58 protein-coding genes and 1 tRNA gene (1 of these 59 running past the window's edge) are annotated in these 57,671 nt (G+C 31.5%); 34 read left to right on the top strand and 25 right to left on the bottom strand.

Annotation, left to right across the window (positions count from 1 at the left end):
• The 5 genes from ABJD66_RS01025 to ABJD66_RS01005 form a co-directional block, all read left to right on the top strand.
• On the top strand, positions 1-721 hold the 3' portion of the coding sequence (locus ABJD66_RS01025) for a type IX secretion system membrane protein PorP/SprF (RefSeq protein ID WP_100895143.1). Its footprint begins 230 nt before the window's first position; 721 of the gene's 951 nt are visible here — the last part of the coding sequence; the start codon falls outside the window, past its left edge; the stop codon is at positions 719-721.
• Positions 722-828: 107 nt separating this feature from the next.
• On the top strand, positions 829-1,356 hold the full coding sequence (gene idi, locus ABJD66_RS01020) for an isopentenyl-diphosphate Delta-isomerase (protein WP_100895144.1): 528 nt from the start codon (positions 829-831) through the stop codon (positions 1,354-1,356).
• A 1-nt stretch (position 1,357) separates the two neighbouring features.
• Positions 1,358-1,768, top strand: a complete 411-nt coding sequence (locus ABJD66_RS01015) for a 6-carboxytetrahydropterin synthase (protein ID WP_348127233.1) — start codon at positions 1,358-1,360, stop codon at positions 1,766-1,768.
• Positions 1,769-1,795: 27 nt separating this feature from the next.
• Complete coding sequence (locus tag ABJD66_RS01010; RefSeq protein ID WP_348127230.1) at positions 1,796-2,758, top strand: type I phosphomannose isomerase catalytic subunit; 963 nt, start codon at positions 1,796-1,798, stop codon at positions 2,756-2,758.
• A 77-nt stretch (positions 2,759-2,835) separates the two neighbouring features.
• On the top strand, positions 2,836-3,105 hold the full coding sequence (locus tag ABJD66_RS01005; RefSeq protein ID WP_100895147.1) for a hypothetical protein: 270 nt from the start codon (positions 2,836-2,838) through the stop codon (positions 3,103-3,105).
• Between the two features lie 57 nt (positions 3,106-3,162).
• Here the strand turns inward: ABJD66_RS01005 and ABJD66_RS01000 are convergent, their stop codons facing one another.
• The 6 genes from ABJD66_RS01000 to ABJD66_RS00975 form a co-directional block, all read right to left on the bottom strand.
• The gene (locus ABJD66_RS01000; RefSeq protein WP_348127226.1) at positions 3,163-3,873 is read right to left on the bottom strand and encodes a DUF4369 domain-containing protein; all 711 of its coding nucleotides are present in this window, start codon (positions 3,871-3,873) and stop codon (positions 3,163-3,165) included.
• Positions 3,874-3,957: 84 nt separating this feature from the next.
• Positions 3,958-5,259 (bottom strand): DUF819 family protein, encoded by a 1,302-nt coding sequence (locus ABJD66_RS00995; protein ID WP_348127223.1) that lies wholly within the window; start codon positions 5,257-5,259, stop codon positions 3,958-3,960.
• Positions 5,260-5,299: 40 nt separating this feature from the next.
• Positions 5,300-6,100: a Cof-type HAD-IIB family hydrolase gene (locus ABJD66_RS00990; RefSeq protein ID WP_348127220.1), complete on the bottom strand. Its 801-nt coding sequence runs from the start codon at positions 6,098-6,100 to the stop codon at positions 5,300-5,302.
• Between the two features lie 20 nt (positions 6,101-6,120).
• On the bottom strand, positions 6,121-7,059 hold the full coding sequence (locus tag ABJD66_RS00985) for an alpha/beta hydrolase (RefSeq protein WP_348127217.1): 939 nt from the start codon (positions 7,057-7,059) through the stop codon (positions 6,121-6,123).
• A 2-nt stretch (positions 7,060-7,061) separates the two neighbouring features.
• On the bottom strand, positions 7,062-7,232 hold the full coding sequence (locus ABJD66_RS00980) for a DUF4177 domain-containing protein (RefSeq protein ID WP_348127214.1): 171 nt from the start codon (positions 7,230-7,232) through the stop codon (positions 7,062-7,064).
• A gap of 43 nt (positions 7,233-7,275) precedes the next feature.
• Positions 7,276-9,522, bottom strand: coding sequence for a transglycosylase domain-containing protein (locus ABJD66_RS00975; RefSeq protein WP_348127211.1), 2,247 nt, complete (start codon positions 9,520-9,522; stop codon positions 7,276-7,278).
• Between the two features lie 104 nt (positions 9,523-9,626).
• Here ABJD66_RS00975 and ABJD66_RS00970 point away from each other — a divergent pair, with 104 nt between their 5' ends.
• Complete coding sequence (locus ABJD66_RS00970; protein WP_348127208.1) at positions 9,627-10,400, top strand: S1/P1 nuclease; 774 nt, start codon at positions 9,627-9,629, stop codon at positions 10,398-10,400.
• 229 nt (positions 10,401-10,629) lie between these two features.
• Here the strand turns inward: ABJD66_RS00970 and ABJD66_RS00965 are convergent, their stop codons facing one another.
• A complete protein-coding gene (locus ABJD66_RS00965) occupies positions 10,630-11,502 on the bottom strand; it encodes an AraC family transcriptional regulator (RefSeq protein WP_100895154.1) in 873 nt (290 codons plus the stop codon).
• A 238-nt stretch (positions 11,503-11,740) separates the two neighbouring features.
• On the opposite strand from ABJD66_RS00965, the gene ABJD66_RS00960 reads away from it, so the two are divergent.
• Positions 11,741-12,331 (top strand): hypothetical protein, encoded by a 591-nt coding sequence (locus ABJD66_RS00960; protein WP_157811114.1) that lies wholly within the window; start codon positions 11,741-11,743, stop codon positions 12,329-12,331.
• 57 nt (positions 12,332-12,388) lie between these two features.
• Here ABJD66_RS00960 and ABJD66_RS00955 read toward each other — a convergent pair whose 3' ends face one another.
• Both ABJD66_RS00955 and ABJD66_RS00950 read right to left on the bottom strand, forming a co-directional pair.
• Positions 12,389-12,748 carry a hypothetical protein gene (locus tag ABJD66_RS00955; protein ID WP_100895156.1) on the bottom strand — a complete coding sequence of 120 codons (360 nt, stop codon included), beginning with the start codon at positions 12,746-12,748 and terminating at the stop codon, positions 12,389-12,391.
• A gap of 5 nt (positions 12,749-12,753) precedes the next feature.
• Positions 12,754-13,386, bottom strand: coding sequence for an MOSC domain-containing protein (locus ABJD66_RS00950; RefSeq protein WP_348127202.1), 633 nt, complete (start codon positions 13,384-13,386; stop codon positions 12,754-12,756).
• 232 nt (positions 13,387-13,618) lie between these two features.
• Here ABJD66_RS00950 and ABJD66_RS00945 point away from each other — a divergent pair, with 232 nt between their 5' ends.
• Genes ABJD66_RS00945 through ABJD66_RS00935 form a run of 3 tightly spaced genes read left to right on the top strand, consistent with a single transcriptional unit; the run spans position 13,619 to position 15,751 of the window.
• Positions 13,619-14,182, top strand: a complete 564-nt coding sequence (locus ABJD66_RS00945; RefSeq protein WP_348127199.1) for an RNA polymerase sigma factor — start codon at positions 13,619-13,621, stop codon at positions 14,180-14,182.
• A 5-nt stretch (positions 14,183-14,187) separates the two neighbouring features.
• Positions 14,188-14,715, top strand: a complete 528-nt coding sequence (locus ABJD66_RS00940; RefSeq protein WP_348127196.1) for a hypothetical protein — start codon at positions 14,188-14,190, stop codon at positions 14,713-14,715.
• Positions 14,699-15,751: a hypothetical protein gene (locus ABJD66_RS00935; protein ID WP_348127193.1), complete on the top strand. Its 1,053-nt coding sequence runs from the start codon at positions 14,699-14,701 to the stop codon at positions 15,749-15,751. The genes ABJD66_RS00940 and ABJD66_RS00935 overlap by 17 nt, the downstream gene beginning before the upstream one ends.
• 77 nt (positions 15,752-15,828) lie before the next feature.
• Here ABJD66_RS00935 and htpG read toward each other — a convergent pair whose 3' ends face one another.
• Positions 15,829-17,718: a molecular chaperone HtpG gene (gene htpG, locus ABJD66_RS00930; protein WP_348127190.1), complete on the bottom strand. Its 1,890-nt coding sequence runs from the start codon at positions 17,716-17,718 to the stop codon at positions 15,829-15,831.
• 235 nt (positions 17,719-17,953) lie between these two features.
• Between htpG and ABJD66_RS00925 the strand changes: the two genes are divergently transcribed.
• Positions 17,954-18,964 carry a beta-ketoacyl-ACP synthase III gene (locus ABJD66_RS00925; protein WP_100895162.1) on the top strand — a complete coding sequence of 337 codons (1,011 nt, stop codon included), beginning with the start codon at positions 17,954-17,956 and terminating at the stop codon, positions 18,962-18,964.
• Between the two features lie 217 nt (positions 18,965-19,181).
• Positions 19,182-19,541, top strand: a complete 360-nt coding sequence (locus ABJD66_RS00920) for a CoA-binding protein (protein WP_348127187.1) — start codon at positions 19,182-19,184, stop codon at positions 19,539-19,541.
• Between the two features lie 84 nt (positions 19,542-19,625).
• Here the strand turns inward: ABJD66_RS00920 and ABJD66_RS00915 are convergent, their stop codons facing one another.
• Positions 19,626-21,089 (bottom strand): sodium:solute symporter, encoded by a 1,464-nt coding sequence (locus ABJD66_RS00915; protein WP_303544713.1) that lies wholly within the window; start codon positions 21,087-21,089, stop codon positions 19,626-19,628.
• Between the two features lie 109 nt (positions 21,090-21,198).
• Here ABJD66_RS00915 and recR point away from each other — a divergent pair, with 109 nt between their 5' ends.
• The 12 genes from recR (at position 21,199) to ABJD66_RS00855 (ending at position 30,808) form a co-directional block, all read left to right on the top strand.
• Positions 21,199-21,819, top strand: coding sequence for a recombination mediator RecR (gene recR / locus ABJD66_RS00910; RefSeq protein ID WP_100895165.1), 621 nt, complete (start codon positions 21,199-21,201; stop codon positions 21,817-21,819).
• A 95-nt stretch (positions 21,820-21,914) separates the two neighbouring features.
• Positions 21,915-23,255: a dihydrolipoamide acetyltransferase family protein gene (locus tag ABJD66_RS00905; protein WP_348127182.1), complete on the top strand. Its 1,341-nt coding sequence runs from the start codon at positions 21,915-21,917 to the stop codon at positions 23,253-23,255.
• A 121-nt stretch (positions 23,256-23,376) separates the two neighbouring features.
• Positions 23,377-24,153, top strand: a complete 777-nt coding sequence (locus ABJD66_RS00900) for an exonuclease domain-containing protein (protein WP_348127180.1) — start codon at positions 23,377-23,379, stop codon at positions 24,151-24,153.
• 3 nt (positions 24,154-24,156) lie between these two features.
• The gene (locus ABJD66_RS00895; protein ID WP_348127177.1) at positions 24,157-25,071 is read left to right on the top strand and encodes a carboxypeptidase-like regulatory domain-containing protein; all 915 of its coding nucleotides are present in this window, start codon (positions 24,157-24,159) and stop codon (positions 25,069-25,071) included.
• Positions 25,072-25,085: 14 nt separating this feature from the next.
• Complete coding sequence (locus ABJD66_RS00890) at positions 25,086-25,697, top strand: fumarylacetoacetate hydrolase family protein (RefSeq protein ID WP_303544726.1); 612 nt, start codon at positions 25,086-25,088, stop codon at positions 25,695-25,697.
• Positions 25,698-26,036 carry an Hpt domain-containing protein gene (locus ABJD66_RS00885; protein WP_100895170.1) on the top strand — a complete coding sequence of 113 codons (339 nt, stop codon included), beginning with the start codon at positions 25,698-25,700 and terminating at the stop codon, positions 26,034-26,036.
• Positions 26,036-27,283, top strand: a complete 1,248-nt coding sequence (locus ABJD66_RS00880; protein WP_348127173.1) for a competence/damage-inducible protein A — start codon at positions 26,036-26,038, stop codon at positions 27,281-27,283. Before ABJD66_RS00885 ends, ABJD66_RS00880 begins: the two co-directional genes overlap by 1 nt.
• A 118-nt stretch (positions 27,284-27,401) precedes the next feature.
• A complete protein-coding gene (gene rpmB, locus ABJD66_RS00875; RefSeq protein WP_077400145.1) occupies positions 27,402-27,638 on the top strand; it encodes a 50S ribosomal protein L28 in 237 nt (78 codons plus the stop codon).
• Between the two features lie 21 nt (positions 27,639-27,659).
• Positions 27,660-27,842 carry a 50S ribosomal protein L33 gene (gene rpmG / locus ABJD66_RS00870; RefSeq protein WP_024481505.1) on the top strand — a complete coding sequence of 61 codons (183 nt, stop codon included), beginning with the start codon at positions 27,660-27,662 and terminating at the stop codon, positions 27,840-27,842.
• A 42-nt stretch (positions 27,843-27,884) separates the two neighbouring features.
• Positions 27,885-28,037, top strand: a complete 153-nt coding sequence (locus tag ABJD66_RS00865) for a DUF4295 domain-containing protein (protein ID WP_072304899.1) — start codon at positions 27,885-27,887, stop codon at positions 28,035-28,037.
• Between the two features lie 90 nt (positions 28,038-28,127).
• The gene (gene ftsY, locus ABJD66_RS00860) at positions 28,128-29,090 is read left to right on the top strand and encodes a signal recognition particle-docking protein FtsY (protein ID WP_100895172.1); all 963 of its coding nucleotides are present in this window, start codon (positions 28,128-28,130) and stop codon (positions 29,088-29,090) included.
• A gap of 47 nt (positions 29,091-29,137) precedes the next feature.
• The gene (locus ABJD66_RS00855) at positions 29,138-30,808 is read left to right on the top strand and encodes an amidase family protein (protein ID WP_348127167.1); all 1,671 of its coding nucleotides are present in this window, start codon (positions 29,138-29,140) and stop codon (positions 30,806-30,808) included.
• Here the strand turns inward: ABJD66_RS00855 and ABJD66_RS00850 are convergent.
• Positions 30,805-31,893: a serine hydrolase domain-containing protein gene (locus ABJD66_RS00850; RefSeq protein WP_348127164.1), complete on the bottom strand. Its 1,089-nt coding sequence runs from the start codon at positions 31,891-31,893 to the stop codon at positions 30,805-30,807. The genes ABJD66_RS00855 and ABJD66_RS00850 overlap by 4 nt on opposite strands.
• Before the next feature lie 125 nt (positions 31,894-32,018).
• On the opposite strand from ABJD66_RS00850, the gene rimO reads away from it, so the two are divergent.
• Positions 32,019-33,320 carry a 30S ribosomal protein S12 methylthiotransferase RimO gene (rimO, locus tag ABJD66_RS00845; RefSeq protein WP_100895175.1) on the top strand — a complete coding sequence of 434 codons (1,302 nt, stop codon included), beginning with the start codon at positions 32,019-32,021 and terminating at the stop codon, positions 33,318-33,320.
• Positions 33,321-33,388: 68 nt separating this feature from the next.
• On the opposite strand, the gene aqpZ is transcribed toward rimO, so the two are convergent.
• The 5 genes from aqpZ to ABJD66_RS00820 form a co-directional block, all read right to left on the bottom strand.
• Entirely contained in the window at positions 33,389-34,078 is a 690-nt protein-coding gene (aqpZ, locus tag ABJD66_RS00840) for an aquaporin Z (protein ID WP_348127160.1), read from the bottom strand.
• A gap of 118 nt (positions 34,079-34,196) precedes the next feature.
• Entirely contained in the window at positions 34,197-35,435 is a 1,239-nt protein-coding gene (locus tag ABJD66_RS00835; RefSeq protein ID WP_348127157.1) for a DUF3999 family protein, read from the bottom strand.
• Entirely contained in the window at positions 35,416-37,803 is a 2,388-nt protein-coding gene (locus ABJD66_RS00830) for a DUF2339 domain-containing protein (RefSeq protein ID WP_348127154.1), read from the bottom strand. The genes ABJD66_RS00835 and ABJD66_RS00830 overlap by 20 nt, the downstream gene beginning before the upstream one ends.
• Before the next feature lie 161 nt (positions 37,804-37,964).
• Entirely contained in the window at positions 37,965-39,110 is a 1,146-nt protein-coding gene (locus ABJD66_RS00825; protein WP_348127151.1) for a serine hydrolase, read from the bottom strand.
• Positions 39,107-39,349 (bottom strand): hypothetical protein, encoded by a 243-nt coding sequence (locus ABJD66_RS00820; protein WP_100895180.1) that lies wholly within the window; start codon positions 39,347-39,349, stop codon positions 39,107-39,109. The genes ABJD66_RS00825 and ABJD66_RS00820 overlap by 4 nt, the downstream gene beginning before the upstream one ends.
• A gap of 222 nt (positions 39,350-39,571) precedes the next feature.
• On the opposite strand from ABJD66_RS00820, the gene ABJD66_RS00815 reads away from it, so the two are divergent.
• The 6 genes from ABJD66_RS00815 (at position 39,572) to ABJD66_RS00790 (ending at position 46,513) form a co-directional block, all read left to right on the top strand.
• Positions 39,572-40,453 carry a peptidyl-prolyl cis-trans isomerase gene (locus tag ABJD66_RS00815; RefSeq protein ID WP_303544770.1) on the top strand — a complete coding sequence of 294 codons (882 nt, stop codon included), beginning with the start codon at positions 39,572-39,574 and terminating at the stop codon, positions 40,451-40,453.
• On the top strand, positions 40,437-41,864 hold the full coding sequence (locus ABJD66_RS00810; RefSeq protein WP_348127146.1) for a peptidylprolyl isomerase: 1,428 nt from the start codon (positions 40,437-40,439) through the stop codon (positions 41,862-41,864). Before ABJD66_RS00815 ends, ABJD66_RS00810 begins: the two co-directional genes overlap by 17 nt.
• Positions 41,865-41,873: 9 nt before the next feature.
• Positions 41,874-42,827, top strand: a complete 954-nt coding sequence (locus ABJD66_RS00805; protein WP_348127143.1) for a MoxR family ATPase — start codon at positions 41,874-41,876, stop codon at positions 42,825-42,827.
• Between the two features lie 198 nt (positions 42,828-43,025).
• A complete protein-coding gene (locus ABJD66_RS00800) occupies positions 43,026-45,293 on the top strand; it encodes an aconitate hydratase (protein ID WP_100895184.1) in 2,268 nt (755 codons plus the stop codon).
• Positions 45,294-45,395: 102 nt separating this feature from the next.
• Entirely contained in the window at positions 45,396-45,950 is a 555-nt protein-coding gene (locus ABJD66_RS00795) for a TlpA disulfide reductase family protein (protein ID WP_348127139.1), read from the top strand.
• A gap of 2 nt (positions 45,951-45,952) precedes the next feature.
• The gene (locus tag ABJD66_RS00790) at positions 45,953-46,513 is read left to right on the top strand and encodes a TlpA disulfide reductase family protein (protein ID WP_348127136.1); all 561 of its coding nucleotides are present in this window, start codon (positions 45,953-45,955) and stop codon (positions 46,511-46,513) included.
• A 48-nt stretch (positions 46,514-46,561) separates the two neighbouring features.
• Here ABJD66_RS00790 and ABJD66_RS00785 read toward each other — a convergent pair.
• Positions 46,562-46,645, bottom strand: a tRNA-Leu gene (locus ABJD66_RS00785).
• 155 nt (positions 46,646-46,800) lie between these two features.
• Here ABJD66_RS00785 and ABJD66_RS00780 point away from each other — a divergent pair.
• Positions 46,801-48,090, top strand: coding sequence for a deoxyribodipyrimidine photo-lyase (locus ABJD66_RS00780; protein ID WP_348127133.1), 1,290 nt, complete (start codon positions 46,801-46,803; stop codon positions 48,088-48,090).
• On the opposite strand, the gene ABJD66_RS00775 is transcribed toward ABJD66_RS00780, so the two are convergent.
• The 6 genes from ABJD66_RS00775 to ABJD66_RS00750 all read right to left on the bottom strand — a co-directional run bounded on the left by ABJD66_RS00775 (position 48,087) and on the right by ABJD66_RS00750 (position 54,132).
• The gene (locus tag ABJD66_RS00775) at positions 48,087-48,779 is read right to left on the bottom strand and encodes a lycopene cyclase domain-containing protein (protein WP_348127130.1); all 693 of its coding nucleotides are present in this window, start codon (positions 48,777-48,779) and stop codon (positions 48,087-48,089) included. The genes ABJD66_RS00780 and ABJD66_RS00775 overlap by 4 nt on opposite strands.
• Positions 48,779-49,237 (bottom strand): sterol desaturase family protein, encoded by a 459-nt coding sequence (locus ABJD66_RS00770; protein WP_100895188.1) that lies wholly within the window; start codon positions 49,235-49,237, stop codon positions 48,779-48,781. Before ABJD66_RS00770 ends, ABJD66_RS00775 begins: the two co-directional genes overlap by 1 nt.
• Positions 49,237-49,695: a hypothetical protein gene (locus ABJD66_RS00765; RefSeq protein WP_100895189.1), complete on the bottom strand. Its 459-nt coding sequence runs from the start codon at positions 49,693-49,695 to the stop codon at positions 49,237-49,239. The genes ABJD66_RS00770 and ABJD66_RS00765 overlap by 1 nt, the downstream gene beginning before the upstream one ends.
• A gap of 52 nt (positions 49,696-49,747) precedes the next feature.
• On the bottom strand, positions 49,748-50,584 hold the full coding sequence (locus ABJD66_RS00760) for a phytoene/squalene synthase family protein (RefSeq protein ID WP_100895190.1): 837 nt from the start codon (positions 50,582-50,584) through the stop codon (positions 49,748-49,750).
• Entirely contained in the window at positions 50,584-52,044 is a 1,461-nt protein-coding gene (gene crtI, locus ABJD66_RS00755) for a phytoene desaturase family protein (RefSeq protein ID WP_100895191.1), read from the bottom strand. Before crtI ends, ABJD66_RS00760 begins: the two co-directional genes overlap by 1 nt.
• Before the next feature lie 126 nt (positions 52,045-52,170).
• A complete protein-coding gene (locus tag ABJD66_RS00750; RefSeq protein WP_348127123.1) occupies positions 52,171-54,132 on the bottom strand; it encodes a fasciclin domain-containing protein in 1,962 nt (653 codons plus the stop codon).
• A 141-nt stretch (positions 54,133-54,273) separates the two neighbouring features.
• Between ABJD66_RS00750 and ABJD66_RS00745 the strand changes: the two genes are divergently transcribed.
• Positions 54,274-55,146, top strand: coding sequence for a MerR family transcriptional regulator (locus ABJD66_RS00745; protein ID WP_100895193.1), 873 nt, complete (start codon positions 54,274-54,276; stop codon positions 55,144-55,146).
• Positions 55,147-55,345: 199 nt separating this feature from the next.
• On the top strand, positions 55,346-56,668 hold the full coding sequence (locus ABJD66_RS00740; RefSeq protein WP_348127119.1) for a Gfo/Idh/MocA family oxidoreductase: 1,323 nt from the start codon (positions 55,346-55,348) through the stop codon (positions 56,666-56,668).
• A gap of 19 nt (positions 56,669-56,687) precedes the next feature.
• Here ABJD66_RS00740 and ABJD66_RS00735 read toward each other — a convergent pair whose 3' ends face one another.
• Positions 56,688-57,557 carry an AraC family transcriptional regulator gene (locus ABJD66_RS00735; protein WP_348127116.1) on the bottom strand — a complete coding sequence of 290 codons (870 nt, stop codon included), beginning with the start codon at positions 57,555-57,557 and terminating at the stop codon, positions 56,688-56,690.
• Between the last annotated feature and the right edge of the window lie 114 nt (positions 57,558-57,671).

Below are 57,671 nucleotides of genomic sequence, written 5' to 3'. Positions count from 1 at the left end.
TTTTCACACACCTTTAGGATATAGAGGTGTTGGAGTAGGTTTTTCTGTAGTTAACGATGTTATTGGTCCAACTTCAGAAACATATTTTGATGGTGATTTTTCATACACAATATATACTTCTTTAGAAGGTAAGTTGTCATTTGGTTTAAAAGCAAGTGCACATTTATTAGATGTTCGTTTTTCAGAATTAAACCAGGATAATAGTAATGGTGTAGATCCTACTCTACAAGAAGATATTAATAATAAATTTTCTCCTAATGTAGGAGCGGGTATCTATTACCACACAGAAAAATTTTATGTTGGTTTGTCTGCGCCAAGAATTTTACAGACGAAACATTTTGATGAGTCTTCTTTTTCTACTGCTAATGAGCAAATGAATATTTACCTAATGACAGGTTATGTTTTTGACCTTAATCCCAACTTAAAATTTAAACCAACAATATTAACTAAAGGAGTAAAAGGAGCGCCGTTACAGGTAGATGTTTCTGCTAACTTTATGCTTAATGATAAGTTTATTATAGGAGGAGCTTATCGTTGGAGTGCAGCATTTAGTGGTATGTTTGGTTTTCAGGTGTCTGAGGATTTTATGATTGGTTTGGCTTATGATAAAGAAACTACAGAGTTAGGAAGTACGTCTTTTAATGATGGTTCTTTTGAAATAATGTTACGTTACGACTTTATAAAAACAAAGAAAAATTTAAAATCACCTAGATTCTTTTAACACATAATCTTAGTTTAAAATATACGAAAAACACTTTTACTTGTAAAGGTGTTTTTTCTTTTTTATAGTGCTCATAAATAACATAAAGGTCTTATTTTTGTAAGACTATGATTGAAGAACAGGTAATATTAGTTAACGAGCAAGACGAGCAGGTTGGTACTATGGGTAAAATGGAAGCGCATGAAAAAGCACTTCTTCATAGAGCATTTTCTGTTTTTGTTATGAATGACAAAGGGGAAACAATGCTGCAACAACGTGCATCAGAAAAATACCATTCACCATTATTATGGACAAACACTTGTTGTAGTCACCAAAGAGTAGGTGAGTCTAACTTAGAAGCTGGAAAAAGAAGGCTACAAGAAGAAATGGGTTTTGTTACAGAGCTTAAAGAGTTATTTTCATTTATATATAAAGCTCCTTTTGATAATGGTTTAACAGAACATGAACTAGATCATGTAATGATTGGTAAGTTTAATGCAGAACCCAATATTAATAAGGAAGAGGTACAAGACTGGAAATGGATGGCTCTTGATGATATTAAAAAAGATATCAGTAATAATCCAAAAAACTATACAGAATGGTTTAAGATAATTTTTGACCGTTTTCATAAATACACCCTGCAAAACCAATACTAGTATGAAAGTAAAAGTAAGTAGAAAAGCACATTTTAATGCAGCTCACAGGTTGCATAACAAAAAATGGGATGCAGATAAAAACAAAGCTGTTTTTGGTTTGTGTAGCAATCCTAATTACCATGGCCACAACTATGAGCTTATAGTTAGTGTAGAAGGAGAAATAGATCCAAAAACTGGTTTTGTTATGGATATGAAGGTTTTAAAAGACCTTATTAAAGAGAAAGTAGAAAACGCTTTAGATCATAAAAACTTAAATGTTGAAGTGTCAGATTTTAAAGAACTTAATCCTACAGCAGAAAACATAGCTGTGGTTATTTGGAACAAGCTTAGACCAGAGATTGATGCCTCAAAAAATTTAGAAGTAGTATTGTATGAGACACCACGTAATTACGTAACATACACAGGACAGTAAAAAATAATAAACCAAAACAACACATATATGTATCCGTTAAAATTTAATCCTATTTTAAAAGAAAGACTTTGGGGTGGTACCAAGTTAAGAGATGTTTTAAATAAATCTATAGAAAATGATATTACTGGAGAAAGCTGGGAGCTGTCTACGGTAAAAGGAGATGTTTCTGTGGTTTCTAACGGAGATTTAGCAGGTACATCTTTACAAGAATTGATAAATACGAAAACTGATGACCTTTTAGGAAAAAGTGTTGCAGAACGTTTTGGAACAGAATTTCCTATACTAATTAAGTTTATAGACGCAAAACAAGACCTATCTATACAGCTACATCCTAATGATGAGTTAGCTAAAAAAAGACATAACTCTTTTGGTAAAACGGAGATGTGGTACGTTATGGATGCAGACCAAGACGCTGAGCTTATTGTTGGTTTTAATAAAGATGTAGCTAAAGAAGAGTACGCTGCAAGTATTAAAAATGATACGTTACTAGATTTATTAAATTACGAAAAGGTAAAAGAAGGCGATACTTTTTTTATTAATACAGGAAAAATACACGCAATTGGTGCAGGGGTTCTATTAGCTGAAATTCAGCAAACATCTGATGTTACTTATAGAGTATTTGATTTTAACCGTAAAGATAAAAACGGCAATCTAAGAGAGCTACATACAGAACAAGCTTTAGATGCTATAGATTATACTAAAAAGGACGATTTTAAAGTGGCATACAATACACAGTCAAACGCTGTAAATACAATGGTAGATTGCCCTTACTTTAAAACTAATTTTATAGAGTTGACAGATAATATTAAGCAAGATGTAATAAATAGAGATTCTTTTACTATTTATATGTGTGTTGGTGGTTCTGCAACTGTAAAAAACGAATTTGGAGAAGCTGATTTAGTAAAAGGGGAAACTATTTTAGTGCCAGCACTTTCAAAATCTATAGAAATAATTTCTAGTGGAGCTAAGTTATTAGAAGTTACAATTTAATACTTAATCTAATATATTAAGGGTAAGAAACTCTTTGTATAAGTTAAATATGTATTTTTGCATAAAAATAAATACAAATGGCAAGCATTAAAGATTTAAAAAAAGATATCAATTTTGTTTTAGGAGATATTATTGAAGCAGTTTACTTTTGGGAAGCAACTTCAAACTCTAAAGATTCTAAAGAAGGTTCTAAAGTTATAGATTCTGCAATTGCTACTTTTGATGAGTTAATCGCAAAGGTAAATAAGAAAGACGTAGATAACAGAAGTAAGCATTTAAATGCTGTACGTAAAGAACTAGAAACTAAAGCTACAGAGTTAGTAGCAGAGGTTAACAAATTAGGTTAATTTTTACGATACTTATAGAATAAAAAACATCCGCCATTGGCGGATGTTTTTTTATGTTTATTTGTTAGCAGCTTTTACTTTGCTAATATGTTCCTTTAGCTCTTTACCGTATTTGGATACAGACACACTATCTGCCAGTGAATTGTAAATAGAGTCTAAATATTTTACGTTAACATCTGGTACTTCTGTTAATGCTAAATATGGTGCTACGTAAGACTCTTTATGGTTTAATGAGTAGTTTAAAGCATATAAATAACCACGCAAATTATTTTTAGATAACATTTTGTTTAAAGAATCTATAGCTTGTTCATTACCTTGTATACCTGGTAATTGTGCAGTTTGTGCTAAACGTAAAGCCTCAGCATTAAACTTAGATGCATTTTTTCTAAACTCTTCTAATTTTTCTTGTGACTTAGATCCTTCTATTTTAGCTTTTAAAGCAAAAGTATTCCAAGCAGTATTTATTGTAATATTTCCTGGTTCTCCAAAAAATGTAATTCTATCATTAAATTCAGAGTTGTCAGACTTGTCTAAATACAAGTAAAATATTTCAGGACTTTCTAACTCAGTTGTAAGCGTATAATTACCGTCGCCTTTAATTTGTAAAGAATCAACTGTAACTAAAACAGTATCATTCACTTTTTGCAAATACAATGTTCCTTTCTTAAGGCCTTTTACATTACCAGAAACAGTCATAGTATTTTTAGTTGTAGAATTACAAGCAACAATGCTTATGCCAAGAAGAAACAGAAGAAAAAATCTATTCATTTTATAATTATTTAAGTGCAGCAAATATCACTAATTTTTCTTAAAAAAAGGTTAATGCTTTTTGTTTTGTGTATAACTTTTTAATTATAGGGCAGAGGCAACTTCCATAAGGTATGCACATAATAATGCACCTCCAGTACCAACTACATAACCAAAAACAGCAAGTAATACGCCAACAGATGTTAAAGATGGGTGAAACTCTGCAGCTACAATTGGTGCAGAAGCAGCACCACCAACATTTGCTTGGCTACCCACTGCCAAAAAGAAATAAGGAGCTCTAATAAGTTTAGCTACTAAAATTAATAAACCAGCGTGTATGGCAATCCATATTAGGCCAATAACAATAAGTCCAGGGTTCTCTAATACTTTACCTAAATCCATTTTCATACCAATAGTGGCAACTAAAATATATATAAAAACACCACCTATTTTACTAGCGCCAGCACCTTCTAAATTTTTAGCTTTTGTAAAAGATAGTGCTATACCTGCTATTGTTGCCAATACCACCATCCAGAAAAAGCTAGAACCTAAAAAGGATAAAAAACTTTTTTTATCTGCTACAGCAGCAACATTATTTTCTAAATAAGAACTTATGTTACCACCTAAAAAATGTGCTAAACCTACTGCAGTAAATGCAAAGAAAAGCAACATCATATAATCTTGTGTGGTTGGCGTTCTTGTTATTTTTTCTGTAAAAGCAGTCACTTTTACTTTTAGTGTTTCTATGGCAGATGCATCTGCCTTTAACCATTTGTCAATTTTTGTGGTTTTGCCTACACCTAATAAAATAATGGCCATCCAAATGTTAGCTACTACAACATCTATAAGCACCATACCACCGTATTTTTCTGGGTTATACTGAAAAATTTCTAGCATAGCAGCTTGGTTTGCACCACCGCCTATCCAACTACCAGCAATAGTAGATAGTCCTCTCCAAATGGCATCAAAATCGTTGCCGCCAACAGTTTCTGGAGAAAAAACTGATACAATTAATATAGCTATTGGTCCGCCAATAATAATGCCAACAGAACCTGTTAAAAACATAATTAAAGCTTTAGAACCTAGGTTAGTAATAGCTTTTAAATCTATACTCAATGTCATTAAAACTAAAGCTGCAGGTAACAAATACCTACTTGCCATATGGTAAAGTCCAGACTCGTGTTCTGTTACAATACCAGCATCATCTACTGTTTTCCAAGTTTCTGCAATAATACCTGTAGAAGTTAAAATTGCAGGTAGTAAATAACAAAGTAAAATACCAGGAACAATGGTGTAAAATTTACTCCAAAAGCCTGTTTTTTTAGCTGAGGTGTAAAAAACAAAACCTAAGCAAAGAGTTAATAATCCAAAAACAACTTTATCATCTGTAATAAGTGGTTCTAACATAAATAGTCTAGTTCTAAAAGGTGAGTTTTCTCAAATATACTTAAATTAAGATGTTTTGCTTTATAAAATGCGCAACTCCGTTCTCTGTGTTTTTAAGCGTTACGTGCTTAGCAATTGCCTTAACTTCTGATCTTCCGTTTTCTACAGCAACACCACAGCCTACGTGGGTTAGCATTTCCATATCATTATAATTATCACCAAAAGCAATTACCTCTTCTAAAGTTTCATTCTGTAATAGCAATTCTATAGCAGATAGTTTAGATATAGTTTTAGGAGCAACTTCTATTAAAGTATCATTAGATCTGTAAAAATGTAGACTTTCTCCTAAGGTAGACGTTAAAACACTAAAAATAGCATCTGTAGTCTCTTTAGTACCCATTAGCATAATTTTATGTGCGCCAACTTTTCTTTTGCTCCAGTTGCTTAAGGTTACTTTTGTATCTTCAAAAATAGGTTCTGCTTTGGTATGGTGAATTTCTTTTTGCACACGTTCAGAGTCTTCTGGTACGTACCATTCATCCATATAATACAAGCCCATTTTTACAGTGTGTTCTTCTGCAATTTTGTGTATGGTTTGCAATTCTTTGCTACTTATAAAAGTAGAAAACAGTTGTTTGTCATTATCTAAAACCAAAGCACCATTATAGCAAATAATAGGCAAATTTTCTATACCCAATCTTTCTTGTAAATAGCGCATAGATTTTGGCATTCTGGCAGAAACTAAAATTACTTTAAGGTGGTTTTTTATTCTGTTTATTTCTGATATGGTTACGTCAGAAACATCATTTTTTGTGGTAAGTAAGGTTCCGTCTAAATCAGAACACAAAATTTTATAAGTCATTATTATTGGTTCTCAAGTTTTTATTTAGATACAAATTTATCTATGGTATTAATAAGTTCGTTAGATATTTTATAGTCTTTTGATGTATAAGCTTCTTGGTTTTCAACTATAGAATTTACAACTTTTAAAACGTGATTCATTTTAGGAATAATTTTTAAAGTAGCTTTAGGGTGTGCGTCTTTTAATAATTGTGCATCGTCTGTACTAACTTGAAGGTCCGAATCGCCATTTAAAAGTAATACAGGAATCCGTAATTTTTTAATTTCAGTAGCAGGGTTTACTGTAGCCCATTCTTTTATAAATTTTTGATAAACTGGTTGAAAAACACTCATTAAAAGCGGGTTAACCTCTTTAATAGTATCAGTTTGTACTAACTCTTCAAATTGTTCTTTTGCTGCTTGGCCTAAACTTGGGTTTTGTGCTGTTAATTGTTCTACAATTGTTTTGTCAAAAGTTTTTCCTGGTCCGGCTAATGATATGTAAGAAGTAACAGCTTTATCATTACGAGCATTAATGGCTAATATACCAACCAAAGAACCTTGGCTATGCCCAATTATAGTAATGCCACTAAAGCGTTTGTCGTTTTTAAAATAATCTATAGCTACGTTAGCATCATCTACAAAACCTTTAAAGCTAATATCTTTTATGCTTTTTAAATTGTTAATGTTAGCAGATCTCTTGTCATAACTATAAAAAGAAATACCTTTAGTGTTTAAACTATCTCTAAGAGTTTTTATATAACCAATTTGCATTGCTGTACCGGCTTGGTTGCCATTGCGGTCTCCATTACCAGAACCTTGAATAAAAATTACAAGAGGTGTTTTCTTTTTAGAAGGAGCAACAGTTAAGGTGCCAGGTAAACTAATGTCTCCGTTTTTTAAATCTAGTTCTTCAGTTTTTACTTCTTGAGCAAAAATTAGAATTGGGAATACTAAACATACTATTAGTAGTTTTTTCATAATTACCTGTTTTTATCGCGTTCTAAAATTACCTTAAATAAACTAGAGCCATTTATAGCAATAGAAGATTTTACTACCCAACCTTGTTTAGCTAATGTGTTTAATTCATCTTCAAAATCACTATCTGTATTGCGAAATTTAGTTCTTTGTCTAATAATTTTGTATTCTTTCATTTTGTTAGTGTTTACTATAGTTTATAAATATATTAATAACACACTAACTACGTTTAAACTCTTTCCTTTTTTTCTTGTTAGGGTTTTTAAATAGACGTTTAAAAAAACCATCTTTTTTGGTAGGATCACAGTCCAACGACTGTAAAACGGCATCTGTAGGTTTTTTAAATTTTGCTTTAGTAATATAATTAAAATCACTGTCTTTATTCATTTTTTGTAGAAATAAGGCAAAAGCAGGTAGTGCAGCATTTGCACCTTGACCAAGAGCTGTACTTTTAAACCCTATTTCATGATTGTCTAATCCTACCCAAGTAACACTTACCAATTTTGGAGTTACACCTACAAACCAAGCATCTTTATTGTTTTGTGTAGTACCCGTTTTACCAGCAATATCATTAGTTAATTTGTAACTATTGCGTATTCTAGAAGCGGTACCAGAGTTAATTGTTGCTTTCATTAACTCTAACATAATCATATTAGTTTCATTAGAAAACGCAGCTTGCTTAGCAATTTTAGGTTCAAAGGTTTCTATAATAGAGTCTTTGCTAGTAGTAATTTGTTTAATTAAAAACGGAGTGCTGTGTTTGCCATTATTTGCAAAAGTGGTGTATGCTTTTGCAAGCTCGTTAATTTTAACTTCTGCTGTACCTAAAGCCAAAGAAGGTTGGTTAGGTAGTTCTGTAGAAATACCCATTTTTTTAGCTTGTTCAATTGTATTTTTTATTCCTGCTTTTTCTAAAACTTTTACAGCAACAGTGTTTACAGAGTTACTTAAAGCCTCTTCCATAGAGTAGTTTAGGAAAGTCTCATCTTTAGAGCCAGAGTTAGACGGGCTCCATTGCTTTAAATTTTTATATTCTACCTCTTGAGCAGAAAAGTAGGTGCAAGGGCCAATACCTTGTTCTAATGCTGTAGTGTATACAATTGGTTTAAAAGTAGAGCCAACTTGCCTTTTACTTTGTGATATATGATCGTACTTAAAGTGTTTAAAGTTAACACCTCCAATCCATACTTTCACTTCTCCGGTAGCAGGGTCTACAGCCAAAGAGCCAATATTTAAAAATTTACTATAATGTTTAATACTATCTATAGTACTTGCTTGTATTGTAATGTCTTTATCCCAAGTGGCTAAAGTCATTGTCTTTTTTTTATTTAAAGAGTCTAATATTTGTTTTTTTGGTAAGTCTAATGCTATTAATTTTTTATAGGGTAATGATTGCTTTACGGCCTTATTAATACTATTTTTATTGGTTAGCCAAGGAGCATTTTTGCCATAACTTTTTTCAAAGTCAGACTGTAATTTTTTCATATGCTCTTGCATTGCTTCTTCAGCCAATACCTGCATTTTATAATTTAAAGTAGTGTATATTTTTAACCCAGATGTATAAATATTTAAATCGCTACCAGCATTATTCTTTTCTTTTGCCCATTTTAACAATTGTTTTCTAACTTCTTCTCTAAAGTAAGGGGCAATACCATCATTATAATTAAAGTCTCTATAGTTTAACTTTAAAGGTGTATTAATAAGACTATCTTTTTGTTTTTCCTTTAAAAAACTATTATTGTACATAGCTTGCATAACTAAATTTCTACGGTTAGTACTTTTTTTAGGAAAAATTCTTGGGTTGTAACCATATGTTGCTTTTAGCATACCAATTAAAGTTGCTGCCTCTGCAATACTTAGTTCTTTAGTATGTTTATTAAAAAATTTTAATGATGCACTTTCAATGCCGTGTGTATTATCTCCAAAAGAAACCTGATTTAAATAATGGTACAGTATTTCTTCTTTACTGTAAATACTCTCTAACCTACGAGCAACAAACATTTCTTTAAGTTTAGCAACAACTAAATTAAGCTTGCCACGTTTGGTTCTTGGATATAAGTTTTTTGCTAATTGCTGACTTATAGTACTGCCACCACCAGAAGATTTATCTTGCAATAGAATACTTTTAAAAGCTACCCTAAACATACTTTTATAGTCTATACCGCTATGACTGTAAAAACGCTCGTCTTCAATAGAAACTAATGCTTCTGTTAAGTGTTTTGGAAAATCAGTAAAAGGAATTGGTTGCCTGTCTTGTAAATAATATTTGCCAATTAAAACACTGTCTGCAGAATAAACTTCTGATGCTTGTTGGTATTTTAAAGATGTTAACTCTTTTTTACTTGGTATTTTGCCCCAAACACCAATATAAACACTTGCTATAAATAGTAGAATAACTACTGTAAAAGCAAGTAATGCTATAATAGTATACCTTAAATATGGACTCTTTATTTTCTTTAATATCAAAATAGGATGTTTTTGTGTATAAGGATAAGTTAAAAAATTAAATGGAACTAAAAAATAACATTACTTTAAGTTACATTTTTTACTTTTGCCAAAAATTTAGAAGAATGAAAAAGATATGTATTTTGCTTTTTTTAGCAGTTCAGGTTTCCTTTGCTAACAATGTATTTTGGGGCAAAACAGGGCATAGAACAGTGGGTGAGGTAGCACAAAAAGAATTGAGTAGAAAAGCTAAAAAAGCAATAAAAGAATTGCTAGAAGGTCAGGATTTGGCCTTTGTATCTAACTATGCAGATGAAATAAAATCTGATCGTGAGTTTAGAGCATATTTTCCTTGGCATTATGTAAATTTTCCTGCAGATAAAAAATACTCAGACATTACTCCGCCAGAGGAAGGAGACTTAATGGTTGGTATAGAAAAATGTGTATCGGTTTTAAAGGATGAAAAAAGTTCTAAAAAAGATAAATCTTTTCATTTAAGAATGTTGGTACATTTAATAGGAGATATGCACCAACCATTGCACGCAGGTCATGCAGAAGATAAAGGAGGTAATGATATACAAGTACGTTGGTTTAATGAAGGATCTAATTTACATCGTGTTTGGGATTCTGATATGATAGACTCTTACGGTATGAGTTACACAGAATTAGCTAATGCTTTGCCTAAGTTAGATAAAAAGCAAAAAGCAAAAGTACAAGAAGGTACTATCTATGATTGGATAGAGGAAACTCAAGATTTAGCTGAAGAAGTTTATAAAACAGCTGAAGTTGGAGAAAAATTAGGATACAGGTATAGTTACCTTCATATGGCTACATTACGCAGTCAGTTAAATAAAGGCGGACTACGTTTGGCTAAGATGTTAAACGAAATTTATAAATAATTTTAACGATTATTTAGTAGATATAACTATCTTTTTTTGACTTTTGGCATAACTGTTGCATTTTACTTATTGTAGTTGTATATGAGGACATTAGTAAGATCATCCAAACTTAGTAAAGGCAGTATGTAACTCAGATTAAACAAGGATAACCATAAAAAAAATCGGTTTTAATATATTTAAAACCGATTTTTTTTGTGCCTTATATATAAGGTATAAGCATATAATTATTTTAAGCTACAACCGTTTTAAGCTCATTTCTATATTCAGACGGATTTTGACCTGTGAATTTTTTAAATGATTTATTAAAGTGAGAAAAATTATTAAACCCGCATTCAAAACAAACCTCTGTAATACTCATCTTTTGTTCGGCAAGTAATTTAGATGCGTGTACCAACCTATATTCATTAGTAAACTGAATAAACGTTTTATTGGTAATTTTTTTAAAGTACCTGCAGAATGATGGCACCGTCATATTAACTAAATCTGCAATGCTATCTAAAGTAATTTCTTCTCTAAAGTTTGTTTTTACATAATTAAATATAACATTTATTCGGTCGTTGTCTTTTACCTCTGTCTTCATAGAAAAGCCCTCGGCATTTAAAAGAGTATATTCTTTAGACTTGCCAAGTTCGTTTAATATGTTTAAAATAGATATTAAACGCTGAAAATCTGTTTGGTACTCTAGTACCTCAATCTTATCTCCAATTTTTAATTTAGTATTGCCATGAAAAGCAATACCACCTTTACAGGTATCTAATAAAGATTTAATGTTTCTAAGCTCTGGTAAGTTAAAAAAGTTATCTCCTAAAAAATTGGGTAGCATTTGTACAACAGTTTCGCTCTTGTTTTTTGTAAGTACATCTGTAAGTCCACAATGTGGTAAATTACCATCTATTAAAATTAAATCGCCATCTGTGTAATAAGATATATGACTACCTATTTGTCTTTTGCCAGAACCACCATTTACATATACTAATTCTATTTCTGGGTGGTAATGCCACGTATTGTTCTTATTATTAGTTGCTTCATCAAACTTTTGGTATGTAAAAGAATGCCCAAAATCTGGTGCAATAGATTCAAAAATAGGTTTCTGGTTAGTCATATGTAAAAGTTTAAATGCAAAAATAGAATATCTATTTGTTTAAAAACACCTTTTAATTAAGTTTTAAGTGTTCTTGTATGTTAAATTAACGTCAATATACGGTTTATTTTTTATTATGGTTAAAATAGCATAGATATTGGAGAAAATAGAGGTAAAATAAACGGAATACCGCACATATATTTGCAGTGTAATTAATTACCAATCAAAACAAAAAGAATAATCCTAAAAAAGTAAACCTATGAAAACAATTTTTAAAATTTCCGCGTTAGTTCTGTTTTTGTTTGTGTCAACAGCAAGTTTTGCAGCAGAAGAATCTTCACTAGAATTAGTGACAAGAAAAGACTCTAAAGATTTAGTATTCAAATTTGAAGCAAGAAATCTTCAAACAGTTATAAAATTTGTAGATCAGAATTCTGCAGTATTTTATTCTGAACAAATAAGCGATAAGCCGGTTTACTCTAAAAAGTTTAATGTAGAGAGTTTAGAAGATGGAAATTACTTTTTAAATGTAGAGAATATGTTAAAAAAGGTTTCATACGCTATACACATCAAAAACGGAGAAGTTGTAGTAGATGATAAAAAAGAAGTTACTAAGCCAATTTTTCAGAAAAGAGGAGATTTAGTAGTAATGAGCTTTTTAAATAAAAATAAAGGTAAAGTTTTAGTTTCTGTATTTGATTTAGAAGGAAACGAAGTTTATACAGAAGTTTTTAATAACAAATTAAGAGTTGAAAAAGCTTTTAGATTTACTAATTTTTCTGAAGATGAATTTAGATTTGTTGTAGAAGTAAACAAAGATAGATACAGTAAATTAGTTAGCTTAGACTAGTTATAATTAAGTATTGTTGTGATAGATTAGGAGGCCTTGGAGCCTCCTTTTTTTTGTTTATAGTTTTAAGTAGCAATATGCCCAATACATTAAAACAAATTGTAAAGGTATGCGCAATAATAATATATACCTTGGTATACCTGCAGCAGCTTTTTTGCTAGATAGCATATAAAAGTGTACCAATAAAAAAACACTAAGCATTGCAATTAAAGCATAAATAGCTATGTTTTTTGTAACATTATAAAACAGACCTACGCCAATTAAAAATTCTATTATACCACTAATATATACTAGTTGTAAATGCTTTGGTAAATACCTGGGCATTATACGCATATACATTTTAGGTTTTATAAAATGCATAAAACCCGCAAGTATGTATAGGAGTCCCATTAAGTACAAATGCCAAGGATAAATCATAAATTTTAAAGGTATTTAGATAAACGTATTCTCTTTTTCTCTGGCAAAGCCATATTGCTAACGGCTAGTTTAATGGTTTCTTTGTTTTTTTCTTTAGCATACAGTAGCTTATAAAAATCTTGTATGGTAAGTTTGTTTGTAGACTGTTCTATTAACTTAAAAACATCACCAGTTTGCACACTACCTTCTTTTAAAATTCTAATGTAGGTGCCAGGTCTATTATGGTCTATAAATTGTTTTAAAATTTGTTGATTTCCAAAACGTATTCCTAATTTATAACAAGGTTCTCTAGGTTGTGATACTTGTACAAGTGCAGTGCCAATTTTATATATATCACCAATTCTAAGTGTAGTTTCATCTAAACCTTCTACAGTAAGGTTTTCACCAAACATTCCCCAGTTCCAGTCTAAATTAGGGTATATGTTTTTCCAATAATCGTAAACATCTGCAGAAAATAAATAACAAGCCTTGTCTATACCACCGTGGTGTTTGCGGTCTATTACAGTGTCGTTAATAACATCTGTACTCAGTAATTGCAAGGGCGTAGTAGTTGGGTATTTATAAATTCCGGTTACTTCTTCTTTACCGTTCCATTGTATTTTGGTTGGTTTACCAAGGTTGGTTGCTACTACTTTCATCCTATAAAGATAAAAAACCATTGCATATAAATACTATGGTTTTTGTTAAGTAGTTGTAGTTGATGTAAAATTGAAGCTTATAAAAATTATTACAAAAATAAATTTCGGGTATAAATACTTTAAAACTTACTTATTTTTAAACCATCACTTAATAATAGTGATGTTTTTTTTGTTAAAAATGAAACCCTTTAAAAAGACAATCGTTTTTAAGATAGAATACTTACAAACATTTATGCAACAAACCACAAACCAATTAATTGCCGGCTGTAAAAAAAGAGATAGAAAATCTCAACTACAGTTATATACAAATTATTGTGATGCAATGTTTGCTATTGCTTGTAGGTATTTAAAGAACCAAGAAGATGCAAAAGATGCAATGCAAGAAAGTTTTATAAAAGCCTTTAAAAATATTAACAGTTACGAGTCAACATACACAATAGGAGCTTGGTTAAAACGAATTGTAATTAACCAATGTTTAGATGTGTTAAAAAAGCAAAAGTTAATTTTTGAAGATATAGATGATGTAGTATATGAGTTTGAAGAATCTGATTGGTATTTTAATGATGAAATAACAAAAAAAGACGTGCTTAAAGCAATAGAGTCTTTAACAGTTAAATACAAACTTGTAGTGCAGTTGTATTTAATAGAGGGTTATGATCATGAAGAAATATCACAAATTTTACAATTGCCAATAAAAACATCTAGAACACATTTGCGTAGAGGAAGATTGCAGTTGCAAAAATTGTTAAGTGAGACAAAAATAAAAACGAATAAAGAAATTATTCAGCAAAAATAAAGGAGATGAAAAATTTAAGAAACAGTTTTACTGAAGATGATTTTCCTAAAAAAGAATTACCAGTAACACATAGAGACGAGTTTTTAGAGAAGTTAGGTAATATGCCATCTGCAAAAAAGTATAATTATAGGTTTATGAAGATTGCGGCAGTATTTGTTTTACTTGTAGGATTGGCATTTGTGTTTGTGAAACAGAATGCTACAGATGATGAAGAAGAGGTAAATACAGTACAAATTACGAAAGAACTTAAAAAAGTAGAAACAGAGTATTTAGCTAATATAAATACGGAATGGAAGAATTTTTTAGCTGTGGCCACAGATGAAAAACTAATACGTAGGTATAAACAAAAGTTGACACAGTTAGACTTGGATTACAAACAAATTTCCAAAGAATTTAAAGCCGATAAAAATAACCTTTTTGTGGTAGAAGATTTAATTAGAAATCTGCAAACGCGTCTAAGTCTGCTTAAAGACATACAAGAACATATAAAAATATTAAACGCAAAAAAAGATCAAAATGAAACAGTCATATAAAATTTTACTATTATTAATTTTAATTACAACAGGAGTAGTTAGTGCACAAGAGGTAGTTGTGTATAAAAAGGATTTTAATGCAGACAAGATTATGGATGTTATTGTGAACCTAACTGGCTCTGGAATTAAAATACAACAATCTGACGATGATTTAATACATATTAAATACTCTATTTACTTTGTAAATTATAGTAAAAGATTACAGAATAAAATTTTAGAAATGGGAAATTTCAAAATAAATGTAGAAGAAAAAAACTATCGCTTACTGATTAACAATAGAGGGAAAATAGGTGGTTGGGGGGGCTTTGCTTTTTATGATTTAGAAAGTTTTGTGAAAAGAGATACGAATAACAAGGACTTAAATATTTCTCGGAAGACAAAAGAAGATATTGTATCAGAAATTAAAATGAGGAATTCAAGAATAAGTCATTACTTTAATCAAGACGGTACTTTAACAAAAAATATAAAGAGAGCTAAATTTTTTAAGGCATCATTGGTATTACATTTACCTAAAAAAGTAATCTTAAGATTAACAACAGAATCTTCTGGTGTTTTTATAGATGGAATAAGTAACGTAGTAAAAATGAGAGTAAAAAGAGGAGATTTTAGGATGAGTTCTTTTGTAGATTCTGAAAGTAATTTAGAGATTGACGACGCTAATCTTTTTATAAATGAAGTTGTTGGAGGTAAGTATACATTTAATAATATAAGAAGGGGATTAATAGGTTCTATTGCTGAAGCAACTATTATATCTGAGTTTTCTAATTTAGAAATAGGGGAGTTGCAAAAAGGAAATACAATTAAAGATTTTAGTAGTGAGTTTAAATTTTACCATATATCTCCTAATAATAACAGTTTTAATCTAGATTCAGATTACTCTAAATTAAACATATATGGTAAAAACGAGAATAATAATCTTATAAATGCTTTTAAAACTAAGGTTAAGGACGGTTTAAGTCCTGCAGCAAACTTTACGTTAGAGGACCAGAATATAAATTTAAAAGTGGCTAATGGTTTAATTTACTACCATAACTAAAAATAGAGTAGTGGTATAAAAAAATCCGCATTAAGTAATTAATGCGGATTTTTTATTTTTAAGCTTAGTGGTACATATTACTTTACCATCTCATAACTTCTTTTAATAAAGTTAGTAAGCTCTTCACCTTTTAATAATCCTTTAGACAAACGTGCTAAGTCTAAAGATTGGTTTATTAAACGTGTTTTTGTTTCTGGTGCGTCTGCAGTTAAAATTTCAGAAACCAATGCGTGGTTTGTGTTTACAATAAGGTTGTACATTTCTGGCATATTACCCATACCAAACATACCACCGCCACCACCGGTTTGTTGCATTTCTTTCATTCTACGCATAAACTCTGGCTCTGTAATTGTAAAAGGAGCAGCGTTGCTATCCATAGCTTCTAACTGTACAGTAAAGCTTTTATTGGTAATAGTTTCTTCTAACTCTTTTTTAAGCGTTTCTTTTTCTTCTTCAGATAGTTTAGAGATTTGCTCTTCATCTTTCTTAATAAGATTGTCTATGTGGTCTGCATCTACTCTTGCAAAAGAAATATTCTCTTTAGAAGTTTCTAATTTTTGCATTAAGTGGCTAATAATAGGAGAATCTAGTAATAAAACCTCGTAACCTTTAGCTTTTGCAGATTCAATATAACTGTGTTGTGCCTCTTTATCAGATGCGTAAAGAACAACAAGTTTGTTGTCTTTGTCAGTCTGTGTAGCTTTTAATTTTTCTTGTAATTCTTCAAACGTATAAAAAGAACCATCTACCGTTGGGTACAATGCAAATTTGTCAGCCTTGTCAAAGAATTTATCATCAGAAAGCATTCCGTATTCAATAACAATTTTAATGTCATTCCATTTAGCTTCAAAATCTTCTCTATTATTTTTAAATAAAGACGATAGTTTATCTGCTACTTTTCTAGAAATGTAAGATGATATTTTTTTAACAGCACCATCAGCCTGTAAGTAAGATCTAGAAACATTTAACGGAATGTCTGGTGAGTCTATAACACCACGTAACATTGTTAAAAATTCTGGTACAATACCTTCTACATTATCGGTAACAAAAACTTGGTTTTGGTACAGTTGTATACGGTCTTTTTGTACGTTTAAATCGTTTGTTAATTTAGGGAAATATAAAATACCTGTTAAGTTAAACGGGTAATCTACATTAAGGTGTATATGAAACAAAGGCTCCTCAAATTGCATTGGGTAAAGCTCTCTGTAAAACCCTTTATAATCCTCTTCTTGTAAATCTGCCGGGGCTTTTGTCCAAGCTGGGTTTGGGTTGTTTATAATATTGTCTACCTCTTGTGTTGGTGCAGCATCTTCTTCCTTAGCATCTTCTGGCTTAGGTAAAGTTTCTGTACGCATACCAAACTTAATTGGTACAGGCATAAACTTATTGTACTTAGTTAAAAGTTCACTAATCTTATTGTCTTCTAAAAACTCAGTAGAGTCATCTGCAACGTGTAAGATAATTTCTGTACCACGTTCTGTTTTATCTGCAGCTTCTAAAGTAAAGTTAGGAGAACCATCACAAGTCCAATGTGCAGCTGGCTCGTCTTTAAAACTTTTAGTTATAATTTCTACTTTATCTGCAACCATAAAGGCAGAGTAAAAACCAAGACCAAAATGACCAATAATACCAGAATCTTTAGCAGAGTCTTTGTATTTGTCTAAAAACTCTTCAGCACCAGAAAAAGCAACTTGGTTAATATACTTTTCAACCTCGTCTGCTGTCATACCAAGACCTTGGTCTATAATATGTATTTTTTTTCCTTCTTTATCAACCTTAATTTCTATAACAGGGTTGCCATATTCTACTGTAGCTTCACCTATAGAAGTTAAGTGTTTAAGTTTTAAAGTTGCATCTGTAGCATTAGATATTAACTCACGTAAAAATATCTCGTGGTCGCTATATAAGAACTTTTTAATAAGCGGAAAAATATTCTCAACGGATACATTAATTTTACCTGTCGCCATAATTAAATTGTATTTTTTATCCCTTTAAGGAAAACTGATTATTAATTTTTTATTCTGATATTGGTATGGCAAATAAAATACCAATTAGGTTAATTATGACAAACTGACACACTAGCTGTTAGATTTCAGTTTTTTTGGTTATCTTCAATTATTGCAAGTATAAATTATCATTATTTATATATTGCAGCCTTAAATATGGGTTTTACCCCTAAAAACTAGTTTTAAAGTAAAAGTTATGTACAATTCAAAAATAATTGGCCTAGGTCATTATGTGCCAGAAAATGTAGTTACCAATGATGATTTATCTAAGGTAATGGATACTAATGATGCTTGGATACAAGAGCGTACTGGTATAAAAGAAAGAAGACATGTAGTTAAAGGAGACGGAGATACAACTACAACAATGGGCGTAAAGGCTGCTAAAGTAGCTATAGAACGTGCAGGTATAGATAAAGATGATATAGATTTTATAGTTTTTGCGACACTAAGTCCAGATTACTATTTTCCAGGACCTGGAGTTTTAGTACAAAGAGACTTGGGTATTAAAACTGTTGGGGCTTTAGATGTTAGGAACCAATGTTCTGGTTTTGTTTACGGTATTTCTGTTGCAGATCAATATATTAAGAGCGGAATGTATAAAAATGTTCTTGTAATTGGCTCTGAGTTACATTCTCACGGTTTAGATATGACAACACGTGGTAGAAGTGTTTCTGTAATTTTTGGTGATGGTGCAGGTGCGGCAGTACTAAGTAGGGCAGAGGATAACGATACAGGTATATTATCTACTCATTTACATTCTGAAGGGCAACATGCAGAGGAGTTATCTTTAATAGCACCAGGTATGGGTAAACGTTGGGTAACAGATATTATTGAAGATGCAGATCCTAATGATGAGTCTTACTACCCATATATGAACGGGCAATTTGTATTTAAAAATGCTGTAGTTCGTTTTAGTGAGGTTATAATGGAAGGCTTACAAGCTAATAATTTAGAAGTTTCTGATATTGATATGTTGGTGCCACACCAAGCAAATCTTAGAATATCTCAATTTATACAGAAAAAGTTTAAGTTGAATGATGACCAAGTGTTTAATAATATTATGAAATATGGTAACACAACGGCAGCATCTATTCCTATTGCATTAACTGAAGCTTGGGAACAAGGCAAGGTTAAAAAAGGAGATTTGGTTGTGTTAGCAGCTTTTGGTAGTGGGTTTACTTGGGGTAGTGTAATTATTAAATGGTAATAATTACGTTAAGTATATAAAAACATAAAGCCCAGAGCAGAACTCTGGGCTTCTTTGTCATCGATAGGCTATACTAAACACTAACCATTAACTATAAAAATACAGCGTTATCAATGACCTTATCTTAAATGTCTTTTAATAACTATTTAGTTATAAGACGTTTATTTTACAATAAAGTTACATTCGTTAACAATATTTAACATTAAATTTTCAAAAAATGTCTAAAACCCTTGTTTTTGGTGCTTCGTTGAATCCGAATCGGTACAGTTTTCTTGCAGTGAAGAAATTAGTAGAAAAGAACATAACAACAGTAGCTTTTGGTAAAAATTTAGGGACTATTTTACGTGTTCAAATTAAAGATAATTTAACGGATTTTCAAAATGTTTTTACAGTTACTTTATATTTAAATCCATCTAGACAGGTAGAATATTACAACGATATCGTAAAATTACAACCAAAACGTGTCATATTTAACCCTGGAACAGAGAATCCTGAGTTTTATAAAATACTGAAAATGAATAATATAGAAGTTGTTGAAGGATGTACTTTAGTAATGCTGGCTACAAATCAATATTAATTTATTAATTTTTATTTTTTTGTAAATAAAAATTACAAATAATATAAAATAGTTACTCTTCTCTATGATGGTTTTTTTTAATATCTATTTTTTACGTATTAACCATAGTCCAAAAAAGGTAAGTAGACCATTTAGTGGAAGCATTTCATAACCAACAACATACCCTCCAAATTGCTCAGCAGGAATGTTAGAAATTACTAAAATTAGTAAAACAGGTACAATTGCAACTAGCCAAGACCATTTATCTTTGATTTTGTGCTTTGTAAAAATCCCAAATGCAAATAAGCCTAATAAAGGACCATAAGTATATGTTGCTACAGTAAGTAAGCTATCTATTACATTACGGTCTAATATGTTTTTAAATATTATAATTACTATAATAAGTAAAACACTCATACCTACGTGTGTAACTTTACGTAGCTTTTTTTGTTGCAATTCTGGTTTTTTATCAATTCCTAAGAAATCTACGCAAAAAGATGTTGTTAAAGAGGTTAGTGCACTATCTGCACTACTATATGCAGCAGCTATTAAACCAAGCATAAAGGTAACAGCTATTGTAATTCCAAGTCCACTGTTTAAGGCTATTTCGGGGAAAAGTAAATCTGTTTTAGGAGCGCCAACACCACCAAGAGCAGGAGTTGTAATATTAAATTTATTGGCATATATAAATAAAAGAGCTCCTAGTAATAAAAAAATAAAGTTTACAACTACTAGTACCAGGCTAAAAGAAATCATATTTTTTTGTGCATCTTTTAGTGTTTTGCAACTTAAATTTTTTTGCATCATATCTTGGTCTAAACCTGTCATACAAATTGCAATAAACATACCGCCAAAGAACGATTTTACAAAGTGACTTTTAGCTAAAAAACTATCGGTAAAAAATATCTTATTGTACTGTTGTAGTTCGTCCGAGGATAATAAACTGCCAATGCTCATATCTAATTTATCAGTAATAAAATAAATAGATAAACCAACCGATGTTAGCATAAACAATGTCTGCAAGGTGTCCGTCCAAACAATAGTCTTTATTCCTCCTTTAAAAGTATAGATCCATATAAGTAGTATAGAAAGTATTACGGTAACCTCAAAAGGAATATTTAAATCATCAAAAACAAATTGTTGCAATACTAAAGCAACTAAAAATAGCCTAAATGAAGCACCTAATACTCTAGATACAAAGAAAAAGAAAGCACCGGTTTTGTAACTAACCATACCAAAACGTTCTTTTAAATATTCGTAAATAGAGGTTACATTAAGTTTATAATAAATGGGCATTAATAGGTATGCTATAACAAAGTAGCCAACTAAATAACCAAAAACTACTTGCATATAGCTAAACTGTGAGCCTTGTACCCAGCCAGGAACAGATATAAAAGTTACACCAGATAAAGATGCACCTACCATACCAAAAGCTACAACATACCAAGGGGATTGTTTGCCAGCTTTAAAAAAGTCTTCATTAGAATCGTTTTTACCGGTTAAGTAAGATATAAGTAGTAAAACTAAAAAGTAGCAACCTATTAGTAGCAATATGTGCGTAGATGTCATAAGTAGTAATTTGTGATTGCAAAGTACAAAAAGAAAAAATATCATCATAGCTATTAATGACACCTGAAAAACAAGAATAAATTGTAAATTTGTATAGAAAAATAACAGTATGGAATTCTCTTCTAAATTGCTAGAAAATGCAGTGTATGAAATATCTCAGTTGCCAGGAATAGGCAAACGTACTGCTTTGCGCTTAGCTTTACATTTATTAAAACAGCCTAAAGATCAAACTAGTGCCTTGTCTAGCAGTTTATTAAAATTAAGAGAAGAAATCAAGTTTTGTTCTAATTGCCACAATATATCTGATGTTGAGTTGTGTGAAATTTGTGCAAACCCAAAGCGAGACGAATCTATTGTATGTGTTGTAGAGGATATTAGAGATGTAATGGCTATAGAGAACACAGGGCAATACAGAGGCTTGTATCACGTTTTAGGAGGTAGGATATCTCCAATGGAAGGTGTGGGGCCGCAAAATTTAACAATTGGTTCTTTGGTTAATAAATCTAAAGATGGTATTATAAAAGAGTTAATTTTTGCTTTAAGTTCTACTATGGAAGGTGATACTACAAACTTTTATATTTACAAACAAATAGAAGGTATGGGCTTAAAAACTTCTACTATAGCACGTGGTATTGCGGTTGGTGATGAGCTAGAATACGCAGATGAAGTTACCTTGGGTAGAAGTATATTAAACAGGGTTCCTTTTGAGAATTCTTTAAAATTGGGATAGTTTAAATTAAAATAAATGCACAAAATTTAATTAAATGACGTTTTAATTAGTATTTTTGCAAAATTAAGTATATAAATTGCTTTTAAAATAGTAATATGTCAAAATTTGAATTAAAATTACCTCAAATGGGTGAAAGTGTTGCAGAAGCAACATTAACTACTTGGTTAAAAGAAGTAGGAGATACCATAGAGATGGATGAGGCTGTTTTTGAAATTGCCACAGATAAAGTAGATTCTGAAGTTCCTTCTGAAGTAGAGGGTGTCTTAGTTGAAAAACTTTTTAACGTAGATGATATAGTGCAAGTTGGACAAACTGTAGCTATTATAGAAATTTCTGGAGAAGCAGAAGTTACTACTACAACAGAAACTAGTGCAGCTGCGGTTGAAGAAAAAGTTGAAGATACACCAGAGGTTGCGGCTATAGAGAGTTCTATTGCTGTAGCTAAAGAAACTGTTGCAACATCACAAGATTTTAGCGATTCAGATAAATTTTATTCTCCTTTAGTTAAAAACATAGCAAAAGAAGAGGGTATTGCTATTGCAGAGTTAGATGCAATTACTGGTACAGGTAAAGAAGGTAGAGTTACCAAAACTGACATATTAAATTATGTAGAAAACAGAACAGCGCCTAGTAGTAATGGTAGTGCTGCTCCAAAAAATACGCCAGCACCACAGGCTGCTCCGGCAAAGGCTCCGGCAGCAAAAGCAGCGCCAGTTGTTGCATCTGCAGGAGATGAGGTTGTTCCTTTATCTCGTATGGGTAAATTAATTGCACAGCATATGACGGCTAGTATTGCTACATCTGCACACGTGCAAAGTTTTATAGAGGTAGATGTTACTAACCTAGTAAACTGGAGAAACAAAAATAAAAATGCTTTTCAGCAAAGAGAAGGGGAGAAACTAACGTTTACTCCAATATTTATGGAAGCAGTAGCATTTGCTATTAAAAAGTTCCCATTAATAAATATTTCTTTTGATGGTGAATCTGTAATAAAAAAGAAAAACATAAATATAGGTATGGCAGCAGCTTTACCAGATGGTAATTTAATTGTACCTGTAATTAAAAATGCAGATCAGTTAAACCTAGTTGGTATGGCAAAAGTTGTAAATGATTTGGCAAACAGATCTAGAAGCAATGCTTTAAAGCCAGACGATATTCAAGGTGGAACATATACGGTAACAAATGTTGGTACATTTGGTAGTGTATTTGGAACACCAATTATTAACCAGCCACAAGTAGCTATTTTAGCTTTAGGAGCCATACGTAAAGTGCCATCTGTAATAGAAACTCCAGAAGGAGATTTTATAGGCATACGTTCTAAAATGTTCTTATCTCATAGTTATGATCACCGTGTTGTAAATGGTGCGTTAGGTGGTATGTTTATAAAAGCAGTAGCAGATTACCTAGAGGCTTGGGATGTAAATAGAGAAATCTAAACCAGCCACAAGCAATATAATACTATAAAATGCCCTGTTTTTTACAGGGCATTTTTTTTATACCTATTTTATTTTTTGTAAAAGTAGCTATTCATTTATCTTTGTGTTAAAACACAGTAAAATGGATTTAAAGTTAACACGCCCAATTTGTTTTTTCGATTTAGAAACAACAGGAATAAACGTGGCTAAAGATAGAGTGGTAGAGATTTCCATTTTAAAAATATATCCTAACGGAAATAAGAAAAGTAAAACGTGGTTGGTTAATCCAGAAATGGTAATTCCAGATGAGGTAATAGCAGTACACGGTATTTCTAATGAGAAAGTGGCAAATGAGCCTACTTTTGCAGCATTGTCTAAAGAAATTTATGCAATGATAAAAGATTGTGATTTAGGAGGATATAATTCAGACAGGTTTGATATACCTCTTTTAGCAGAGGAAATGTTGCGTGCAGGTGTAGATTTTGATATGAAAAATACAGTTTCTGTAGATGTGCAAACTATTTTCTTTAAAATGGAGAAAAGAACTCTAGAGGCGGCTTATAAATTTTATTGCGATAAAGAGCTTACTAATGCCCATAGTGCAGCGGCAGATACCAATGCTACTTTTGAGGTTTTAAAATCGCAATTAGACCGTTATCCAGAATTGGAAAACGATATCAAAAAATTATCAGAATTTACAACACGTAAAAAGTTTGCAGATTTTGCAGGCTTTATTATTATAGACCAAGATGGTGATGCTGCTTTTTCTTTTGGTAAACATAAAGGTAAAAAGGTAGATGAGGTTTTAGAAAAAGAACCAGGTTATTTTGGTTGGATATTAAATGCAGATTTTCCATTGTATACAAAAAAGGTACTTACTCAAATTAAACTTAGTAAGTTAAATAATAAGTTAAGTTAAATAATGAGATTATTTTTTTTGCTCTTTTTTAGTATTGTTAGCTTATCTGCACAAGAAATTTTAATAGATGGCACCATTTACAATGCTAAAACACAAGAGCCAATTCCTTATGTAAATGTTAGTTTTTTAAATACCTTAAAAGGTGCCTCTACAGATGAAAAAGGGTATTTTTTTGTTGATGTTCCTAACTCTTTTTTAGAAAAGCAAGTACACTTATCTTCATTAGGTTTTAAAGATACTATTGTAGCAGTTAAACAACTTGTAGCAGATAAAAAGTTTGGTATGGTAGAAGAGTCTTTTGAATTAGATGAAGTTGTTGTTGCTAAATCAATTGGAGATTCTTTTGTGTTAAACCCTATTGGTAGTTATGACTTAAAAAGTGGGTTTGCATCTTCTTCTACACCTTGGGTATTGGCAACTTACTACCCAAATATTGGAGCTTCAAAAAAATATATAAACAAGGTTACTGTATTTTTTCAGCAAGACGAGGGCTTTAAAAGAAGAGCATCTAAATTTAGAATTCGTGTTTATGCTGTAGACCCAGAGACTAAAAAGCCAACTAACGATTTATTGCATAAAAGCATTATTTTAGAAACTTTTGCAGAAAACGATTTTGTTTCTATAGATTTATCAGCCTTTACTATAAAAATGCCAAGAGAAGGTGTTTATATTGGTTTAGAGTGGTTGTTTGTGCCATATAATTGGTATGCTATAAAGGGTAAAGATGCAATTAGTAATGAGTTAACTATAGAAGATAGGTTTGCTCCTACCTTTGGAGGTGTTTACAATAAAAACCAAAATTTTAAAGTTATGGTATATGGTATGGGTGAGTGGACAGATTTTAAAGTGAAATCTAAAGATAATACTAAGCATTTAATACCAGCTGTAAGTCTAAAACTCTCTAAAGAGAAGCAATAAAAAAAGAAATTAAAATGAAGATAATTTGCATTGGTCGTAATTACACAGATCATATAAAAGAGTTGGCTAATGAAAAGCCTACAGATCCTGTCGTTTTTATTAAGCCAGACTCAGCTGTATTGCCTAAGGAACAAGATTTTTATATTCCAGAATTCTCTAATAATATTCATTATGAAGTAGAAGTTTTGGTTAAAATTAAAAAGGTAGGTAAGCATATAGAGCCTCAATTTGCACCCAACTATTATGATGAAATTGGGCTAGGAATAGATTTTACGGCTCGTGACCTTCAATCTAAGTTAAAGGAAAAAGGATTACCTTGGGAAAAAGCAAAGGGTTTTGATGGTGCAGCGGTAATAGGTAAATGGCTTCCAAAAAGTAAGTTTTCTTCCGTAGATGATATAAATTTTTCTTTACTAAAAAATGATAAAATCGTACAAAAAGGAAATACAAATTTAATGTTGTGGAAAGTAGATGAGTTAATCTCATATGTTTCTCAGTATTTTATGTTAAAAAAAGGAGATATCATATTTACGGGTACACCAGCAGGTGTAGGAAGAGTAGATGCTAATGATTATCTTTGTGGCACGTTGGAAGGAGAAGAAATGTTTACATTAAATATTAAATAAATGATTTATAGTCTTGATAAGTTGAATGAAATGGCGGAAGGTGATATGGATTTTATCAATTCTGTAGTATCTGTTTTTTTAGAAGAAGTGCCTGAAGATTTGGGTCTTCTTGAAAAAGCAATTGAAAGTAGAGACTATGAGCCAACCTACCAGTTGGCACATAAAATTAAACCTAATGTAGATTTGTTAGGTATGGAGCAGACTAGAGCTGCTGCTTTTGAAATAGAATCATTAGGGAAGCAACAAGGCGATTTTAATAAAATTGAAGAAGTTTTTAAAACGTTAAAGATTGATGTTTTACAAGTTGTAACAGAATTAAAAAACGACTTTAGTTTGTAATGCTTGCCGAAATAATAACCATAGGAGATGAGCTACTTATTGGTCAGGTTATAGATACTAATTCGGCCTTTATAGGTAAAGAATTAAATAAAATTGGTGTTACAGTTTATCAAATAACGTCAATACAAGATAATAAGGAGCAAATTCTTTCTACTTTAAAAGATGCTTCAAAAAGAGTAGATATTGTCTTAATTACAGGAGGTTTAGGTCCTACTAAAGATGATATTACCAAACATACATTGTGCGAGTATTTTAATGATACTTTGGTTCAAAATAACCAAGTATTGGCGCACGTAGAAGAGTTGTTTAAGAAATTTTCTGACAAGCCAATTTTAGAAGTAAATAAGCAACAGGCAAAAGTACTGTCTAAAGCTACAGTATTGCACAATTTAAAAGGTACAGCACCTGGAATGTGGATAAAAGACAATGATACTGTTTTTGTGTCTATGCCTGGTGTTCCTTTTGAAATGCGATATCTTATTACAGAAGAAGTTGTGCCGCGCATCATAAAAGAGTATAAAAGGCCGCATATAATACATAAAACATTTATAACCTACGGTGTAGGGGAAAGTGCTTTGGCAGAGCAAATAGAGGCTTGGGAAGACCAGTTACCTGTATTTATAAAGCTCGCATATTTGCCAAGTTTGGGGTCTGTACGCTTGCGTTTGTCTGGTACTGGAAAAAATAAAGATATTTTAGAACAGGCAATAAAAGATGAGAGTCAAAAATTAATAGCTTTAATTGGCGATATAATTTATGGCGAAGAAGGAGAGGATGTTTTAGAGATTGCTACTGCAAAACTACTAACAGAAAAAGGAAAAACTTTAGCAACTGCAGAGAGTTTTACGGGAGGCAAAATATCAGAAATATTTACTTCTATACCAGGGGCATCAGCTTATTTTAAGGGAAGTGTGGTTTGTTATGCAACAGAAGTTAAAATTAATGTTTTAGGAGTTTCAGAGGCTTTAATTAAAGAGTATTCTGTGGTTAGTGAGCAAGTTGCAATAGCTATGGCTACAAATGTGCAAAAAGCGCTTAAAACCGATTTTGCAATTGCAACAACAGGTAATGCAGGACCAACAAAGGGAGATTCTAATGCAGAGGTGGGTACTGTTTATATTGGTATAGCAACTCCAACAAAAATATTTGCTATTAAAGAGCAATTAGGAGGTCAAAGAGAAAGAGTGGTAAATAAGGCTATTAATAAGGCTTTAGAGCTATTATATAAAGAAATATTAGGTTGTTAAATAGCAACATTTTAAGAGGTGGTAAAATAATTTTAAAAATTTGATGAAAAGAATTTTGTCTACCCAAAAAAAAGCTATAAATTTGCAGCCTGTTTAAAATAACACAAAATCTAGCATAATGTCAAAAGTTTGTGAAATCACTGGAAAGAAAGCAATGTTTGGAAATAACGTGTCTTTCTCTATTAATAAGACAAGAAGAAGGTTTGATGTAAATCTTTCCAAAAAACGTTTTTACATTCCAGAGGAAGATCGTTGGATAACTTTAAAAGTATCTACAAGAGCTCTTAAGAGTATCAACAAAAAAGGAATCTCTGAAGTATTAAAAGAGGCTAAAGCACAGGGGGTTATTAAATAATCTCTTTAAAAAATAATAAAGATGGCAAAGAAAGGTAACAGAATACAAGTTATTTTAGAGTGTACAGAGCACAAAGAGTCTGGGCAACCAGGTACTTCTAGGTACATTACCACTAAAAACAAAAAGAACACTCCGGATAGAATTGAGTTAAAGAAATTTAACCCAATTTTAAAGAAGATGACTGTTCATAAAGAAATAAAATAATTTAAATTTCCTTTAGTAAGGAAGTTGTTAAACTATAAAGTTATGGCAAAGAAAACAGTAGCAAGTTTACAGACCAGCTCAAAGAGATTAACTAAAGCCATTAAAATGGTAAAGTCTCCTAAATCAGGAGCTTACACTTTTGTGGAATCAGTTATGGCTCCAGAATTAGTAAGCGAGTGGTTAGCTAAAAAATAATATCAATATACAGTATTGATAATAAAGCTACTTTCATTAGAAAGTGGCTTTTTTTATTTTTATATCTTTGGTAAAATTACAGGATAAAAAATGAGTCTATTTAAAAATATATTTTCTTCAAAAAAGAAGGAAAGCCTTGATAAAGGTTTAGAGAAAAGTAAAAGTAGCTTTTTTTCTAAGTTAAGTAAAGCTGTAGCTGGTAAAACTAAGGTAGATGATGATGTATTAGATAATCTAGAAGAAATTCTAGTAACTTCTGATGTTGGAGTAGAGACTACCTTGAAAATTATAGATCGTATAGAGGCACGTGTTTCTAAAGATAAATATTTAGGTACAGATGAGCTTAATGTAATTTTGCGAGAAGAAATTGCATCACTTTTATCAGAAACTAATACTGGTAATGATACAGAGTTTACGGTTCCTAAAGGTGTAAAACCATATGTAATAATGGTTGTTGGTGTTAATGGTGTTGGTAAAACTACAACCATTGGTAAAATGGCTTATCAGTTTAAAAAACAAGGATTAAAAGTTGTTTTAGGTGCAGCAGATACTTTTAGAGCTGCTGCTATAGATCAACTACAGGTTTGGGCAGATCGTGTAGATATTCCTATTGTAAAGCAAAAAATGGGGAGTGATCCTGCTTCTGTTGCTTTTGATACGCTAAGCTCTGCTGTAACACAAAATGCAGATGTTGTAATTATAGATACAGCTGGGCGTTTACATAATAAGGTAAATTTAATGAATGAACTTACCAAAGTAAAACGTGTAATGCACAAGGTGGTAGAAGATACTCCGCATGATGTAATGTTGGTTTTAGATGGTTCTACAGGGCAAAACGCTTTTGAGCAAGCTAAACAGTTTACTAAGGCAACAGAGGTCACATCATTAGCGGTTACTAAATTAGATGGCACAGCTAAAGGAGGAGTGGTAATTGGTATCTCAGATCAATTTCAAATTCCTGTAAAGTATATAGGAGTAGGAGAAGGTATAGAGGACTTACAAGTTTTTAATAAGTTCGAGTTTGTAGATTCTTTCTTCAATTTAAAAAAGTAATGTAAAAACCTCCATTTGGAGGTTTTTTTATTTTAAAACTGTTTGTAATGAAAAAGTATGTTTTAGTTGTTTTAGTATTGCTGGTTATTTCTTGTAAAAATAAAGTAGAAGATGCTAAAAAGGAGCTTGTTTTATGGCAGCCTTATAATGATTCTTTAGAAGTTGCAGAAAATGCAGAGCATACTAATCCTAGAATGCGTTACAAATTAATACAGTCTAAAGTAATAGACAAGAATGAAATATTTCTTCCTCTTTATCCTGAGGTTCAAAAATTATCTAACGAAGAGTATAAAGCCTTAAAACCGCTTATTTTAGAACAAAATATCTACACGCTACGCAAGTATATAGATAATGGTGAGTTAACTTATGAGAAATTGGTTCTCTTTTATTTGTATCGCATATATAAGTATGAGTTGGATAATGCTACAACATTAAACACTATTGTAGCTTTAAATAAAGATGTAGTAATGCAAGCTCGCAAATTAGATGAGCTAAAGAAGAAAGGTGGTGAGTCTAATGTTGTGCACCCTATTTATGGTATGCCTATTTTGTTAAAAGATAATATAAATACTAAAGGAATGTTTACTACAGCTGGTTCTATAGCTTTTAAAAATAATGTCACAGATGATGCCTTTGTGGTAAAAAGATTAAAAGAAAACGGAGCTTTAATTTTAGGCAAGGTTAATTTAAGTGAGTGGGCTTATTTTTTATGTACAGGCTGTCCGGTAGGGTATAGTGCTGTAGGTGGACAAACATTAAATCCTTACGGTAGAAAAATTTTTGAAACAGGTGGTTCCAGTGCTGGTAGCGGCACGGCAGTGGCGGCAAATTACGCTGTGGCTGCTGTAGGTACAGAAACATCGGGCTCTATATTGTCTCCTTCTAGTCAAAACTCGGTTGTTGGTTTAAAGCCTACAATAGGTTTTTTAAGTAGAACTGGTATTGTGCCAATTTCTAGTACCTTAGATACTCCTGGCCCAATGACTAAAAATGTGACTGATGCTGCTATTTTATTAGATGCAATGAAGGGTAAAGATGCTGCAGATAGTAAATCTGTTGAAAAAGAATTAGGAGTGCTTTCTGCACCTTTAACGGATAATAGCTTAAAAGGGAAGCGTTTTGGGGTGATTAAAAACTTGTTAGCTGCAGATTCTATTTACAGAGCATCGGTAGATAAACTAAGAGAGCACGGAAGTATTATTGTAGAAATTACGCCTCCAGAAGTTTCAATGAGTGGTTTTTTAAGTATTTTGAATATTGATATGAAGCACGATTTGCCAACTTACATAAAAAATCAAACTAAAAATAAACTACCAATACAGGATATAAAATCAGCAGTAGCGTTTAATGCTAAAGACTCTGTTATAAAAATACCTTATGGGCAATCCTTATTTAGAGGTATTTTAGCAGATGCCACTACAGTTGAAGAATTGGCTATTATTGTAAGTAATTTAGAGCAAAGCGGAAGGCGTTATTTTAATGAGGCTATGGATGTTCATAATTTAAATGCAATTTTATCTATTAATAATTACCACGCTGGTTATGCGGCAGTAGCTAAATACCCTGCAATTACAGTGCCAATGGGGTATAAAAAAACAGGAGAGCCAATTAGTTTAACTTTTATAGCTAAACAATTTAATGAGGCAGAATTGTTACGATATGCTGCTGGTTTTGAGTCAGCTTTTAAGGCGAGGCAAATACCAGAAAATTACAATTAGTTAATTAAATTATTTATTTTCTCCCACAGTATATTATCAAAACTAGATGGACCAAGTAATTCGTCATTAGCGGCATCACCCATACGTACAATAACTAAGTCTTTGCTTGGTACAACATATAATTTTTGATCGTCTTTGCCTAAACCGGCAATTAAATCATTTGGTGCATTAGGAATTAGTTTGCCAGTATACTCTTGTTCGGATGTTGGTAGTCTGTAAGAATCTTTTCCGTTTAACCACCAAAAATAGCCATAGGCTTTATTTGAGTTTTGAGATGTATTAGTCATTTCGTTAAAATATGTTTCAGATTTTAAAACAGAAGTTCCATTCCAATTTCCTTTGTTTAGATTTAAAAGACCAAATCTGGCCATACTTCTGGCGTTGCTATAGTATAATTTAAAATAACCAAAAGGTACCCAAGAGCCTTGCATACCAATCATATTTTTTAGTTTGTTATTAAAATAAGTGTTAAAATTTTGCTGTGTGGCTTCTTCTATAATATTATGTGTAATAGTGTATGCTCCATTATGATAATACCAAAATGTGCCTGGTAAATTTTTAAAAGTAAAACACTCTGGGTCTGTGCAGTTGTTGTTAGTTACAGTATAATCTAAACCAGTAGTCATTGTTAAATGATTTTTAACTGTAATGCTTTGTTCTTGAGTAGTTGTTAAAGAAGACCAGCCTGTACCTAAATAATTGCTAGATGGCAAATTAACATCTAAAAAACCTTCTTCAATAGCAATTCCGGCAGTAAAAGAAACTAATGTTTTTGCAGCAGAGTTCCATGCTAAATTAGAATTTGCATCGGTATTATTACCATACCATTCAACTACAATTTTTCCGTTTTCAAGTATTAAAAAAGCTTTAGTCTTATTGGTTTCTATAAAATCTAAAAGAGGTTGTAGGGCGTCTTCATTCCAATTTAAATTAGAAATAGAATTTGTTTGCCATTCATCAGAATTTATAGGAGGAAAGTATAGTTTATTAGAATCTATATTTTCAATAGCGGTGTCACTGTCTGTAGAACAGCCAAAAAGAAAACAAAATAATGTTACTGTAACAAAGTATTTGCTGTTTTTCATTTACTGTATTTTTTGTTTTAGATAACATTAAAGGCTAATGGTTTAACGTAAAAATCATAAAATTAGTTCTATATAGGTGTCATTCCTTAAGCAAGTTGTATTTTTGCAGCCAATTTTAATAGATTATGCGCACAAAATCACTCAAAACAAATAAAATTAACGTAGTTACTTTAGGTTGCTCTAAAAACGTGTACGATTCTGAAGTACTAATGGGGCAGTTAAAAGCTAACGGTAAAGAGGTGGCTCATGAAGATGAAGGTAATATTGTTGTAATTAATACGTGTGGCTTTATTGATAATGCAAAAGAAGAGAGTGTTAACACTATTTTAGATTTTGTACAGAAAAAAGAAGCAGGTGAAGTAGATAAGGTTTTTGTAACAGGATGTTTAAGTGAGCGTTACAAGCCAGATCTAGTAAAAGAAATTCCTAATGTAGATGAGTATTTTGGAACTAGTCAGTTGCCTAGTTTATTAAAAGCTTTAGGTGCAGATTATAAGCATGAGTTAATAGGTGAGCGTATAACTACAACACCAAAAAACTATGCATATTTAAAAATTGCAGAAGGTTGTGATAGACCTTGTTCTTTTTGTGCAATACCGTTAATGCGTGGTAAGCATAAGAGTACGCCTATTGAAGATTTAGTTACTGAAGCAGAAAAATTGGCGGCTAAAGGTGTTAAGGAGTTGATACTTATAGCACAAGATTTAACATACTACGGTTTAGATTTATATAAGAAAAGAAACTTGGCAGAGCTTTTAGAGGCTTTGGTAAAAGTAGAAGGTATAGAGTGGATACGCTTGCACTATGCGTTTCCTACTGGTTTTCCAATGGATGTGTTAGATTTAATGAATAAGGAGCCTAAAATTTGTAATTATTTAGATATTCCTTTACAGCATATTTCTGATGCTATTTTAAAAAGTATGCGTCGTGGAACTACACAGGCAAAAACAACAAAATTACTAAAAGATTTTAGGGCTACAGTTCCTAATATGACTATTAGAACTACTTTAATTGTTGGTTATCCTGGAGAAACAGAAGAGGATTTTGAAACCTTAAAACAATGGGTAATAGATATGCGTTTTGAGCGCTTAGGTTGTTTTACTTATAGTCATGAGGAAAATACGCATGCTTACAATTTAGAAGATAATGTGCCAGAAGAGGTAAAGCAAGATAGAGCTAACCAGATAATGGAAATACAGTCGCAGATTTCTTGGGAGCTAAATCAGGAAAAGATAGGGGAAACTTTTAAGTGTATTATTGATAGAAAAGAGGGGAATTACTTTGTTGGTAGAACAGAATTTGATTCGCCAGACGTTGATAATGAGGTTTTAATTGATGCTACAAAGCACTATTTGAAACAAGGTGAATATGCAAATATAAAAATTACGGAAGCGGCAGATTTTGATTTATACGGAGAGCCAGCTTAATTTTAGTTATATAATATAAAAAAAGCCCTAGAAAATTAATTTCTAGGGCTTTTGCTTTTTTTTAAGTCTTATTTTTCTTCAGGAGAGATTAATTTGTAAACCAAGCCTGCTAAAATTGCCCCTATTATAGGAGCTACCCAAAATAGCCATAATTGTGGTAAAGCACCATCTGTTTGTGCAAATAATGCCTGACTGGTACTACGTGCAGGGTTTACAGATGTGTTAGTTACAGGAATGCTAATTAAGTGTATTAGTGTAAGTCCAAGCCCTATAGCTAAACCGGCCATACCTTTAGGAGCTTTAGAGTGCGTTGCGCCAAGTATAATTATTAGAAACATAAACGTCATTGCAATTTCTGTAATTAATGCTGATGTCATATTGTATCCGCCAGGAGAAAACTCCCCAAAACCATTAGAGGCAAAGCCGCCAATATTAAAGCCTTCTTTACCGCTAACAATAGCGTATAAAATTGCTGCTCCTGCAATACCGCCCATTACTTGAGCAATTATGTATGGGAAGAGATCTTTTTTATCAAACCTGCCTCCAACACATAACCCAATAGAAACCGCCGGATTTAAGTGGCAACCAGATATATGGCCAATTGCATATGCCATAGTTACTACTGTTAATCCAAAAGCAAGTGCAACACCTGCAAATCCAATTCCTAATTCTGGGTATGCAGCTGCTAATACAGCGCTACCACATCCGCCAAGGACAAGCCAAAGCGTACCAATAAATTCTGCTACTAATTTTTTCATTTTTGTTTGTTAATGGTTAATAAGTGTTTAATACCATAACAAAGAGTAAGAAAGTAAGTTGTAAAATATGGGGGGATTCACAAGTTACAAAAAAATGGAGCTAGTTCTATGTTAAGTTTTATTCTGGTTTTTTACTTAACATTTTATAAGAAAACCAGCCAATTACAAGCATAACTATTCCCATAATAAGCCAAAGCCATATTTTGTTTGTAAATAATGGTTCTTGAATTTTTTCTTCTTTTTTTGCAATTTCTGTTACTGAGCCAAGAGTTAAGCCTTTAATGTCTTCTGGCATTTTTATGTTTAGCTGTGCAATATCGTAATTTGGCGCGTAGGCACTTTTGTTACCATAGGTTAAATAATACGTAGCTGGTTCGGTAAACCTAGCTGTTAGTTGGTATTTGTAACCCTTGGCGTTTATATTATCTATTTTTAAAGGTTGATTATCAAAATTTAAAATAGTAACTCTTATTTTTTTTGAAAAAGTATTATCAAAAGTAAATGCGTTATTTTCAATAGATGATAATGTGCCAATTCTTAGAGTATTGTAGTTGTAAACGTACCCTTTTTCTGTTTTAACACTGTCTATTAGTTCTTCAATTTTTATAGGTCTGTAGTAGTCTATTTTATTGTCAACCTTTACGGTAATTTGATGTGTAGGTGCTTTTCTATCAAACGCAATATTTACTATTGTTTTTTTATTTTTTTTATCTTCAACTACATTAAAAGATTTTACTGTTCTGTCTGTAATATTAGCTGCTGTTTGTTGTTGGTGTTCTAATGTAGCTTTTTCTAATATTGGTTCTTCATCACTCTTAATGCCTATTCTAAAATAACTGAATTCCGCAGCAGGAAAAGTAATGTCTGTAAAGCTGTAATTGGTTTGACTATTTTTTATGGCGACAATTCTATAGTCATCATATATTTTAAACCATTTTTTTTGGTGATGACTAGCTTCTACCAAAACTTTCCAATCAAAATTAGAATTCTCAAAATTTAGTTTTATGTGGTTAATAGCATCTTTAGAAGGTACTTTAAGTGTAAAATAATATACGCCATCTTTAGTGCTAGCATTTAGTAATTTATAATCTACCGTTTTTGTTTTTAGCTTAGGAGATGTGTAGTTTAACAGGTAGGGCGCTTCAATAGTATCATTTTTGGCTGTTATACCATAAATGCGAATATCACTTAAGCGTTCCTGTGTATTAGAGAAAACAACGTCTGGCAGTGTAATTGTATGCCAGGTGTCTTTAATATTTTTAAGCTCAATTTTAGCATCATAATTTTGCATTTGACCGTAAAATGCAACTGTGATCAGTAAAAAAAATAGTGTGAATTTATTCTGCTTTTGTCTCATCAAAAATTTTGTTTTTGTACTTATTGTATAAAAATGAAACTCCTAAAATTAATAGCCCTAATATAACTAGGACAAGAGTTTTTGATATAGTGTTTAAAGATGCCAAATCTAAAAAGAATAGCTTAATTATGGTGATTCCAAATAAAATAATACCTCCAATACGTAAGTATTTAATTTTTTTCCAGATGCCTTTAGCTACCAAGAAGAAAGAATATAGCCCCCATAAAATGGTTAGCTCTAGTCCGTATGTTTGTTCTGCACCAGACAAATCTATCCAATTAATAAGTTCACTACTTAAAATCCAAAGTACAGTAATGTTAAGTAGTATAGAAAACGCAATTTTAAAGTTTATGCGCATAAAACTTTGCTTAGTGTAGCTGTAAGTACAGTATACTATTAGTGCTATAAACGCATAAAGTATATACCTTACTGCAAGGTGCATACTTCCAGAGTTGTAATATTCAGACGGATCTAAATAACTATCTCTTAAGTCACTTACAATAAGTAGACCAATTGTTAAAGAAATAAATAAAACAAGACTGTTAATACTAATGTTTGCAATACCTAATGCTCTGTTTTTTATCTTTTTAATATTTATGATACTTAGTATAGAAAAGAATAACAAGGTGTAGCATACAAGTGTTAGTATGCTAAAGCTATTAATGTCATAATTAATAGGGTTGCTATAAATGTCTGTTTTGTCTATTATAATTTTAGACTTATCTAGAGCTAAATTAAAGTAGTGTATTATTTCTACAAAGAAACTACTAAATGTTACTAACATTAATACTATTGGGGCAATGTAAGATAAAACGTTGTTTTTGGTATTGTGTTTTTTATTGGTTGTATAAATGAAATACAAAGAAGCAATGCTAAGTAAAGATCCTAATAAATTTACGTTTAATAGTGGAGTAACATTACCTACGTAATCACTATAATAACTATGATCTAAGTAGTAAGTGCCCCAATCTTGAAACAAGCTTAGTAGAGATAATATTATTAATGGATAAGAGATTTGCTTTAATATAGGAGCGCCTTTTGATGAGCCAATCCAGAAAAGTAAAGCGGCAATAGTAATCCATAAAATAGTAACGTAATTACCGTCTAGTTGTACAGGTACAGCAATGGTGATAAAAACAAACACCATACCTAATATAAAATATAAAAGCTTACTATCTGCTAATTTTTGTTTGTATAAAATAGTGCCAGCAATAAAATGTAACAACGCATTTGCAACCGTAAATAAGCCTAAATAGCTATCATAATCTTTTGTATAGCTTAAAATGTAAAAGCCAAAGCCAAAAAAGAAGAAAGAGTTTACTAGTAATATTATAATAGAACTAGCATTAAATGCTTGGTTCTTTTTTACCTTATTTACAATAAAAGTTGTGTAGAATATGGCAAAGAAAATAAATAAGAAGATAAAAGCCTCTGTAAAGTAATAGTCTTCAAATTCAGATACAAACCAAGAGCTATAAATTAACCAAGTAAATATAAAAGCAGAGTAGAATAAGCCCTTCCAATCTTTTTTAAATGACAATGTTAAAATGCCTATGTTAATTATAGACATATATGTAAATAAAATTCCAACTTGTCCAGATCCACTACTAAGTAAAAAAGGAACAGCGTATGCGCCAACCAAGCCAATATGTGCAATTGCTTGTTTGTTGTAGTTAATAGCGGCAATAACTGTAAATACGGTGAGTAATACCATTATTGCAAAAGCGGGTATTTGCGAAAATATATCGTAAAAACTATAGGCAGCAAACGTTATAAAGTAGAGTATGGCAATAGAGCCACTTACTAAAACAGCACTGTAACTAGTGTATTTTTCTTTTAATTTAATTCCAAGACCAAGTAAACCTAGACCGGTTAAGTATCCTAAAATTATTCTTGTTAGCGGACTAATTAAATTGTTTTCTATAGAGTATTTAGCACCAATTGCAACGCCTATAACAACTATTAGAATACCTATTTTGTTTAAAAGGTTTTCTCCAATAAATTTTTCAATATTAGATTTACCTTTAGGTTTAGAGATTCTTTTTTCTCTAGGTTTTATATCTTGTTTAGGTTGTTTAGTTGCATTTTGCGGGGCAGTAATAGGGTCTTTATAAACATCTTTTGTCACTTCTATAACAGGTTCTTTTACTGTAGGCTTTTCTACTATAGGTTCTGTAATAGGGGTAACTTCTGGTGTTGTAATAGTTGCAGGCTTTACACTACTTTTTTGTTTAGGAATTCCATCTTTTTTAAGTCGCTCTATTTCTTTGTGTAGAACCATTAGTTCTTTAGCAAAGTGCTCTTGCTTGCTTAAAAGAATTTCAAACTGCTTGGTTAGGTTATTTAAATATTCTTGGTCGTTTGCCATAAGCTGGTTCCTAAAAATTACGTGTTGTTATAGTAGCACGCAATGTAGCGATAACTATAGGTTGGTTTCTACCCCGTAAACAGTGAAATATAACAGTTTACAAATTTAATTGGTTATATACTATAACAAGTTTAAGTGTTAAATAGTATAATAGGTTATTTTTAGTTCTGCTTTTTTTGCAGGTTGTAATTGTAAAATTCTCTACCTAATTCTGCTAAAAATGGAATTCCCACAGTTTCATACTCGTAGTTATTGTCATTAAAAACGCCATTTTTATTTACTAGAATAGTTGCTGTTAGCATAAAACTAATATCGTTTTCTGTGTCTTCAATAAAAGCACAATCTGTTAGTGTACCATATGCGTAACCAACCTTATTGTATATTTTTATATTGTTTGGTATAGGGTCTTTTGTGTTACCAAACATAAAAAACTTTACATAGCTGTCATAATAAGAATCACTAGTATAGCCAGCGTCTTTAGGAGTATTGCTCATTGCGTTTTTTAAAAATGCTATATCATCCAAATACAAATTAAACTGTTGTTCTTTTGTAAATGATTCTGGGTAAATAACGCGTTGCAAAACTTGTTGCTGAGCTTCAATACTGTAAAAATTATTCAAGCTAAAATCAAAAGCCTCTTTTTGTAATATATTTTCTTCATCAATATAACCAATGCCTTTTTTAATCTTATTGAGGTTTAAAGGTAAAATAGGGCTGTTAATTATGGCTTTACTGTTTGTTGTAGTGCTATCATTTAAATAAATAACCAAAGGTTTTGTGGTAACATTATCAGCATCCTCTGTAGCTAATCTATGAGCTATTCTAACATTTTCAATGCCCTTTTCTTTTAATTTTTTATTAATGTAATCCTGACCTAAAAACTCAAATAACCTGTTATAGGCGTCATTATCGCTAACAGCAAATATTTTAATTATTTCTTTGGCAAATGTTGTTTTAATAGAGTCTCCTTCAATAAAGAATTCGGTATCCTTAGTAAGATTGTCACTTTCAAATATTTTTTCTAAAGTTAAAATGGCAACCGGTAATTTAACAGAGCTAGCAGGGTAAAAATAGTTTTTAGGATTAGTATTAAAATCATAGTTTTTGGCTATATACAATCCGTTTTTTTTATTTATCTCGGTATATCTAAATTGTACTTCGTGTTTAGAAATACTGTCCAGAACCTTTTTTATATTATCACTTTTAGATGCTAAAAAATAGTCAATAGGGTGGTTTATTTTTTGCTGTTTTTCTTTGCAAGAAAAAAGTAGCACTAGCGTACATATAATGAGTGTAAAATGTTTCATTCTGCAGTGTATAATTCTCCTCTATGTGGTTTTAAAGCATCTCTAACAGTAATCATTTCAGCCTCGTTAACAACTAAATAAGCAATACTATGCATATCTGTTAAAGCATTAAAGCCTGTAATGTTTAATTGTAAATTTTCTGCGGTAATAAATTCTTTTAAATGTATTTCATGGTGCTCTGCAGTTTTCTCTGCTGCAGGACCTCTAAAATCCCAAATAAGTTTTATTTTTTTAGACATTTAGTAGTAGTTAATTTGGTGTAATAAGGGTAAAACTACTATTTCTTTATGAAAACAATGTAGTGTAAATCACATAAAAAAATACTTTTTTAAGGTCTAAAGGAGTTTTTTGATGTTAAAAATTAACTTTTTTTATTGTTTGATGCTAAAAAGTGTTAATCATTTTACAATAAATCTTGTATCGCAACATCTAATTGTTATTTTTGCGTGATGCACCAATTTATGCAACATACAAATAAGTTAGTTTTCTTGTTAGGAATACTTTATGGCACGTTAACACTTAGCTCTTGCCAAGGTGTTTTTGTTAGTGATAAAGATAAAGAAGCAGTAGCAAGAGTAGGAGAGAACTTTTTATACAAAGAAGACTTAGTAGATTTAGTGCCTAAAGGCACAGCTAAAGAAGATAGTATAACCTTAGTTACCAATTATATTAATAATTGGGCATCTAAGCAATTGCTTATGTCTAAATCTAAAGTAAACCTGTCTGAAGAGCAGTTAGCAGAGTTTGATAGGCTTGTAGCTAATTATAAAACAGATTTGTATACAGGAGCTTACAAAGAAGCTTTGGTACAGAAAAAGCAAGATACGGTAATTAGCAAGGAGGAGTTAAATGCTTTTTACCAAAAAGAGAAAGAAAATTTTAAACTAAACGAAAAAATTCTACGTGTACGTTATGTAGAGTTACCACCACAGTTTATAAATAAGTCTGCGGTAATAGATAAATTAAAAGGTTTTACTGAAAAAGACCGAATGTATTTAGACTCTATTAGTGTACAGTTTAGAAAAGTTAACTTTAATGATTCTGTTTGGGTAGAGGCATCTAGGTTAACTAGCGAAATACCTCCTTTAACATCAGAAAATGAGAAGCAGTATTTAAAAAAATCACAATTTTTTGAAATGCAAGATTCATTAGGGGTATATTTGACAAAGGTTGTAGATATGTTAGATAAAAACGAACCTGCACCTTTACAGTATATTACACCTACAATTAAACGTGTTTTGCTTAACCGTAGAAGAATAGAATACTTAAGGAAACTAGAAGTAGATATTATAGATGAAGCTATTAAAAATAAGGAATTTGAGACATATGAAAAACAAGAATAACAACATTACTTTTTTACTAGCAATGTTATTAACTGTAAGCTTTACAGCTAATGCAATGCAAGAACAAAAGCAGGTAGAAGATGTTGTGCAAATAGCGCAAGACACTATAAAATCTAACTTTAAAAGAATAAAATTAGATGGTGTTTCTGCAGTTGTAGGAGATCATGTAATATTAGATTCTGATATTGAAAAAACATTGATAGATTTACGTAGTCAAGGTGTGTCTGAAGATGATGTTACTAAATGTGGTTTGTTGGGTAAATTAATGGAAGACCGTTTGTACGCACACCAAGCAGTACAAGATAGTTTGTTAGTTTCTGATGATGAGGTAAATGCAACAAGTGAAAGACAAATACAAAGTTTAGTGGGGCAAATTGGTTCTATGGACAAATTACTTAAGTATTACAAAAAAGATTCTCAGGAAGCATTAAGAGAAGATCTTTTTAAAATAAATAAGCTTAGAATGTTGTCTGAAAAAATGCAACAAAAAATAGTTGCAGAAATTGAAATTACTCCAGAAGAAGTTAGACAATTTTACAAGAAAATACCAAAGGATGAGAGACCAGTTTTTGGAGCACAGTTAGAGATAGCACAAATTGTAAAACAACCAGAAGCTAGTGATGAAGAAAAACAAAAAGTAATAGACAAGCTTAATAAAATAAGAGAAGATGTTTTAGAAGGTGGTTCTAGTTTTAAAATTAAAGCAATTATTTCATCTGAGGATGAAGGATCTAGGTCTAATGGTGGTTTTTATAAAATTACCAAGGAAACGGGTTTTGTAAAAGAATTTAAAGACGTTGCTTTTAGTTTGAAAGAGGGCGAAGTTTCTGAACCTTTTGAAACACAGTTTGGATATCACATTATATACTTAGAAAAAATTAAAGGTCAGGAAAGAGATGTAAGGCATATTCTTATGGCCCCTAAAGTATCTGATGAAAGACTAGAAGCAGCTAGGATAGAATTAGAGAAAATAAGACAGAGAATTTTAGATGGAGAATTAACATTTGCAGAAGCTGCTTTAAATTTTTCTGATCAAAAGGAAACAAAATTTGAAGGCGGACAGTTAAGAAACCCACAAGATTTTAGTACTAAGTTTGAGCTTACTAAAATGCAGCCAGAGTTGTACAACCAAATTAGAGATATTAAAGATAATGAAATCTCTATGCCTATTTTAGAGGTAGAGCAACAAGGTGGTGCTCAGAAATATAAAATAATGAAAATTACCAATAGGTATGATGAGCACGTAGCAGATTTTGCACAAGATTATATTAAAATTCAGGAATTAGCATTAACGCAAAAAAGAGTAGATGCTATACAAGAATGGATGGTAGAACACATTAAAGATACTTATGTAAGTATTAATAAAGACAACAAGGATTGCGAGTTTAAAAACAACTGGTTTAAAAAATAGTAGAACTATATGTCTGATGTAACTGCTGTTAAAAATCTAGTTGAAAAACACCACGCACTAAAGCAAGAAATTGCCAAAGTAATTGTGGGCCAAGATGTGGTAATAGATCAAATTTTATTATCTATTTATATAGGCGGTCACTCTTTGTTAGTAGGTGTGCCCGGTTTGGCAAAAACCTTAATGGTTAATACAATAGCCCAAACTTTAGGTTTAGATTTTAAACGCATACAGTTTACACCAGATTTAATGCCTAGTGATATTTTAGGTAGTGAAATATTAGATGAAAAAAGAAACTTTAAATTTATTAAAGGACCAATTTTTTCTAATATTATATTGGCTGATGAAATAAATAGGACTCCGCCTAAAACACAGGCAGCACTTTTAGAGGCAATGCAAGAGAGATCTGTTACAATAGCAGGTCAAAATTATAAGCTAGAGCTACCTTATTTTGTTTTAGCTACGCAAAACCCAATAGAGCAAGAAGGTACTTATCCTTTGCCAGAAGCACAGTTAGATAGGTTTATGTTTGCTATAGAATTACAATACCCATCTGTAGCAGAAGAAGTTGAGGTTGTAAAGCGTACAACATCAGATAATAAACCAACAATTAACGCTTTGTTTAGTGCAGAAGAAATTGTAGCTGTACAGCATTTAGTACGTAGAATTCCTGTGCCAGATAATGTTGTAGAATATGCTGTAAAATTGGTAAATAAAACTAGACCAAATCTAGACACAGCAGAAGATTATGTAAAGCAATATATAGATTGGGGAGCTGGTCCAAGAGCATCACAAAATTTAATATTAGCAGCTAAGGCACACGCCGCTATAAACGGTAAGTTTTCTCCAGATATAGAAGATGTACAAGCTGTAGCAATTGGTATATTAAGACATAGAATAATTAAAAACTACAAAGCAGAGGCAGAAGGCATCTCTGAAGAGCAAATTATTGCTAAATTGTTCTAATAAAGAAAAATCAATTTCAAACGTTTTCGTAAACAATTTGATAAAATTTTAAGTAAAAAATGATGCATTCATTTTTACAAGTACTTTTTTTTGATTTTTCGGCAAAATAATAGTAATCGTTGCCAAATTTCTTCGTTTACCCTTTAGATTTTATTAATTTTGTGGAATTGCAATAAATTAAACTCAAAACTAAAAGGAATGGCATTTGACATTGATATGATAAAAGGGGTTTATGCCCGTATGGCTGAACGAGTAGATAAGGCTCGTGAAATAGTAGGAAAGCCACTTACACTTTCAGAAAAAATATTGTATTCTCACTTATGGGATGGTAATCCAAATACTAAATTTACAAGAGGTAAAGATTATGTAGATTTTGCACCAGACCGTATTGCTTGTCAAGATGCCACCGCACAAATGGCATTACTACAGTTTATGCAAGCTGGTAAGCCAAAAGTTGCAGTTCCTACAACAGTACACTGTGATCACTTAATACAAGCAAAAAGTGGTGCTGCACCAGATTTAAAGGTTGCTAATTCTACAAGTGCTGAAGTATTTAACTTTTTAGAGTCTGTTTCTAACAAATACGGTATTGGTTTCTGGAAACCAGGAGCAGGTATTATTCACCAAGTAGTTTTAGAAAATTATGCATTTCCAGGCGGAATGATGATTGGTACAGATTCTCATACAGTTAACGCTGGTGGTTTAGGTATGGTTGCTATTGGTGTTGGTGGTGCAGATGCTGTAGATGTTATGGCAGGTATGGCTTGGGAACTTAAGTTTCCTAAATTAATAGGTGTTAAATTAACAGGTAATATTTCTGGTTGGACTTCAGCTAAAGATGTTATTTTAAAAGTTGCTGGTATCTTAACTGTAAAAGGTGGTACGGGTGCAATTGTAGAATATTTTGGAGAAGGTGCTAAAAACCTTTCTTGTACAGGTAAAGGTACAATTTGTAATATGGGTGCAGAAGTAGGTGCAACTACTTCTACATTTGGTTATGATGAGTCTATGGAGCGTTATTTACGTGCTACAGACCGTAGTGACGTTGCAGATGCTGCTAACCAAGTAAAAGAGCATTTAACAGCAGATCCAGAAGTATATGCTAATCCAGAGCAATATTTTGATGAAATTATAGAAATAAACTTAGATGAATTAAGACCTCATTTAAACGGACCTTTTACTCCAGATTTAGCTACACCAGTAGGTCAGTTAGGAGAAAAGGCAAAAGAAAATGATTGGCCTTTAAAAGTAGATTGGGGATTAATTGGTTCTTGTACTAACTCTTCATACGAAGATTTAACTAGAGCAGCTTCTATTGCTAAACAAGCTGTAGATAAAAAAATTAAGCCTAAATCAGATTTTGGTATCAACCCTGGTTCAGAACAAATTCGTTTTACTGCAGAAAGAGACGGTATTTTAGATATTTTTGAAAACTTAGGAGCAACAGTATTTACTAACGCTTGTGGACCTTGTATAGGTCAATGGGATAGAAGTGATGCTAAAGGAGATGAGAAAAACACAATTGTACACTCATTTAACCGTAACTTCTCTAAAAGAGCAGATGGTAACCCTAATACACACGCATTTGTTGGTTCTCCAGAAATGGTTGCTGCAATAGCAATATCTGGTCGTTTAGATTTTGACCCAATGAACGATACATTAATTAACGAAGATGGTGAGGAAGTAAAATTAGATATGCCTTTAGGTATAGAATTACCTCCACAAGGTTTTGATGTAGAAGATGCTGGTTACTTAGCTCCAGATGCAGATGGTTCTGGTGTAGAAGTTAAAGTTTCTCCAGACTCTGAAAGATTACAATTGTTAGAGCCATTTACTCCAATAAAAGACGAAAGTTTAATGGGAGCTAAATTGCTTATCAAAGCTTTTGGTAAATGTACAACAGACCACATTTCTATGGCTGGTCCTTGGTTACGTTTCCGTGGTCACTTAGATAATATTTCTAATAACTGTTTAATTGGTGCTGTTAACGCTTTTGGTAAAAAGACCAATTTTGTTAAAAATCAATTAACAGGTGAGTTTGCAGGCGTACCAGACACGGCACGTGCATACAAAGCAGCAGGTGTTAGATCTGTAGTTGTGGGTGATCATAACTATGGAGAAGGATCTTCTCGTGAGCACGCAGCTATGGAGCCAAGACATTTAGGTGTTGCAGCTGTAATAGTAAAATCTTTTGCGCGTATTCATGAAACAAACCTTAAAAAGCAAGGTATGTTAGGATTAACGTTTGCTAATGAAGCAGATTATGATCTTGTACAAGAAGATGATACATTTAACTTTGTAGATATAGCAGATTTTGCACCAGAAAAGCAATTAACTTTAGAGTTAGTGCATGCAGATGGTAGTAAAGATGTTATTAAGCTAAACCATACGTATAACCAACCTCAAATAGATTGGTATAGAGAAGGTTCTGCTTTAAATGTAATTAAAAAAGAAAACGCGGCATAAGCCAAGTTTGTTTTAATAAAAGGAAACTCCCGAAGTAATTCGGGAGTTTTTATTTTTATATGAATTTATCTTCATATTTTAGAGGTAACTATACAATATAAAATGAAAAAGAAAACAGTTTTTACTCTTTTAATAATGCTTCTTGTAGCAGCATTTTTTTGGACTCCCTTAGGGCATATGGGAAAATTTTTTTTAAATAAAATGGTAGCTACTGCACCATCTGTGATAGCAAAAGAAAATCAGAAAACAGTAACAGATTATGACTGGGTTTTAAAAGATGAAAATCACAACTTGTTTAATTTTAAAAAGTCTAAAGGAAATGTGATTTTTATAAACAATTGGGCTTCATGGAAAGTACATTGTGAAGCAGAACTACAATCTATTCAGAATTTTTATAATGCTTATAAAGGCAAAGTAGATTTTTATATTATTACTAATGAAGAAAAAGACGTTGTAGAAGAATTTATGGCGTTAAAGAAATTTACTTTTCCAGTTACCTATTTAATTATTGATGCTAAGCACGCTGTAAATACAGAAAAAGTACCATCTAGTTATGTAGTAGATAAACAAGGCAATATTGTTATTTATGAAGAAGGAATCTCTAACTGGGATAATAATACGGTATACGAGACTATAGATAGACTTATAGCAGAATAGTAATGGCGATTACAAGAAAGAGAATATTCAATATTGTTTTTTATGTACTTATAGTTGCAATAGTATTTACACCATTGGGTTTTAAAGTTAAGGTGTTTGCAAACAGAATTTTTTCTGGCAGCGCAGCTAAAATAGAAGCCAAAGAGCAAGTTACATTACAAAATTACAATTGGAAATTTACAAACGCTAAAGGAGATGTTTATAATTTACAAGACTACAAAGGTAAAGTAGTTTTAATTAATTTTTGGGCTACTTGGTGTCCGCCTTGTGTAGCAGAAATGCCAAGCTTGCAAAAATTATACACAGATTATCAGGATAAGGTTGTTTTTGTGTTTTTAGCAAGTGATAAAGTGGCAAAGGTAAATGCTTATTTAAAAGAAAATAACTTCAGTTTTAATGTGTATTACTCTAACTATAAATTACCCAAAGAGCTAAGCCATGATGTAATTCCCACTACATACATTTTAAGCAAGTCAGGGGAAATTATAGTACAAGAAACAGGAGCAAAAGATTGGAACAGTACAAAAACAAGAGAAATATTAAATGAGTTATTAAGCAATTAATTTAAAAGCATAAAAATAAAAAGCGCTCTACTAGAAGCGCTTTTTTTGTGACCACGACTGGAGTCGAACCAGCACGTTCATAAGAACACTACCCCCTCAAGGTAGCACGTCTACCAATTCCGCCACGTGGCCAAATTTTGCAGGATACAAATATAACTATGTGGTATGTATAAATAAACTTTTTCATTTTATATTTTCAAGGCTATTTTTCTTGTATTTACACTATGTTAAGTAGTATTTTTAATGAATAGGCCTTATTTTTGAAATGAAGCTTTAATATAGTTTTTATGAGTGATAAAATATCGGTTTTTTGGTTTAGAAGAGATTTAAGAATAGAGGATAATACAGCATTACATTATGCTTTAAAATCTGGAAAACGAGTGCTGCCTATTTTTATTTTTGATAAAAAAATTCTAAACGAATTGGATAATGACGATGCAAGAGTCACTTTTATTCACAAAACACTTTCAGATATTAATGCAAGTTTAAAAAAGCATAATGGTGGGGTATTTTGTCTACATACAACGCCAGAAGATGCGTGGAAAAAATTAACAGAAGATTACACTATTGAGAATGTTTTTTTTAATAAGGATTATGAGCCTTATGCTAAAGACAGGGATAGTAAAATTATATCCTTTCTAGAAGAAAAAAATATAAATGTATCAATATATAAAGACAGTGTTATTTTTGAAGAAAACGATGTTCTAAAAAACGATGGAGATCCTTACACCGTATATACACCGTTTAAAAATAAGTGGAAATCTCTATTTAAGCCTAGTTTAATAGAAGAGAAAGTATGTGATTTTAAAGACAATTTATTAAAAATAGACCATAGTTTTCCTTCTTTAGAAGATTTAGGCTTTACAACTTCTTCTATAGAGGTACAACCTTATAATTTAGATCATTTAAGCATATATGCAGATAAAAGAGATTTTCCTTCTGATGATATAACAACGTACCTAGGTCCGCATTTACGTTTTGGTACCGTAAGTGTACGTAAACTAATTAGAGGCTTAGATGGTTTAGAAAGTGTGTTTTTGAGTGAATTGGTTTGGAGAGAATTTTTCACTCAAATTTTATATCATTTTCCAAAAGTTGTCACTCAAAATTTTAGGTCTAAGTATGATGGTATAAAATGGCGTAACAATAAAGACGATTTTGAAAAATGGTGTTCTGGTAATACTGGCTATCCTATGGTAGATGCTGGTATGAGGCAGCTTAACCAAACAGGTTATATGCACAATAGAGTACGTATGATAACGGCTGGCTTTTTATGTAAGCATTTGTTAATAGACTGGCAATGGGGAGAAGCTTACTTTGCTAAAAAGCTTTTAGATTATGAGTTAGCATCTAATAATGGCAATTGGCAATGGGCTGCAGGTACTGGTTGTGATGCTGCTCCTTATTTTAGAATATTTAATCCTATAACACAACTTAAAAAGTTTGATAAAGATTTTAAATATGTTAGACAGTGGATACCAGAGTTAGACGGTTTTAATTACCCAGAACCAATGGTAGAGCACAAATCGGCTAGAGAAAGAGCTTTAAAAGTTTATAAAGAAGGTATTGAAAATTAAGCGTTTAGTTGTTTCTTTTTGTTAAAAAAGCGAAACAATTCAATATTCATAAAAATAAGTATTAGACCGTAAAAGGAATCTTCTACAGGAATAGTAGCCATTCTAAAACCAATAGTTTCTGCATTGTTATACCAAACTATAGGAGACTCTAAAAAACTACCTGTTAGTATACCGTTACTAGCCATAAAAAAAGGAATAATTAATAAGTATGTTAGGTAATGGTAACTTAAGTTTATTTTTTTATAACTTAAATATGAAAGAAAAACAGCTCCTAAAACTGCTGTTGTAAATGTATAAAGTTTGTTGTAAAATAAAACAGCTATTAATATAGATACAACAGTTAGTATAAAAGTAATATACTTTTCAGCTTTTTGTAGTGGATTATTTTTAACTAAGTGCAGAAGTGCAAAATAAGTAAATACACATGCATATGGTATAGCTATAAAAAAAAGTATTTCTTCAATTGGTAATTCTCCTAAAAAAAGTCCAGTTAAGTAACTTTTGTTAAATCCCCAAACTCCAATTGCAGTAAACCAATAATCCCAAATAATAAAAAATAAAGCAACAGGTATAGACGCTTTAAAAAAAGAACCCCATTTTTTATAAAAAGCATGTTTTGGGTAAAAACTAGCAATAAATGGTATGCTTATACAGGCAATATTTATAAGTAGGTAGTAATAGGGTTTCATTAAGCTTTGTATTGTTTGTGATATTTTTTTGGAACATATAACATTCCAAAGCACTCTCCGTGTGCTTTACCTAAGTGTTTGTGATGTACTTTATGCGCTTTGCGTAAACCTATTAAATACTTGTTTTTTGTTTTTTTAAACCATTTAAAACGTTGGTGTATAAGAACATCATGAATAAGAAAATATGCTATGCCGTAAAAAAGAATTCCAAGACCAATGAAGAACATAAAGTTTAATTGTGGTCTAATACCAAAGAAAAATAATGCAATACTAGGGATTGCGAATATTACAAAAAACAAATCATTTTTTTCAAAAGGGTGTGGGTATTTAGGTTGATGATGATCTGCGTGTAAAATCCATAAAAAGCCATGCATTACATATTTGTGGGTTAGCCAAGTTATAACTTCCATAACAGCAAATGTAACAACCGTAATTAGTATAAAAAGTACTATTTTCATTAATTGGGACTTATTGTATTTATATTTTTTAAAATTATTTTTTTATAGTTTACTGGTAATTTTGATGTTTCTAAATTATCCGTAATAAACTTTTTGTCTGCAGCAATTCTTGTGTTGTAGCCTAAGAAACTAGGAATGTTACTTTGTACTAAATACCTAACATACCTTGCTTCTAGGTCATTTGGATATTTTTTAATGTAGCTCTCTAGTTCTTTTTTTCCTTCATTAAAGTAAGCTAGTTTTTTAAATGGCCAAATTGTAAATTCTGCTTTCTTCATTATGCATGATGCAACGTACGGTGTAGCTAATTCACAATTTAAATCTTCGCAAGTTTTAATAAATTTTTTTAAATCATCATTGGTTTTAATTGTATGAAACTGACTTCTTACGCTATCTAAATTAGAACAATTTGTTGTTGTATTAAAAAGTAAAATCCAAAAGCAAAATAATAATTTCATCAACTAAGTTTTAAAGTACATCTAATAACCTATAAAGTTATAAGAATTTACTTTAAATAATATTAAATTTAAATCTAATATATGCCTTAGTTAATATTAAAAATTTTAGAGGGTTAGAGATGCGTATTCTACTATTCATAATACTACTAGTATCTGCTTTTTTAAGTTTTTTAAGTAGTTTAGAATAGTACTTGTAAGCTACAAAAACACCTAATCTACTTTCTAGGGGTAGTTGAACTATGCCTTTGTAAGCTTCGGCAAAGTCGTTTTCTATATCTAATAAAATATGTTCTTTAGCAGTATGTGTAAGTGTATTTGTGTCTAACTCTGGAAAATAAGACCTTCCTAATTCGTTTATATCATCTTTAAAGTCTCTTAAAAAATTTACTTTCTGAAAAGCAGATCCTAAGTATTGAGCAGATTCTTTTAAGTGATTAAACCTTGCGTTATCATTATTTACAAAAACGCGCAAGCACATTAAGCCAACTACGTCTGCAGAACCGTAAATATACTCGTTGTACTCTTCTCTAGTGCTGTATTCTGTCTTGTTAAGGTCAAAACGCATACTGGTTAAAAATGCATCTACATATTCTTGTAACTCGTATTTTAAAACCACTTCTTGAAAAGAATTTATTATTGGGTTTAAACTTATTTTACGAGTAAGCGACTTTCTGTATTCTTCTTCAAACTCATTTAAAAGTGTTTCTTGCTCATAGTCATGAAACGTGTCTACAATCTCATCTGCATACCTAACAAAACCATATATAGAATATATAGCGGGTCTAATAGAAGGTGCAAAAAGCTTAATACCTATAGAGAATGATGTACTATAGGTTGTGGTTATTAATTTACTACAATTAACGCTAGAGGAATCAAACAGAGCTTTCATTATTTACTGTGTTTTAAAATTAGTTCACTTACTACTTTGCCAGAGATTAATGATGGTGGCACACCTGGTCCTGGAACAGTTAATTGTCCGCAGAAATATAAATTATCTACTTTTTTACTCTTTAATTTAGGTCTTAAAATATGGGTTTGCATTAACGTATTTGCTAAACCATATGCATTTCCTTTATAGGAGTTGTAATCATCTTTAAAGTTATCTACACAATAAGATTCTTTAAATAGAATATCTTCTTTAAGACTTTGGTCTGTAAGTTTTTCTACTCTTTCTATAATCTGATTAAAGTAATGTTCTCTTAACTCTTTTGTGTCTTCTATATCTGGTGCAATTGGCACTAAAAATATTGCAGCTTCTTTGCCATTAGGAGCACTAGTAGCATCTGTTTTACTAGGGAAACTAGCATAGAACAAAGGCTTATTTGGCCATTCTTTAGTGTCATAAATTGTTTTAGCGTGCTCTTCAAAATCAGTATCAAAAAATAATGTATGATGGTTTACCGCTTCAATTTTTTTATTAAAACCTACAAAAAATAATAGGGCAGAAGGAGCAAATATTTTCTTATCCCAATAACTTTCTGTGTATTGTCTGTATTGTTTTGGTAATAATGTTTCTGTATGGTGGTAGTCTGCGCCACTTAAAAGAATATCACATTCTAAATAACCACTTTTACTATCTACACCTTTAACTTTTCCGTTCTCTATATTAATTTTTAAAACAGGACTATCTGTAATAGTTTTTACGCCTAAACTTTGTGCTAATTTTTGCATACCCTCTACAACTTTGTACATACCACCTTGTGGGTGCCAAGTACCTAATTTAAGGTCGGCATAATTCATAAAGTTATAAAATGAAGGTGTATTGCTTGGTTTTGCACCTAAAAACAATACTGGAAATTCTAAAACTTTACGAAGCTTATCATTTTTTACGTAACCAGAAACCTGATTTTTTATAGTAAGTATAAACTCGTATAGCTTAGTAATTGTTTTACTATTTATTATTTCAAATAAATTTTCACCAGGGTTATATACAAGTTTCTTTATGGCAATATCATAATTAATGCGCGCTTTATTTATAAAACGCTCTAGTTGTTTGCCACTACCTGGTTCAATTTTTTCAAAAGTGTCTCTAGTTTCATTAAAATCCTCTGAAATAGAAATAGAGTCATTTTTACCAAAATAAATTTGGTATGCAGGATTTAATTGATCTAATTGGTAATATTCACTTGTTTTTTTACCAAAATCAGCAAAAAATTTATCAAAAACATCTGGCATCCAATAAAAAGTAGGACCAATATCAAAAACAAAACCATTTGTTTTTAGTTGTCTAGCTCTACCACCAGTTGTTGTATTTTTTTCTAGCATTGTTACATCATAACCAGCTTTTGCTAAGTAGCAACTAGCAGATAATGAAGAAAATCCAGACCCTATAATAATAACTTTTTTCATAAAGAGTTAACAAGTATCTTCCTAAGATACTATATGTTTTATAAATAATAATAAAAACCGGTGATTTTTTACATCACCGGTACAACAACCAAATTAACCTAACCAACAGGCTAATTTTATCTCAAATTAATGTGTGTCTGGAAATAAAACTTTATTTATAATATGTACAACACCATTACTAGCCTCTACGTCTGCAGTAATTACTTCACCATTATTATCTCCGGCATCTGTAATAAATACACCTCCTGTTAAGTTAACAGTTAAGTCTTGTCCTAATGCAGTTGTAATTAATTGTCCGTCTGTTAAGTCTGTAGATAAAACAGCAGCACCAGAAACAACATGGTATTTAAGTATGTCTGCTAATAATGCTTTTTCCTCATCAGTATCAAAATCAGCTAAAGTTGTATAATCTGGTCCTAAATCTTCAAATAAAGCTTCAAAAGCAGCATTACTAGGTGCAAAAACTGTAAATGGCCCTTCCATACCTAATAACTCAACCAAACCTGCATCTGCTTGTTGTAATGCGCCAACTAATAAAGATAAATCGTCTGTAGCAATAGCTAACTCTACAATGTTAGGTTGTAAAGCATCTACAATTGCTTGTGGTAATAATACTTTATCTATAATATGTATAACTCCATTTTTAGCCTCTATATCTGCTGTTGCAACAGCAGCATCTGTATCTGTAGCATCTTGTATAAATACACCATCAGTTAAATTAATAGTAATATCTTCTCCTTGCGCTGTAGCTATCATTTGTCCGTTACTTAAATCTGTAGACAATGCAGCCGTACCAGCAACTACGTGATACTTTAAAATAGTAGCTAACATTTCTTTTTCTTCTTCAGTATCAAAATCTGAAAGCTCATTGTAGTCATCTCCTAATTCTTCTAACAAAGCAGCAAAAGCAGCATTAGTAGGTGCAAATACAGTAAAAGGTCCATCTGTTCCTAATAATTCTACTAAACCAGCATCTGCTTGTTGTAAAGCACCAACTAATAAAGATAAATCGTTTGTAGCTACTGCTAAATCTACAATAGTTGGTTGTTGGTCTGCAATAAAATCTACAGCAGCTTGTGGTAATAAAACCTTGTCTATTACATGAGCAACACCATTAGAAGCCATAATATCTACAGCAGAAATATTAGCATTAATATCTGATGCATCAGAGATAACAAAAGTACCATCGTTATCAACCACTTCAATTGTATTATCAGCTAAAGCAGTACCAACTTCACCAGCAGCTAAATCTGTAGATAAAACTTTTGCAGGAACAACGTGGTATAATAAAATGTCTTTTAATAATTGTATTTCATCCTCAGTATCAAAATCATCTAAAGAAGTGTAATCGTCACCTAACATATCTAATAATGCTATAAAAGCAGTATCTGTAGGAGCAAAAACAGTAAAAGGTCCGTCTGAGTTTAAGGTGTCTACTAAGCCAGCCTTAATTACAGCAGCTTCTAAAACAGTTAAAGCATCACTAGCAACAACCACATCTACAAGAGTACCTAGGTTAATTGCGTCTATTACTGTTTGTGGTAATAAAACCTTGTTTATAACGTGTACAATACCGTTTGTAGCATCTATATCTGCAGTAACTACTTGTGCATCTGCTTCTGAAGCATCACTAAAAAATACGCCGTTATTTAGAGTAACAGTAACATCTTCTCCAGAAAGAGTAGTAATTACTTGTCCGTCTGTTAAGTCACCAGATGCAACAGCTGCGCCAGCAACTACGTGGTATTTTAAAATGGTAGCAAGTAGTGCTTTTTCCTCTTCGGTATCAAAATCGTCCAAAGAAGAATATCCGTCTAAACTTGCAAAAAGAGCAGTGAAAGCATCATTTGTAGGAGCAAATACTGTAAAAGGTCCTGTACCACTTAAAGCACCAATAAGATCAGAGTTTGGACTCTCATCAGATTTTGCAAGTGAAGCAACTAAAGAGCTAAGCACATCTGTTTTAGATGCCGTCTCTACAATGTTTAATTGAGATTCCATTTGCGGTGGAGTATCATCGTCATCATTACATGACGTAAAAGCAAATAAGAATAGAATTAATGCGGAAAAATAAATTTTAGTTTTCATTTTGTCTAACTTTTATAGTGTTAATCTTAGACAAATGTATTAAAATATTTGATAATGTCCAGTTTTTTTTAAAAAAAATTAGACAAAATTAAGTTTGATTCTTTTTTTAAGTTATTTTTGCAACTAGAAAATTTAGTTGAAATGGGTAGTTATTCAATGTCTCAGGTTGCTACACTAACCGGAATTAATGCACATACCTTACGTAAGTGGGAGAGTAGGTATAATTTTGTGCAGCCAGAGCGTACAGATACAAATATTAGATATTACACGGATGAGTTGTTACGTAAATTACTTAACGTTAGTATTTTACAACGAAATGGTTTTAAGGTGTCTAAAATTGACAAAATGTCTAATGAGGAGCTACACGCTAATGTAACCGAGGTGTTATTAAAACCCATTGAGGGTGATGTGCTCACTGCTCTTATGTTGTGTTTGTTAGAGATGAACGAAAGAGAATTTGTTAAAATACTAGACGGTCACATACTAAACAAAGGCTTATTACAAACAGTTTCTGATTTAATTTACCCTTTTTTAAACCAAATAGGTGTTTTGTGGGGAATAGATAAGGTGATGCCTGCACAAGAGCATTTTGTGTCTAACTTAATTAGGCAAAAAGTAATTGCTGGTATAGATAATTTATCATTAGCAGAGGAAGACGCATCTAAAATAGTATTATTTTTACCAGAGAATGAACACCATGAAATAGGATTATTGTTAGCGCAATATATAGCTAAAGATTTAGGATGGAATGTGTATTACTTAGGACAACATGTGCCTATTGAAAATTTAGAATCTGTACAAGAAATAGTAAAACCAGATTTGTTACTTACTATGTTTATAACAACAATTCCAGATAAAGTAAAAGATAAAATTGCGGCTATATTAAAGCAGACAACAGCACATTTATTAGTTGCTGGAAACCCTATTAATTTAAAAGAAAAATATTTTGAAGGGAAAACAACTTACGTGTCAAATCCAACAGAACTTATTGCTATTTTACAAGAAAGAAAATAAAGAGATCTAAAAATAAATTACAATCCGAAAGCTTAGCGTTTTCGGATTTTTTTTGTCTTTTTATTAAAAATTAACCATTTATGGCACTATTTTAAACACTACTATTACTAGACAAAGTATAGTATAGGTAATTTTATTGGTATAATTTTTTAATTTTAAAAAGTAACCCTTTTTAATCAAACTAAAAACAACCTATATAATGAAAGACTTAAAAAGTACTAAAAAGCCAGTAACAGATTCTAAAATATCTAGAAGAGGTTTTATAACCAAAACCGCCTTGGCCACGGGAGCCGTAACTATACTACCAAGACATATTTTTGGTAGAGGATTTGTTGCACCTAGTGATAGAATTAATTTAGGATTTATTGGTTTAGGAAAACAAAGTAGAGGGTTAGCAAAGAATTTTGTTGGTGCAACAAACTCTCAAATTGTTGCTGCTTGTGATGTATGGTCAACAAAAAACGAGTGGTTTAAAGGGGCTGTAAATGCAATATATGCAGAAAAAAGAAATCAGAATAATTACAATGGAGTTACAACTTATACAAATTACAACGAGTTACTAGACCGTAAAGATGTAGATGCTGTTGTAATTGCAACTCCAGACCATTGGCATGCAATACAGGCAATAGATGCAATGAAAGCTGGCAAAGATGTGTATTGTGAAAAACCATTAACACATAACATTAATGAAGGTATAGATTTAGTTAAAACAGTAAAAAAGACAAATAAAATATTACAAACGGGTAGTATGCAACGCTCGGGTAAAAACTTTAGACGAGCTTGTGAGTTGGTAAGAAACGGATATTTAGGAGACATAAAACAAGTCCTTGTAAATGTTGGTGACCCTGCAGTACCTTATAATTTACAGCCAGAGACATTACCAGCAGAGGTAAACTGGAACAAGTGGTGTGGCCCAGCACCTTTATTAGGCTATAACCATAGGTTGGCACCATCTCGTAATGATGTAGATTTTTGGCCAGATTGGAGACTTTATGAAGAAGTTGGTGGTGGTATATTATGTGACTGGGGAGCTCATATGTTTGATATTGTTCAGTGGGCTTTAGGTATGGATAGGTCTGGGCCTGTAAAGTATGTTCCGCCTACAGATAAAAAAGCAGTTAAAGGTTTAAAAATGTATTATGATAATGGTGTAGAAATGATACATGAAGATTTTGGTAGAGGATGGGGAGTTCGTTTTATTGGGTCTAAAGGAACTATGGATATTAGCCGTAGTTATTTTGAAACTACACCTAAAAATTTGGTAAGTGCAGAGCTTACAGCTTCAGATATTAAACTGTATAATACAGAAGGAAACCATTATCAAGATTGGATTTCATCTATTAAAAACAGAACACAGCCAATATGTGATGCAGAAACAGGTCACCGTTCAGCAACGGTTTGTAACATTGCAAATATTGCCTATAACTTAGGCAGACCATTAGATTGGGACCCTGTTAAAGAAAAGTTCTTAGGTGATAACCAGGCAAACAAAATGCGAGGCAGAAAAGAACGTAAATTTTAATAAAAAATAAGTTTTACCTTTAAATATTCACCTGCTCCTTTCTAAAAGAAGCAGGTGTTTTTTCTGTATGCTTTTTAAATGACCTAGAGAAATAAGATACATTTTCAAAACCAACTTTTTGCGCTATTTCCTCTAAAGAGTCTTTTGTTGTTAGTAATAGCAATTGTGCGCGTTCAATTCTTTTAGATTGTATGTATTTATTGGGTCTTAATCCGTAAGTATTTAAAAATAATTTAGAAAAGTAATCTGTACTGTAGTGGCAAGTATTAGCAAGTTCATCTATAGTAATGGGTAGGTGTAGATTTTTATTAATGTAATTTAAAATCTGATTTAAATTAGAATTAGATAAATTAATTTCTTTAGGGAGTTTTTTATTAGTTATAAAATTAGATAATAAGGTTGTTAAAATTCCTTGTGTTTCTAAAAACTCTTGAGTACTTAAATTCTCATTTTGTTTAATAAAATCTTGTAGTGTAGGTCTATTATCGTATGTTTTTGGGTCACTATTTTTAATTTCTCTGTTAGCATTTAATATAGTTAACCTTTTAAAGTAATATAGACATTGCTCACTTGCTTTAATTTCGTATTCAAAATTTTTAAAATTATATATAGATAAGCCACTATTAATTTCTTCTAAAAAACTAATATAATATTGTTCATGATAATCATCACAGATATACCTAGCATACGTAAAACTAGGTATTAAATACATGTATCCTGGTTTTAAGTGGTATACATTATCGTTATGGTATACTCTAGCAGTTCCTTTAGTAATGTAATACATTCTTGTAAAAGGGCTAATAACGTTGTCAAAATCCCATGAAGTACCTAGTTTGGCATACCCTGTATTAAGTAAGGTTAACCTTAAAGATTGTAGAATTTCTATCATAATTAGTTTTTGCTTTTTTAAAATAGCTGATTATGTATTTTTTATAAACTAGACTCTTATCTAGACAAACAGCTTACACCACTACTAAAATATAAAATATTAATAGATTATAAT

The sequence above is a fragment of the Cellulophaga sp. genome, assembly GCF_039943695.1.
Lineage (GTDB): Bacteria > Bacteroidota > Bacteroidia > Flavobacteriales > Flavobacteriaceae > Cellulophaga.
The sequence above is the reverse complement of the archived record's forward strand: the minus strand, read 5'-3'. Positions and strand labels throughout refer to the sequence as shown.

Coding starts and splice junctions, on each gene's coding strand:
- idi (WP_100895144.1), top strand. CDS start 829: ATGATTGAAGAACAGGTAATATTAGTTAACGAGCAAGACGAGCAGGTT.
- ABJD66_RS01015 (WP_348127233.1), top strand. CDS start 1,358: ATGAAAGTAAAAGTAAGTAGAAAAGCACATTTTAATGCAGCTCACAGG.
- ABJD66_RS01010 (WP_348127230.1), top strand. CDS start 1,796: ATGTATCCGTTAAAATTTAATCCTATTTTAAAAGAAAGACTTTGGGGT.
- ABJD66_RS01005 (WP_100895147.1), top strand. CDS start 2,836: ATGGCAAGCATTAAAGATTTAAAAAAAGATATCAATTTTGTTTTAGGA.
- ABJD66_RS01000 (WP_348127226.1), bottom strand. CDS start 3,873: ATGAATAGATTTTTTCTTCTGTTTCTTCTTGGCATAAGCATTGTTGCT.
- ABJD66_RS00995 (WP_348127223.1), bottom strand. CDS start 5,259: ATGTTAGAACCACTTATTACAGATGATAAAGTTGTTTTTGGATTATTA.
- ABJD66_RS00990 (WP_348127220.1), bottom strand. CDS start 6,100: ATGACTTATAAAATTTTGTGTTCTGATTTAGACGGAACCTTACTTACC.
- ABJD66_RS00985 (WP_348127217.1), bottom strand. CDS start 7,059: ATGAAAAAACTACTAATAGTATGTTTAGTATTCCCAATTCTAATTTTT.
- ABJD66_RS00980 (WP_348127214.1), bottom strand. CDS start 7,232: ATGAAAGAATACAAAATTATTAGACAAAGAACTAAATTTCGCAATACA.
- ABJD66_RS00970 (WP_348127208.1), top strand. CDS start 9,627: ATGAAAAAGATATGTATTTTGCTTTTTTTAGCAGTTCAGGTTTCCTTT.
- ABJD66_RS00965 (WP_100895154.1), bottom strand. CDS start 11,502: ATGACTAACCAGAAACCTATTTTTGAATCTATTGCACCAGATTTTGGG.
- ABJD66_RS00960 (WP_157811114.1), top strand. CDS start 11,741: ATGAAAACAATTTTTAAAATTTCCGCGTTAGTTCTGTTTTTGTTTGTG.
- ABJD66_RS00955 (WP_100895156.1), bottom strand. CDS start 12,748: ATGATTTATCCTTGGCATTTGTACTTAATGGGACTCCTATACATACTT.
- ABJD66_RS00950 (WP_348127202.1), bottom strand. CDS start 13,386: ATGAAAGTAGTAGCAACCAACCTTGGTAAACCAACCAAAATACAATGG.
- ABJD66_RS00945 (WP_348127199.1), top strand. CDS start 13,619: ATGCAACAAACCACAAACCAATTAATTGCCGGCTGTAAAAAAAGAGAT.
- ABJD66_RS00940 (WP_348127196.1), top strand. CDS start 14,188: ATGAAAAATTTAAGAAACAGTTTTACTGAAGATGATTTTCCTAAAAAA.
- ABJD66_RS00935 (WP_348127193.1), top strand. CDS start 14,699: ATGAAACAGTCATATAAAATTTTACTATTATTAATTTTAATTACAACA.
- htpG (WP_348127190.1), bottom strand. CDS start 17,718: ATGGCGACAGGTAAAATTAATGTATCCGTTGAGAATATTTTTCCGCTT.
- ABJD66_RS00925 (WP_100895162.1), top strand. CDS start 17,954: ATGTACAATTCAAAAATAATTGGCCTAGGTCATTATGTGCCAGAAAAT.
- ABJD66_RS00920 (WP_348127187.1), top strand. CDS start 19,182: ATGTCTAAAACCCTTGTTTTTGGTGCTTCGTTGAATCCGAATCGGTAC.
- ABJD66_RS00915 (WP_303544713.1), bottom strand. CDS start 21,089: ATGACATCTACGCACATATTGCTACTAATAGGTTGCTACTTTTTAGTT.
- recR (WP_100895165.1), top strand. CDS start 21,199: ATGGAATTCTCTTCTAAATTGCTAGAAAATGCAGTGTATGAAATATCT.
- ABJD66_RS00905 (WP_348127182.1), top strand. CDS start 21,915: ATGTCAAAATTTGAATTAAAATTACCTCAAATGGGTGAAAGTGTTGCA.
- ABJD66_RS00900 (WP_348127180.1), top strand. CDS start 23,377: ATGGATTTAAAGTTAACACGCCCAATTTGTTTTTTCGATTTAGAAACA.
- ABJD66_RS00895 (WP_348127177.1), top strand. CDS start 24,157: ATGAGATTATTTTTTTTGCTCTTTTTTAGTATTGTTAGCTTATCTGCA.
- ABJD66_RS00890 (WP_303544726.1), top strand. CDS start 25,086: ATGAAGATAATTTGCATTGGTCGTAATTACACAGATCATATAAAAGAG.
- ABJD66_RS00885 (WP_100895170.1), top strand. CDS start 25,698: ATGATTTATAGTCTTGATAAGTTGAATGAAATGGCGGAAGGTGATATG.
- ABJD66_RS00880 (WP_348127173.1), top strand. CDS start 26,036: ATGCTTGCCGAAATAATAACCATAGGAGATGAGCTACTTATTGGTCAG.
- rpmB (WP_077400145.1), top strand. CDS start 27,402: ATGTCAAAAGTTTGTGAAATCACTGGAAAGAAAGCAATGTTTGGAAAT.
- rpmG (WP_024481505.1), top strand. CDS start 27,660: ATGGCAAAGAAAGGTAACAGAATACAAGTTATTTTAGAGTGTACAGAG.
- ABJD66_RS00865 (WP_072304899.1), top strand. CDS start 27,885: ATGGCAAAGAAAACAGTAGCAAGTTTACAGACCAGCTCAAAGAGATTA.
- ftsY (WP_100895172.1), top strand. CDS start 28,128: ATGAGTCTATTTAAAAATATATTTTCTTCAAAAAAGAAGGAAAGCCTT.
- ABJD66_RS00855 (WP_348127167.1), top strand. CDS start 29,138: ATGAAAAAGTATGTTTTAGTTGTTTTAGTATTGCTGGTTATTTCTTGT.
- ABJD66_RS00850 (WP_348127164.1), bottom strand. CDS start 31,893: ATGAAAAACAGCAAATACTTTGTTACAGTAACATTATTTTGTTTTCTT.
- rimO (WP_100895175.1), top strand. CDS start 32,019: ATGCGCACAAAATCACTCAAAACAAATAAAATTAACGTAGTTACTTTA.
- aqpZ (WP_348127160.1), bottom strand. CDS start 34,078: ATGAAAAAATTAGTAGCAGAATTTATTGGTACGCTTTGGCTTGTCCTT.
- ABJD66_RS00835 (WP_348127157.1), bottom strand. CDS start 35,435: ATGAGACAAAAGCAGAATAAATTCACACTATTTTTTTTACTGATCACA.
- ABJD66_RS00830 (WP_348127154.1), bottom strand. CDS start 37,803: ATGGCAAACGACCAAGAATATTTAAATAACCTAACCAAGCAGTTTGAA.
- ABJD66_RS00825 (WP_348127151.1), bottom strand. CDS start 39,110: ATGAAACATTTTACACTCATTATATGTACGCTAGTGCTACTTTTTTCT.
- ABJD66_RS00820 (WP_100895180.1), bottom strand. CDS start 39,349: ATGTCTAAAAAAATAAAACTTATTTGGGATTTTAGAGGTCCTGCAGCA.
- ABJD66_RS00815 (WP_303544770.1), top strand. CDS start 39,572: ATGCAACATACAAATAAGTTAGTTTTCTTGTTAGGAATACTTTATGGC.
- ABJD66_RS00810 (WP_348127146.1), top strand. CDS start 40,437: ATGAAAAACAAGAATAACAACATTACTTTTTTACTAGCAATGTTATTA.
- ABJD66_RS00805 (WP_348127143.1), top strand. CDS start 41,874: ATGTCTGATGTAACTGCTGTTAAAAATCTAGTTGAAAAACACCACGCA.
- ABJD66_RS00800 (WP_100895184.1), top strand. CDS start 43,026: ATGGCATTTGACATTGATATGATAAAAGGGGTTTATGCCCGTATGGCT.
- ABJD66_RS00795 (WP_348127139.1), top strand. CDS start 45,396: ATGAAAAAGAAAACAGTTTTTACTCTTTTAATAATGCTTCTTGTAGCA.
- ABJD66_RS00790 (WP_348127136.1), top strand. CDS start 45,953: ATGGCGATTACAAGAAAGAGAATATTCAATATTGTTTTTTATGTACTT.
- ABJD66_RS00780 (WP_348127133.1), top strand. CDS start 46,801: ATGAGTGATAAAATATCGGTTTTTTGGTTTAGAAGAGATTTAAGAATA.
- ABJD66_RS00775 (WP_348127130.1), bottom strand. CDS start 48,779: ATGAAACCCTATTACTACCTACTTATAAATATTGCCTGTATAAGCATA.
- ABJD66_RS00770 (WP_100895188.1), bottom strand. CDS start 49,237: ATGAAAATAGTACTTTTTATACTAATTACGGTTGTTACATTTGCTGTT.
- ABJD66_RS00765 (WP_100895189.1), bottom strand. CDS start 49,695: ATGAAATTATTATTTTGCTTTTGGATTTTACTTTTTAATACAACAACA.
- ABJD66_RS00760 (WP_100895190.1), bottom strand. CDS start 50,584: ATGAAAGCTCTGTTTGATTCCTCTAGCGTTAATTGTAGTAAATTAATA.
- crtI (WP_100895191.1), bottom strand. CDS start 52,044: ATGAAAAAAGTTATTATTATAGGGTCTGGATTTTCTTCATTATCTGCT.
- ABJD66_RS00750 (WP_348127123.1), bottom strand. CDS start 54,132: ATGAAAACTAAAATTTATTTTTCCGCATTAATTCTATTCTTATTTGCT.
- ABJD66_RS00745 (WP_100895193.1), top strand. CDS start 54,274: ATGGGTAGTTATTCAATGTCTCAGGTTGCTACACTAACCGGAATTAAT.
- ABJD66_RS00740 (WP_348127119.1), top strand. CDS start 55,346: ATGAAAGACTTAAAAAGTACTAAAAAGCCAGTAACAGATTCTAAAATA.
- ABJD66_RS00735 (WP_348127116.1), bottom strand. CDS start 57,557: ATGATAGAAATTCTACAATCTTTAAGGTTAACCTTACTTAATACAGGG.